The organism is Kocuria sediminis, assembly GCF_009735315.1.
Lineage (GTDB): Bacteria > Actinomycetota > Actinomycetes > Actinomycetales > Micrococcaceae > Kocuria > Kocuria turfanensis.
Window position 1 is genome coordinate 283,553 of the sequence record NZ_WOGU01000001.1, and the last position, 55,734, is coordinate 339,286.

Here is a 55,734-nt window from a genome sequence, read left to right on the forward strand (position 1 = left end):
CGTTGTCGACGTCTCCACCGAGTCGCTCGTCATCGAGGCCACCGGCGCCCCGGACAAGCTCCGGGCGCTGCTCGACATCCTGGAGCCGTTCGGCGTCCGGGAGATCGTCCGGGCCGGTACGCTGGCCCTCGGACGTGGTCCCAAGTCGATGAGCGACCGCGCCCTGCGCCACTGACGCCCCCGGGCGGCGGTGCCCCGGGCGCCGGCCCACAGACACCCCAACCACCTCGCGGCGGGCTCCGCCGCGCCCATCCATGCTTCAAGGAGACACCCCCATGGCAGAGATCTTCTACGACGACGACGCCGACCTGTCGATCATCCAGGACCGCTCCGTCGCCGTCATCGGCTACGGCTCCCAGGGCCACGCCCACGCGCTGAACCTGCGCGATTCCGGCGTGGACGTCCGGATCGGCCTCGCCGAGGGCTCGAAGTCCCGCGCGAAGGCCGAGGCCGAGGGGCTGCGCGTCCTCACCGTCGCGGACGCCGTCGAGGAAGCCGACGTCATCATGATCCTCACCCCGGACCAGGTCCAGCGCCACGTCTACGCCGAGTCGATCGCCCCGAACCTGAAGGACGGCGACGCCCTGTTCTTCGCCCACGGCTTCAACATCCGCTACGGCTACATCGAGGCCCCCGAGGGCGTCGACGTCGTGATGGTCGCCCCCAAGGGCCCCGGCCACACCGTGCGCCGCGAGTTCGAGGCCGGCCGCGCCGTCCCCGCCCTCGTGGCCGTCGAGAAGGACGCCTCCGGCACGGCCCTCGAGCTGGGCCTGTCCTACGCCAAGGCCATCGGCGGCACCCGCGCCGGCGTCATCAAGACCACCTTCACCGAGGAGACCGAGTCCGACCTCTTCGGCGAGCAGGCCGTGCTGTGCGGCGGCATGTCCCACCTCGTCCAGTACGGGTTCGAGACCCTCACCGAGGCCGGCTACCAGCCGGAGATCGCCTACTTCGAGGTCCTCCACGAGCTCAAGCTCATCGTGGACCTCATGGTGGAGGGCGGCATCGCCAAGCAGCGCTGGTCGATCTCCGACACCGCCGAGTACGGCGACTACGTCTCCGGCCCCCGCGTGATCAACCCCGCGGTCAAGGAGAACATGAAGGCCGTGCTCGCCGACATCCAGGACGGGACCTTCGCCAAGCGCTTCATCGAGGACCAGGACCAGGGCGGCCCCGAGTTCAAGAAGCTGCGCGAGAAGGAGGAGTCCCACCCGATCGAGGTCACCGGCCGCGAGCTGCGCAAGCTCTTCGCCTGGACCTCCCCGGACGCCGACTACGTGGAGGGCACCGCGGCCCGCTGATCCGCGCCAGCCCGTGAGGGGCCGCGGCCGTCCGGAGCGCTCGACGCATTCCGGGCGGACGCGGCCCCTCCCGTCTGCCCGGCGCCCGGGGCGGCTAGCCTGGACGCACTGGCGGGGCCTGTCGATCCCGGGGGTGGTGCGCATGGCGGTGGCCGGCGGGCACGCACCTGCGCCCCGCGGCGGGACGCGCGCCTGGACGGCCCGCCACCCGCTGCTCGCCTTCTTCCTCCTGGCCTACGCCTGGTCCTGGGCCTGCTGGGCGCCGCTGCTGGCCGGCGCCGGCGGCACGCTCGTGCTCGGCGGCTTCGGCCCGTTCCTGGCGGCGGCGGCGGTCACCTGGCTGGCGGGGGAGCCGCTGCGGCCCTGGGCCCGGGCGATCGTGCGGTGGCGGGTCCCCGCCCGCTGGTGGGCCTGGGCGCTGGGGCTGCCCGCGCTGCTGTACGCCGTCGTCAACCTGGTGCTCGGGGCGCTGGGCCGGGAGATCGACTGGTCCCTGGCCCTCGGCCGGGCGCCCGCCTACCTGGCGACCTTCGCCTTCGTGGCGGTGCTCGGGGGCGGCCTCGAGGAGCCGGGCTGGCGCGGGTTCGCGCTGCCTCGCCTGCAGCAGCGGCTGGGACCGCTGCGCGCCACGGCGCTGCTGGGCCTGCTGTGGGGAGTCTGGCACGTGCCGCTCTACGGCCCCCTGGGCTTCGTGGTGCCCCTCGTCCTGGCCGTCTTCTACACGCCGCTGCGCAACCGCACCGGCAGCGTCCTGCTGTGCGTGCTGCTGCACGCGAGCTTCACCCCCGCCCAGGACCACCTCGTCCTGCTGGCCGCGGAGCCGGTGCACACCGGGCTGCTGGACGTGGTGGACCTCGTGGTGCTCGGCACCTACGCGGGGGCCGCGCTGCTGGTCGTCGTCCTCACCCGGGGGCGCCTGGGCGCTCCGCGCCCCCGGTGACGGCCGCTCGGCCCTGCCGCTCAGCCCTGCCGCACCGGCGGGACGCCCTCCGAGGGCTGGACGATGACGAAGCCGGGGCCGGAGAAGGCCAGCTGGAAGGACTCGCCGGAGCCGCCGCGCAGCAGGGAGCCCATGGACAGGTCGTTCTGGATCCCCGGGACCAGGCCGGCGGACCAGGCCACGGCCGCCTGCGGGTCCACGTAGGTGGGCTGGCTCGCGCAGTCCAGGATCATGGGCGCCCCGTCGGAGCACAGGGCGAGCACCCCGTGGCCGGAGAGCTCCAGGTTGAACAGCCCGCCCGCCATCAGCCCGGCCCCGCCCACGCGCCGGATGTCCCAGGAGAGGGTGTCGTCGAAGGCCAGCAGCGAGGAGCTGCTGACGGTCATGCCCTCGCCCTCCAGCAGCACGGTGAACACGTTGCGCGCCTGCCGGGCGAAGAACACCTCGCCCTCGCCCGAGACGCGCATCATGGGCGCGTCCTCGCTGGTCAGCACCTTCTTCATGAGCTTGCCGAACGAGCCGGAGCCCTCGTGCCGGAAGCCCATCCGCCCCTGGTAGGCGATCATGGCCCCCTTCGTGGCGACGACGTCCGGGCCCAGGCCCACCCGCAGCATCCGCGGGGACTGCAGGGTCCAGCGCTCCTGGCTCTGGCGTTCGAAGTGGTCCTGGGCGAAGAGCTCGCTGCGCACGGTGGCCTCCTGTGGGATCGGTGCTCGCTGTCCCGCCCATCGTGGCACCCGCGGGCGGGCGCCGCAGCCTCCGCGCGGTCGGTAGAGTGGAAACCGTGACTTCCTCCGACCGCACCCCGTACTACATCACCACGGCCATCGCGTACCCCAACGGCACCCCGCACATCGGACACGCCTACGAGGTGATCGCGACCGACGTCATGGCCCGGTTCAAGCGGCTGGACGGCTTCGACGTCCGCTTCCTGACCGGCACCGACGAGCACGGGCAGAAGATGCAGCAGACCGCGGAGAAGGAGGGGCTGACGGCCCGGGAGCTCGCGGACCGCAACGCGGCCCGCTTCCGGGAGATGGACGACGCGCTGAACATCTCCTACGACCGCTTCATCCGCACCACGGACCCCGACCACTACGCGGCCTCCGCGGCCATCTGGCGGCGCATGGAGGAGGCCGGGGACATCTACCTCGGCAAGTACGCCGGCTGGTACTCGGTGCGCGACGAGGCGTTCTACGCCGAGGACGAGACCGAGCTGCGCGAGGACGGGCTGCGCTACTCGCTCGGCACCGGCACGGAGGTCACCTGGACCGAGGAGGAGTCCTACTTCTTCCGGCTCTCCGCCTACCAGGACCGGCTCCTGGCCCTCTACGAGCAGCAGGGCTTCGTGTTCCCCGAGACCCGCCGCAACGAGGTCGCCTCCTTCGTGCGCTCGGGCCTGGAGGACCTCTCGATCTCCCGCACCACCTTCGACTGGGGCGTGCCCGTGCCCGGCGACCCGGACCACGTGATGTACGTGTGGGTGGACGCGCTGACCAACTACCTCACCGGGGTCGGCTTCCCGGACACCGACTCGGAGCTGTTCCGGCGCTACTGGCCGGCCGACGCGCACGTGATCGGCAAGGACATCGCCCGCTTCCACGCGGTCTACTGGCCGGCGTTCCTCATGTCCGCCGGGCTGCCCCTGCCCGGCCGGGTCTTCGCCCACGGGTTCCTGTTCAACCAGGGCGAGAAGATGTCCAAGTCCGTGGGCAACGTCATCGACCCGCACGCCCTGGTCGCCGAGTACGGGCTGGACCAGCTGCGCTTCTTCCTGCTGCGCGAGGTGCCCTTCGGCCAGGACGGCAGCTACTCGCACGACGCGATCCGCAACCGCATCAACTCCGACCTCGCCAACGACCTCGGCAACCTCGCCCAGCGCTCGCTGTCGATGGTCGCGAAGAACTGCGAGGGCCGGGTCCCGGTCCCGGGGGAGCTCACCGCCGAGGACCGGGCGATGCTCGACGCCGCGGCCGGGCTCTACGATCCGGTGCGCGCGGAGTTCGACGAGCAGCAGTTCCACCGGGCCCTGGAGCTCGTCTGGCGGGTGGTCGCCGAGACCAACCGCTACTTCACGGCGCAGGAGCCGTGGAAGCTGCGCAAGACCGATCCCGAGCGGATGGCCACGGTGCTGTGGGTGACCCTCGAGGTCGTGCGGACGGTGGGGCTGCTCGTGCAGCCGGTGATGCCGGAGGCGGCCGGCCGGCTGCTCGACGTGCTCGGCCAGGCCGAGGGCGACGCCCGGCTCTTCACCGCCCTGGGGACGCCGCTGGTCCCCGGCACCCCGCTGCCCGCCCCGGCGCCGGTGTTCCCCCGCTACGAGGAGCCCGCGGCCCTGCAGGCCTGACCCGGCGGACCGTCCGGAATGTGAGACGTCCGTCCGGGACGTGGATGCCCGCGCCCCGGCGCTCCTATGGTGAGGGCATGAGCGAGCCGACTCCCGCAGCAGCCCCCGCCCACCTGAAGATCGCCGTCGTGCCCGGCGACGGCATCGGCCCGGAGGTGGTGGCCGAGGCGGAGCGGGTCCTCGACGCCGTGACCGCCGCCGCCGGCGTGCGCGTGGAGAAGCGGCGGTTCGGCCTCGGCGCCCAGCACTGGCTGGCGACGGGGGAGACCCTCACCGATCAGACGCTGGAGGAGCTGCGCGCCCACGACGCCATCCTCTTCGGCGCGGTGGGCGCCGCCCCGGGCGACCGCCGGGTGCCCTCCGGGACCCTCGAGCGGGACGTGCTGCTGCGGATGCGCTTCGCCCTGGACCACTACGTGAACCTGCGCCCCTCCCGGCTCTACCCGGGCACCACCAGTCCGCTCGCCCGGCCCGGGGACATCGACTTCGTGGTGGTGCGCGAGGGCACCGAGGGCCCCTACACCGGCAACGGCGGGGTGCTGCGCCCCGGCACGGACGCCGAGATCGCCACGGAGGTCTCGCTCAACACCGCCCACGGCGTGCGCCGGCTGGTGCGCTACGCCTTCGAGCTGGCCGCCCGGCGCGAGCGCCGGAAGCTCACCCTGGTGCACAAGCACAACGTCCTGGTCCATGCGGGGCGGCTCTACTCCCGGCTGGTCGAGGAGATCGGCGCCGAGTTCCCGGAGGTCGCGGTCGACTACCTGCACGTGGACGCCGCGACCATCTTCCTCACCACCGACCCGGCGCGCTTCGACGTGATCGTCACCGACAACCTCTTCGGCGACATCCTCACCGACCTCGCGGGCGCGGTCACCGGTGGCATCGGCCTCGCCCCGGCGGGCAACATCAACGCGGACCGCACCGCGCCGTCGATGTTCGAGCCCGTGCACGGCTCCGCGCCGGACATCGCCGGCCGGCAGCTGGCGAACCCGGTCGCGGCGATCCTGGCGACCGCCATGATGCTCGAGCACCTCGGCCTCCCGGAGCAGGCCGCCCGGATCGAGGCCGCCGTGCAGCAGGACCTCGCCGAGCACGGCACCGAGGCCCGCAGCACCGCCCAGGTGGGCGACGGCGTGCTCGCCGCGCTGGCCTGAGCCGCTCCCGCCCGCGTGCTCCGGGGATAGGCTGGGGGCACGAACCATTCGCCCGCCCCGCGTGCCGGTCGCCACGGGGTCGACCCCGCAGGGAGACGCAGTGACCACTCAGCCCACCACCTTCGCCCACCACCTGACCCAGGACCCGGTCCCGGAGGAGGTGCGCACGGCCATCCTCGCCGACCCGGGCTTCGGCACGAACTTCTCGGACCACATGGTGAAGATCGACTGGTTCGGCGACGTCGTCGCGGGCACGGGGCGCTGGAGCGACCCGCGGATCGAGCCGTACGGGCCGCTGGTGCTCGACCCCGCCGCCGCGGTGCTCCACTACGGCCAGGAGATCTTCGAGGGGCTGAAGGCCTACCGGCACGCGGACGGCTCCGTGTGGACGTTCCGGCCCGAGGCCAACGCGGCCCGGCTCAACCGCTCGGCCCGCCGGCTCGCGCTGCCGGAGCTGCCCGAGGAGATGTTCCTGGACTCCCTGCGGGAGCTCGTCTCCGTGGACGAGCAGTGGGTGCCGGACGGGGAGGGCGAGTCCCTGTACCTGCGCCCGTTCATGATCGCCACCGAGGCGTTCCTGGGCGTGCGCCCGTCCCGGCAGGTGCTGTACTCGGTGATCGCCTCCCCGGCCGGCAACTACTTCGGCGGACCCGTGAAGCCGGTGGACATCTGGCTCTCCCGCGACTACGCCCGCGCCGGGCGCGGCGGCACCGGGGCGGCCAAGTGCGGCGGCAACTACGCGGCCTCGCTGGTCGCCCAGATCGAGGGCGAGGCCCACGGCTGCCAGCAGGTGATGTTCCTGGACCGCGACCGCGGGGACGCCGTCGAGGAGCTGGGCGGGATGAACGTGTTCTTCGTCCTCGGGGAGGACACCCTGGTCACCCCCGAGCTCACCGGCACGATCCTGGAGGGCGTGACCCGCACGTCGATCATCCAGCTCGCGCGCGACCGCGGGATGACCGTCGAGGAGCGCCCCTTCACCCTCGAGGAGTGGCGCGAGGGCTGGCGGTCGGGCACGGTCACCGAGGCCTTCGCCTGCGGGACCGCGGCCGTGATCACGCCGATCGGCCGGCTCCTCTCCGCGGAGGGGGCCATCGGCGACGAGGGTGCCCGCCCCGGGGCCGTCACCATGGACATCCGCAAACAGCTGCTGGACATCCAGACCGGCCGGGCGGAGGATCCCCACGGCTGGCTCACCCGCCTGGTCTGAGACCCGCCGCGGCCCCCTCGGCGACCGGCCGAGGGGGCCGCGCGCTGCCCTGCGGGCCGTGGGATAGCCTGGGGCCATGCGAATTGCCAGGTTCACCGTCGACAACGAGATCCACTTCGGCGCGGTGCAGGGCGCGCCCGGCGCGGAGACGGTCACCGTCCTCGCGGGGGACCCGTTCTACACCGGGATCCACCCCACGGAGCAGCGCCACCAGCTCGCCGACGTCCGCCTCCTGGCCCCGGTGATCCCGCGCTCCAAGATCGTGTGCGTCGGGCGCAACTACGCCGACCACGCCGCGGAGCTGGGCAACGAGCTGCCCACCTCGCCGATGCTGTTCTTCAAGCCCAACACCTCCGTGGCCGGCCCCGGCGACCCGGTGACCCTGCCCCCGTGGACCGAGGAGGTCTCCTACGAGGCGGAGCTCGCCGTGGTGATCGGGCGGATGTGCAAGGACGTGCCCGTGGAGCGCGTGCCCGAGGTGGTCTTCGGCTACACCGCCGCCAACGACCTCACCGGCCGCGACGTGCAGCGCACGGACAACCAGTGGGCCCGCGCCAAGGGCTTCGACGGCGCCTGCCCGCTGGGACCCTGGATCGAGACCGACCTCGACACCTCCGCGCTGGCCGTGCGCAGCCGCGTCAACGGGCAGACCAAGCAGGACGGCAGCACTCGGGACATGGTCTTCGACGTCCCGTTCCTCGTCTCCTACGTCTCCCAGGCGTTCACCCTCCTGCCCGGCGACGTGATCCTCACGGGCACGCCCGCCGGCGTCGGCATCGTCGACGAGGGCGACCGCATCGAGGTCGACGTCGAGGGCATCGGGGTCCTGCCCACCGTCCTGCGCCGCTGACGCCCGCGGCCGCACACCCCACGCACCCACCCACGCACCGACCCGCCCACGCACCCACCGACGTCCCGAAAGAGCCATGACCGAAAAGCCCGCCGCCCCGGCCACCGCCTCCGCCTCCTCGCCCGTACGGGTGCGCTTCTGCCCGTCCCCGACCGGCACCCCGCACGTGGGGCTGATCCGCACCGCGCTGTTCAACTGGGCCCACGCCCGCCACACCGGCGGGACGATGGTGTTCCGCGTCGAGGACACCGACACCCAGCGGGACTCCGAGGAGAGCTACCAGCAGCTGCTCGAGGCCCTGGCCTGGCTCGGCATCGACTGGGACGAGGGCGTGGAGACCGGTGGCCCGCACGCCCCCTACCGGCAGTCCCAGCGCCTGGACATCTACCGTGACGTCGCCGCGAAGCTGCTGGCGCACGGGGCCGTCTACGAGGCCTACTCGACCCCGGAGGAGGTCGAGGCCCGCCACCGCGCCGCCGGCCGCGACCCCAAGCTCGGCTACGACAACTACGACCGCGACCTCACCGAGGAGCAGGTCGCGGCCTACCGGGCCGAGGGCCGCGAACCGGTGCTGCGGCTGCGGATGCCGGACGAGGACATCGTGGTCCACGACATGATCCGCGGCGAGATCGTGTTCCGGGCCGGGTCCATCCCGGACTACGTGGTGGTGCGCGCCAACGGGCAGCCGCTGTACACCCTCACCAACCCCGTGGACGACGCCCTGATGCAGATCACCCACGTGCTGCGCGGGGAGGACCTGCTCTCCTCGACGCCGCGCCAGATCGCCCTGTTCCGCGTGCTCGTGGAGATCGGTGTCGCCCCGTACGTGCCCGAGTACGGCCACCTGCCCTACGTCATGGGGGAGGGCAACAAGAAGCTCTCCAAGCGTGACCCCGAGTCCAGCCTGTTCCACCTCAGGGACAGCGGCTTCGTCCCCGAGGGCCTGCTCAACTACCTGGCCCTGCTCGGCTGGTCCCTGTCCGCGGACGAGGACGTGTTCACCGTGGAGCAGCTGGTGGCCCACTTCGACGTCCACGACGTCCTGGCGAACCCGGCCCGCTTCGACCTCAAGAAGGCCACCGCCATCAACGGCACGCACGTGCGCCTGCTCGAGCCCGCCGACTTCCGCGACCGTCTCGTCCCCTACCTGCAGGCCGCGGGCGTGCTGGGGGAGACCCTCACCGAGCGCGAGGCCGCCGTCCTCGACCAGGCCGCCCCGCTGGTGCAGGAGCGGATGAACCTGCTCGGGGAGGCCCCCGAGCTGCTGTCCTTCCTGTTCGCCGCCGACGACGAGATCGAGCTCGCCGACGACGCCCGCAAGCAGCTCAAGGACTCCGCCGGCGACGTCCTGCGGGCCGCCCTCGAGGCGCTGGAGCCCCTCGGGGACTGGCGCGCCCCGGCCCTGGAGACCGCCCTGCGCGAGGCGATCGTCGACGGGCTGGGCATCAAGCCCCGCCTCGCGTTCGGCCCCGTCCGCACCGCCGTGTCCGGGCGGCGGATCTCCCCGCCGCTGTTCGAGTCCCTGGAGATCCTCGGCAGGGACTCCTCCCTCGCCCGGATCCGCGCGCTCGCCGAGCAGCTGGGCTGAGCCCCGGACCACGACGACGCCGGCCCGGCCCACCGCACGCGGTGGGCCGGGCCGGCGTCGTCGTCCAGGCCGGGCCGCGCGCGGAAGGGCCCGGCGGCGTAGCCTGGACCCAGGGGGCGATGGCCATGGACCGGACCGACGAAGAGATCACCCGGATGCGCACGGGCCGTCCGCAGCACCGCAACCCGGTGCAGCGGGACACCGTCACCTGGTTGCGCACCGGTGCCGAGACGGGCGGCGAGCACGCCCTGCTCCACGTCGAGGTGGAGCCCGGCGGTGAGGTGCTCGCCCACTACCACCGCCGGATCGGGATGCGCCTGCGGGTCCTCGAGGGGACCCTGCGGGTCCAGGTGGGGCACGTGGTGCGGGACCTCGGGCCCGGCCGCGAGGTCGAGGTCCCGGAGGAGCACCTGTTCCGGTGGAAGAACCCGGCCTCCGCGCCCGCCCGGTTCGTCGTCGAGCTGCGCCCGGCCCCGGCCTGCTTCGAGAAGGGCCTGGTCGCCCTGTACGGGCTCGCCCGTGACGGGCGCACCCGCCGCGACGGCAGACCGAGGAGCCTGCTCCGCACGGCGCTGCTGATGCAGTGGACCGACATCAGCCTGCCGGGGGTCTACCGGTGGCTGGGGCCCGTGCTGCGGGGGCTCGCCGCGGTGGCCTGCCGGCGGGGGATCGACCGGGAGCTCGAGGAGCGCTACTGCCGGTGACCCGGATTTGCCGCCCCGGCCGAAGGCCGGTATAGTTCTTTTGCGTTGCGCCGGTCGGTGCGGGAAACCGCAGGGACCGGGGACGACAGTGGGATATGGTGTAATTGGCAACACTACGGTTTCTGGTACCGTCATTCTAGGTTCGAGTCCTGGTATCCCAGCGCTGATCGCTCGATCAGTAGGGCCCCATCGTATAGCGGCCTAGTACGCCGCCCTCTCACGGCGGTAACGCGGGTTCGAATCCCGCTGGGGTCACATCGAGAAGAACCCCCGGACTGCACGGTCCGGGGGTTCTTCCGTGTCCGGACCCGGACAGGGCGGCGCCGCGCGGTTCCGCGCCGACGTGTCCGGAGACCTCCCCGGAACCTGGTACAGTGTACGAGTCCGGCAGCGGGAATCCGCCGACCGGATGGCCGCGGCCCCATCGTATAGCGGCCTAGTACGCCGCCCTCTCACGGCGGTAACGCGGGTTCGAATCCCGCTGGGGTCACCAGCAGAAGCCCCCCGGACCGGACGGTCCGGGGGGCTTCTCCGTCTCCGGGGGACGTGCCCGGCCGGCCGTCCGGCACTTCGACCACTAAGCACGCTGACAGTCCGGGCTCCGACTGCTACCGTGGCAGGACATCGCAGGACCGGCGCCGGCTCTCCGGCGCCCACCGCCGAAGGAGCAGACGTGAACGACATCCCTCAGCACGACGACCTCCCGCTGCCCGACTACGACCACCTGCCCGTGGGGGTGCTCGGGTCGAAGATCACGGGTCTCGACGAGTCCGGCCTGCAGCAGCTGCTCGCCTACGAGCGCGCGCACGGGGACCGGCTGCCCGTCGTCCAGGTCCTCGAGCGCCGGCTCGAGGCGCTGCGCCAGGGCGCCGAGCCCAGCGGACCGGTGCCCACCGAGGCCCCCGAGGTCTCCTCGTCCAGCCAGGGGTCCCCGGTCTCGCCGGAGACCTCCGGCCCGCCGATCAACCCGCCGTCCCAGGGCACGCCGTTCAACCCCGCCCAGCCGCGCTGACCGTTCCCCCGCCGCACCGGTCGCGGGCCCGAGCCACGCCTGTCGTGGCCACGGACGTGCGCGGTGACGCCGCGGGTCCGCGCGCCCGGGCCCGTCGGTCCGTGCCGTCCGCGCTGATCCTCGGCACGAGGGCCCCGGCCGGGCTCTCGTGCGCCACCGGGGGGCGAGGACCCGCCGGGCCGGTGGCGGCCCGGCGGGTCCTCACGCTCAGGCCAGGGAGGCGTCCAGGGTGATGTCCACGGACAGGGCCTGGGAGACGGGGCAGTTGGCCTTGGCCTCGTCGGCCAGGCGCGCGAAGTCCTCGGCCGAGAGGTTCTCGACCTCCGCCCGCACGGTGAGCACGATGCCCGTGATGCCCTCACCCGCGACGAAGGTGACCTCCGCGCCGGTGTCCAGACGGGTGGGCGGGGTGTCGTTCTGCGCCAGTCCGTTGGACAGGGCCATGGCGAAGCAGGTGGCGTGGGCGGAGGCGATGAGCTCCTCGGGGCTCGTCCGCGGCCCCGCGCCCTCCTCCGCGCGGGCCTTCCAGTCCACGTCGAACGGGCCCAGGCCCGAGCCGGACAGGCGGGTGCTCCCCGAGCCGCTGAAGAGATCGCCGTTCCAGACGGTGCTGGCCTTGCTGACGACGGGTTTCGGCATGGTTCCTCCTGAGGTCCACGGCACGCGGGCGATCCGCCTGCCGGCGCCGGACGGCGCTGCTGTCACGGTAACGGATGGGGCGGGCGTGTGACCGCCCGGTGACACCGGTTCCGCGCCCGGCGTGACGCCCGGCGGCGCGCGGACCGGTGGCGGGAGCGTCCGCCGCTAGCCGAGAGGCGTGCGCGGCGGCCCGGGGTCGCGGGGCTTCGCCCGGTCCGCGACGGCGCGGGCGGTGGCGTGCGCGGCGCCGGCCACGACCCGTTCCAGGGGACCCCGGCCGAGGGCGTGCCGCCAGGCCAGGGCCACGAGGGCGGAGACCACGAGGCAGGCGAGGAACCACAGCAGGGGGCTGCTGTAGTGGACCTCGGTGGAGAGCAGGACCAGCTGCGCGGCGTACAGGGTGAGGGCCATGGCGCCCATGGCGGTCAGCGGCAGCAGCCACGTGGCGAACTGCCGCTCCAGGAGCAGGAAGGCGGCGAGCACCGCCAGGCTCACCCCCAGGCTCCACGCGACGGAGAGCGGCGTGTTGACGTGCGGGGCGGCGATCACCTGCCACCACAGGGTGTTCGTGGGCAGTTCGCCCTCGGCCCCGAAGACGATGATGTGCTCGAGGTCCTCCCGGGTCAGGGACTCGATGCTGTACAGGAGCACGTTGTAGCCGTCCGCGGCGTAGAGGAGCAGCCAGGAGAGCAGCTTCGAGAGCGCCGCGAGGCCGAGCCCGGCCGCCAAGAGCCGGAGCTGGACGTGCAGGTTCTTGAGGTTGAGCCGGCCGACGCCCAGACCCGCCAGCAGATAGGCCAGGTAGGTCACCGCCGGGTACGCGCCCGTGACGAGCAGCTGCCAGAAGACCGCCACGGGCTCCGTGAACAGGCTCGCGAACGTCGGGTTCGCGTCCGTGTGCTCCGGCACCCGGTCCACGAGCCAGTGGATGAGCAACGGCCCCAGCACCAGGAACGCGCCCGAGCACGCCAGCAACGTCCGTGTCCGCAGGCCCAGGAACGGCAGGGCGAGCAGGAAGAAGGCGCCGTAGTACACGAGGATGCCGACGGCCGGAGGGTCCGGGGGCATCAGGTACCCGATCGTCAGGCCGACCAGCATGATGAGCAGGGCCCGCACGGCCGTCCCGGCCCGCACGGCCGTGAGGTCCCTGCCCCGGCGAGGGCGGCGGCCGCCGGAGGCGAAGGCGAGTCCCACGCCCGCGAGCAGGGCGAACAACGCGGCGGAGTCCCCGGCGAAGAGCAGCCACGACAGCGTCGGCCTGTCGTTGTCCGGATAGGCGTCCGGCAGGAAGTGGACAGCGGTCATCCCCACGAGCGCCAGGCCGCGGGCCGCGTCGACGGCGGCCACCCGTCCGGCCGAACGGCGGGGGTCGAGCCCGCCGGTGGTCTCCGTGGCCCGGTCCCGCGTGGAGTGGTCGTTCATGCGTCCCGCCGTTCTGTCTCTCGTCCCCCGGTGCGGCAGCGCTCAGGATCGTGCGTGCACTGCCGCCAATCTTTGCACCCCCCGGTCGTGGACGCGGCAACGTTGCGCTCGGCGACCCGGCGCCGGTCCGGCTCCGGTGGCCGGGTCCGTCAGGAGGCCGCGCTCAGCGCGGGCCCGGGCAGCGGCACGGAGAGCTCGCCAGCGCGGCGCTGCAGGATCCCGTGCCGGAGCCGGCGGCGCGCGGCCAGGGCGGTGGCCGCGGCGCCGGAGGGCATCTGCTCCGGGGCGAGGATCTCCACGGCGTCGCCGAGGCCCGGATCCTGCTCCACCGCCTCGCGGAGCAGGTCCAGGGCGTGCGGCTCGAGATCGCGCACGCAGCTGAGGTCCAGGCGCACGGTCGCCGTGGGGAGCATCGTGCGGGCCCGCCGCAGCACGGGGTGCAGTCCCTGCTGGTTGACCGCGGTCACGGCTCCGGTCACGTCGACGCGGACGTGCCGGCCGTCGAGGTCCACCTCGACGAGGACGGAGATCTTGCGCTGCACGGGGTTCACTCCTTCACGGGACGACCGGGCGTGCACCCCGGGCAACTGGTCAGCCTGCTGTCCATCAGGGCGCCCCCGAATGCTAAGTCGACTGTCGGTCGCGGTGCAAGCCCGGACGCCTCCGGGGACCGGTCGCGGCGCCGCGGCAATGCTGAAGAAATGACGAAGATCCCCGCGGACGGGCCCGCTCCGGAGGCGCCGGCGACCCGCCCGGGAGGACACTGGTGGCATGGGAACTGCTGTCGAGGACGCCGCCCGCCCGGCCGGACGGGTGCTGGTGGTGGACGACGAGAAGGCGCTCGCGGGCATGGTCGCGTCCTACCTGGTCCGGGCCGGCTACGACGTCACCCAGGCGCACAGCGGTCCGGCCGCTCTGGAGGCGGCGAGCGCCGGCGCGCCCGACGTCGTGGTCCTGGACCTGGGGCTGCCCGGGCTGGACGGGGTCGAGGTGTGCCGGCGGATCCGCGCCTCCTCGGAGTGCTACGTGCTGATGCTGACCGCCCGCGGGAGCGAGGAGGACCGGCTCGCCGGCCTCGCCACGGGCGCCGACGACTACATCACCAAGCCGTTCAGCGTCCGGGAGCTCGTCGCCCGGGTGCAGGCGGTCATGCGGCGTCCGCGCACCGTCGCCCCGCCGGCCGGCGCCGTCGGGCCGCGCGTGTTCGGGGACCTGGAGGTCGACGTCCCGGGCCGGCAGGTGCGGGTGGCCGGGGAGCGGGTGTCCCTGACGCGCACCGAGTTCGACCTGCTGGCGGCCCTCGCCCAGCGGCCCCGGGAGGCGATGTCCCGCCGCCGGCTCATCGACGTGGTGTGGGACCCGGCCTGGGTGGGGGACGAGCACCTCGTGGACGTGCACATCGGCCACCTGCGGCGCAAGATCGGGGACGACCCGGCCGCGCCCCGCTACGTGGAGACCGTCCGCGGGATCGGCTACCGGATGGTGGCACGGTGACGGCCCGGCGGGAGCGGGGGCTGGCGGCGCGCTTCCTGCTCGCCCAGCTGCTGGTGGTGGCGGCGAGCGTGCTCGCCGCGGCGGTCGTGGCCTCCCTCGCGGGGCCGCCCCTGTTCCACGAGCACCTGGTGCGCGCCGGGGCCGACCCGGACCCGGTCCAGCTGATGCACGTCGAGCGCGCCTACCGGGACGCCGGCCTGTGGACGCTCGGCGTGGCCCTGGTCACGGCGCCGGCCTGTGCGCTGGCCGTGAGCGCCTCCCTGGCCCGCCGGCTGCGCGCCCCGCTCGCCGCCCTCACCCGGGCCGCGCAGGACCTGGCCCGGGGCCGCTGGGGCGCCCGGGTCCCGGCCATGGGCGCCGGCAGCGAGGTCGACGCCCTGGCGGCCGCCTTCAACGCGATGGCCGCCGAGCTGGAGGCCACCGAGGGCGTCCGGCGGCGGATGCTCTCCGACCTCGCGCACGAGATGCGCACCCCCCTGTCCGTGCTCGGCGTCTACCTCGAGGGGCTCGAGGACGGCGTCACCGAGTTCGACGCGAGCACCGGCGCCGTCCTGGCCGAGCAGCTCTCCCGGCTCACGCGGCTGGTGGAGGACATCGACGTCGTCTCCCGCGCCGAGGAGGGTCGCATGGTCCTGGCGCGCTCGCCGGTGGCCGTGGCGCAGCTGCTGGGCGCGGCCGCCGACGCGGCCCGGGAGGCCTTCGCCGCCAAGGGGGTGGCGCTGCGGGTCGAGGACGGCGCGGCCGGTGCGGTCCTGCCCGTGGATCCGCAGCGGATGGGGCAGGTGCTGGGCAACCTGCTCTCCAACGCCCTGCGCCACACCCCGCCCGGCGGGGAGGTGGTCCTGGGGGCGGCCCGGGTCGGCGGCACGGCCGTGGTGCTGCGGGTCGCCGACACGGGGGAGGGCATCGCGGCGGAGCATCTGCCGCACGTCTTCGAGCGCTTCTACCGCGGGGACACCGCCCGGGACCGGGAGCACGGCGGGTCCGGCATCGGGCTCACCATCTCCAGGGCCCTCGTGGAGGCCCACGGCGGTGCGCTGGACGCGGCCTCGGCCGGCCCCGGGCGGGGTGCGGAGTTCCGGGTGGTGCTGCCCGTCCGGTGCCCGGCGCCCTCCCGGCACCCGCTGCCGGCGGACGGGCCCGACCCCTTGCATCATACCCCTGGGGGGTATAATCTCGGGGGCACGGACGGACTCCGGCCGGCACGCACGGCAGTCGCACCGGAGCCGCCGCCCACGTCCCGCAGCCGCGGAAGGAGCTCATCATGAACGCCCCCGACCCCCACCCGGACCCGCACCCGGGCGGCCGCGGACACCACCCCGGCGGCACCGCCACGCACGGGCAGGCCATGCCGCACGGTCCCGCCCACTCGGCCGTGGACGAGGAGCACACGGTCCACACCCACGGGCAGCACGCAGGGCACTCCACGGCGATGTTCAAGAACAGGTTCTGGGTGTCGCTGGTGCTGGCGATCCCGGTGGTGGTCTTCGCCCCGATGTTCGCCCACCTGCTGGGCTACCACCTTCCCGAGTTCCCCGGCTCGGCCTGGATTCCCCCGGTACTGGGCACCGTCGTCTACCTCTGGGGCGGGGCGCCGTTCCTGCGCGGCGGACTCACCGAGCTGCGCTCGAGGCAGCCGGGGATGATGCTGCTGATCGCCATGGCCATCTCGGTCGCGTTCGTCGCCTCGTGGGTCACCACGCTGGGCATCGGCGGATTCGAGCTGGACTTCTGGTGGGAGCTGGTCCTGCTGGTGGTGATCATGCTGCTGGGCCACTGGATGGAGATGCGCGCCCTGGGCGCGGCCTCCTCCGCGCTGGACGCCCTGGCGGCGCTGCTGCCCGACGAGGCCGAGAAGGTCCTCGACGGGGACACCGTCACCGTGGCCGTGGCGGAGCTGACCGTGGGTGACGTCGTGCTGGTCCGCCCCGGGGCCCGGGTGCCGGCCGACGGGGTGGTCACCGCCGGCACGGCGGAGTTCGACGAGTCGATGATCACCGGGGAGTCCAAGGCCGTCTCCCGGGGCGTGGGCGAGACGGTGGTGGCCGGGACCGTGGCCACCGACAACACCGTGCGGGTGCAGGTGGAGGCCGTCGGGGCCGACACCGCCCTGGCCGGGATCCAGCGGATGGTCGCCGCCGCCCAGGAGTCCTCCTCCCGCGCCCAGGCCCTGGCCGACCGGGCGGCCGCGCTGCTGTTCTGGTTCGCCCTGGTCGCCGGCATCATCACCGCGATCGTCTGGACGTTCCTGGGATCCCCCGACGACGCGGTGATCCGCACCGTCACCGTGCTGGTCATCGCCTGCCCCCACGCCCTGGGCCTGGCGATCCCGCTGGTCATCGCCATCTCCACGGAGCGTGCGGCGAAGGCCGGGGTGCTGATCAAGGACCGGATGGCCCTGGAGCGGATGCGCACCATCGACGTGGTGCTGTTCGACAAGACCGGCACCCTCACCGAGGGCGCCCACGCCGTCACCGGTGCCGCCCCCGCCCCCGGCACCTCCGAGGGCGAGCTCCTGGCCCTGGCCGCCGCGGCCGAGGCCGACAGTGAGCACCCGGTGGGCCGGGCCATCGTCACCGCCGCCGCGCAGGACGCCGAGGCACGGCGGCTCGGCCTGCGCGGCACCGAGTTCCGGGCGGCCACCGGCCGCGGGGTGAGCGCCACCGTCGAGGGCTCCGAGGTCATGGTGGGCGGGCCCAACCTGCTGCGCGAGCTCCGCCTCGAGACCCCCGCCGCCCTGGGGCCGGCCGTCCGCGAGTGGACCTCCCGCGGGGCCGGGGTGCTCCACGTCCTGCGCGACGGGCAGGTCATCGGCGCCCTGGCCCTGGAGGACCGGATCCGCCCCGAGTCCCGCGCGGCGGTGGCCGCCCTGCAGGACCGCGGGGTGAAGGTCGCCATGATCACCGGCGACGCCCGCCAGGTCGCCGACGCCGTGGGCGCCGACCTGGGCATCGACGAGGTCTTCGCCGAGGTCCTCCCGCAGGACAAGGACAGCAAGGTCGTCGAGCTGCAGGAGCGCGGCATGACCGTGGCGATGGTCGGCGACGGCGTCAACGACGCCCCGGCCCTGGCCCGCGCCGAGGTCGGCATCGCCATCGGGGCCGGCACCGACGTGGCCATGGAGTCCGCCGGGGTGGTCCTGGCCGGCAACGACCCCCGCTCGGTGCTGTCCATGATCGACCTCTCCCGCGCCAGCTACACCAAGATGATCCAGAACCTGGTGTGGGCGGCCGGCTACAACGTCGTCGCCGTTCCCCTGGCCGCCGGCGTGCTCGCCCCCGTCGGGATCGTGCTGTCCCCGGCCGTCGGCGCCGTGCTGATGTCGGTGTCCACCATCGTCGTGGCCCTCAACGCGCAGCTGCTGCGCCGGCTCGACCTGTCCCCGCAGCACCTGGCCGCCACCGGCGCCGAGGCCGGCCGCGCCGACGCGCGGACCCTCGCCGTCCCCACCCGCTGACCGACCACCCCACCGACACCGAACGAAGGACAGACACCATGACCCGCACCCCCATCCTTTCCGCCCTCGCGCTCGCCGCCGTGCTCGCGCTCGCCGGCTGCGGGAACGGCCAGGAGACGGAGGCGCCGGCCACCGGCGGCGCGAGTCCCGCCGCGGACGCCACGCCGACCGGGACCACCTCCACCGGGACCACCCCGCCCGGGAGCACGTCGACAGGGACCGCGCCGGCCTCCGGCGCCGCCGCGGAGATCACGGGCGAGCACAACGACGCGGACGTCATGTTCGCGCAGATGATGATCCCCCACCACGAGCAGGCGGTGCAGATGAGCGAGATCCTCCTGAGCAAGGACGGTGTCCCGCAGGACGTCCGGGACCTCGCCGAGCGGGTCAGGCAGACGCAGGGGCCCGAGATCGAGCAGATGCAGGCGATGCTGACGGCCTGGGACGCTCCCGCGGCCCCGGACGAGTCGGCCACCGCCCACGGCGGCCACGGCTCCGGCATGGTCGACGAGCAGGGCATGAACCGGCTGCGCGAGGCCGAGGGGCCCGAGGCCGCCGAGCTGTACCTGGAGCAGATGGTCCGGCACCACGAGGGCGCCACCGAGATGGCCCGGGACGAGGTGGAGCAGGGGTCCAATCCGGAGGCCGTCGCGCTCGCCGGGGAGATCGTCGAGGCCCAGGAAGCGGAGATCGAGGAGATGAGGACGATGCAGGAGGAGCTGAGTCAGCCATGATGTGGGGCGACGGCATGGGGTGGGGCATGGGCTGGATGTGGATCTTCTGGCTCCTGCTGATCGTGGGCACGGTGGTCCTGGTGTTCGTGCTCGTGAAGCTGCTGACCGGTGGTGCGGGCGGCGGGACCCGGCAGGACGGTCCCGCCCCGCCGGCCGGCCCGCGGCCACGCCGGTCCCTGGAGATCCTCGAGGAGCGCTACGCGCGCGGGGAGATCAGCACCGAGGAGTACCGCGAACGGCTGCGCGCCCTGGAGGAGGGCGACCGGTGAGCCCGCTGACCCGCCGGCAGCTGCTGGCCCTGGGGGCCGTCGGCGCGGGCGCCGCCGCCGTCGGCGGGGCCGGCCTGTGGTGGAGCGGCGGCGGCGATGTCCTCGGCAGCGGCCGCGGACTGGTCCAGCCCGAGGTGCTGACCGCCGCGGACGGCCTGCTCGAGCTGGACCTCGCCGCCGCCCCGGCCACGGTCCGCGTTGGGGCGCGCACCGCGCACGTCCAGGCCTTCAACGGGTCCCTGCCCGGGCCCACCCTGCGGGTCCGCCCCGGGGACACGATCCGGGTGGCGATGGCCAACCGGCTGGAGGCCCCGACCAACCTGCACGTGCACGGGCTGCACGTCTCCCCGGAGGGCCACGGCGACAACCCCTTCGTGAGCATCGCCCCCGGGGAGTCCTTCGACTACGAGTTCGCCCTGCCCGAGGACCATCCGCCGGGGACCTACTGGTACCACCCGCACCACCACGGCCACGTGGCCGACCAGCTGGCGGCCGGCCTCTACGGGGTGATCGTCGTGGAGGACCCCGACCCCGTCCCGGTGACGCGCGAGCGCGTCCTGGTCGTCTCCGACATCACCCTGGACGCCTCCGGGAACCTCGCCGAGGTCTCCCCGCCGGAGCGGATGATGGGCCGGGAGGGCGAGACCGTCCTCGTCAACGGCCAGGTCCGTCCCGAGGCCGCCGCCGCTCCCGGGGAGCGGGAGCTGTGGCGGGTCGTCAACGCCTGCCCGGCCCGATACCTGCGGCTGCAGCTGGACGGCCAGACCCTGCGGCTGCTCGGCCGCCTGCCCGCACCGCGGGAGGTCACCGAGGTGACGCTGGCCCCGGGCAACCGGGCGGAGCTGCTGGTGGACACCCGCGCAGGCACCTCCCGGCTGCTCGCCGCCCCGGTGGACCGCGGCGGCATGGACGGCATGATGGGCGGGCGGGTGCCCGGGGACGGCCCGGGCAACGACGAGCCGATCGAGCTGCTCACCCTCGAGGTCGCCGGGGACCCGGCCCGGGACCCGGGCCCCGTGCCCGCCGGACCCGTCCCGCGGGACCTGCGCGGGGAGCCCGTGGCGGCCCGGCGGACCCTGGACTTCGCCATGGGCGCGGCCATGGGCATGGGCGGCGGGATGATGGACGAGGGAATGATGGGCGAGGGAATGATGGGCGACGGGGTGACGGGCGGCACGCGCGGGCCCGGCTCGATGATGTCCTTCACGATCAACGGGGAGCGCTTCGACGAGGAGCGCACCGATCAGCGGGTCGCGGCAGGGACCGTGGAGGAGTGGACGCTGACCAACTCCAGCCCCATGGATCACCCGCTGCACCTGCACGTGTGGCCCATGCAGGTCGTGCAGGATCAGGACCGCGACGTCGGCACCCCGCTCTGGCTGGACGTGGTCAACATCCCGGCCTCCGGGGTGGTGGTGGTCCGGGTGGCGTTCGACGACTTCACCGGCCGCACCGTCTACCACTGCCACATCCTCGACCACGAGGACCTCGGCATGATGGGCACCCTCGAGGTCCGCTGAGACCCGTGCGCGTCGCCCCGGCCCGCGTGCCCCGGCGACGCGCACGGACACCGGCCGGCACCGCCCGACGAGGCGGCCGGCGCGGAGCGGGGTGGAACGGTACGCGGCCGGAGGCGGCCGACGGCGCCCGCGCCCGCCGGGACCCGGGTGCTACGCTCCGATGAGCTCGACGACACCCCGCGACGGGCCCCGGCGCACCCGCGCCCGGCCTGCCCACCCGGATGGAGGCGATCACCGTGCTCCCGCACCCCGACACGGCCGGTCCCGGCGACCGGGGCCGCACCTTCGGCGTCGAGGAGGAGCTGCTCCTCGTGGACGCCGAGACCCTCGAGCCCGTGGCGGTGAGCCGCGACGTGGTCCGCGACCACGACCGGCACCCGGCGGTCTCCGGCCACCGGATCACCACGGAGCTGCAGCAGGAGCAGATCGAGGTCGCCGGGCCCCCGGTGCAGGGGCTCGCGGACCAGCTCGCCGCGATCCGGCACGGCCGGGCCCTCGTGGACGCCGCCGCGCGCCGCAGGGGAGCCCGGGCCGTGGCGCTGGCCGCGCCGGTGTTCCCGGCCCGGCCCCACCTCGTGCCCCAGCCCCGCTACGCATGGCTGCACGAGCGCTACGGCATGGTCGTCGAGGAGCAGCTGACCTGCGGGCTGCGCGTCCACGTGGGGACCTCCGGTCCGGACGAGGGCGTCGCCGTGCTGGACCGGATCCGCGGCTGGCTGCCGGTCCTCCTGGCGCTCAGCGCCAACTCGCCCTTCTGGTACGGCCGGGAGACCGGTTTCGGCAGCTTCCGGTACCAGACGTGGACCCGCTGGCCCACCGCCGGCCCCGACGAGCTCCTGGGCACGGCGCAGGAGTACGACCGCCGGTGCGCGGCCCTGCTGCGCTCCGGGGTGGCCCTGGACCGCGGCATGCTGTACTTCGACGCCAGGCTCTCCGCCCGGTACCCCACCGTGGAGATCCGGATCGCGGACGTGTGCCTCGAGGCCGAGCACGCCGCGGTGCTCGCGGCCCTCGCCCGCGCCCTGGTCGAGACGGCGGCCCGGCAGTGGCGGGCCGGCGCCCCGGCGCCGCCGATCGGCGTGGGCCAGCTGCGCGCCTGGTCGTGGCAGGCCAGTGCCGCCGGGGTCGACGGGCACCTGGTCAGCCCGGTCTCCGGCGCGCCCGCACCCGCGGAGGAGGTCGTGGCCCAGCTGCTGGCGCACGTGCGCCCCGCCCTCGAGGCGCAGGGCGAGCAGGAGCCCGTGGCCGGGACGGTGGCGGCCCTCCTGCGGGGCGGCTCCGGGGCGCGGCGCCAGCGCGAGGCCTGGGCCGGGGGGCAGGACCCGCACGACGTGGTCCGCGCGGCCCTCGAGGAGACCCACCGGTGAGCCGGGTCACCGACGGCCGGGAGGAGTCCCTGCGCCCGGGCCCCGGCCGGACCGGGGAGCGGGCGGGGGAGCGGGCCGCGCCGCCGGCGACGAGCACCGGCCGGGTGCGCCGGCATCCGCTGCTCCGGCGGCGCCGCGTCGTCGTCGGGTCCCACGCGGTGGACGTGCGCGGGACCTTCGACCCCGCGCTGCCGCCGGTGGTCCTCGTGCACGGGGTCGGGATGTCGGGGGCGTACTTCCTGCGCCTGGCGGACGAGCTCGCCGCGACCCGCGACGTGTACGCCCTCGACCTGCCGGGCTACGGCACGGCACCGAAGCCGCCGCGGCCCCTCTCCGTGGCCGAGCTGGGGGAGGCCGCCGCGGGGGCGGTCGCGGCGCTGGGACTGTCGGGGCCCGTCCTGGTGGGGCACTCCATGGGCTGCCAGATCGTGGTGGACGCCGTCAGCGACCACCCCGGGCTGTGCTCGGGCTACGTCCTGGTCGGGCCGACGGTGGACCCGGACGCGCCCAGCCGGCCCGGCCAGGCGTGGCGGCTGCTGCGGGACACGCTGCGCGAGCCTCCGCGGACCAACGCCCTCGTCCTGCGGGACTACCTGCGGATGGGCCCGCTCCGCTACCTGCGCACCGCCCGGTCCATGGTCCGGGACCGGATCGAGGAGGACATCCGGGGCTGCACGGTTCCCGGTCTGCTCGTGCGCGGCGGACGGGACCCCATCGCCCCGCGGCACTGGGTGCGGCGACTGGCCCGGGCCGCCCCCGAGGCCCGGGTGGTCGAGATCCCCGGTGCCCCGCACAACGTCCAGCACACCCACCCGAAGGAGCTCGCCGCAGCATGCGCCCCCTTTCTCGACGCCTGCCGACCCGCCCGCCGTCCGGACGCCCCGGCGTGATCCCGCGCCGGCTGACGGAGGCGGGGGCCAACCTCGCGGCCTGGGCGCAGGACTACGCCTACGCCCTGCGGTGGCAGGCCGCCGGCGTCCTCGGCCGGTGGGACCCGGCGCACTACCGGGCGCCGGCGGATCCGGACCGGACGCCGGTCGTGCTCATCCCCGGCATCTACGAGTCCTGGACCTTCCTGCTGCCCGTGGCCGGGCTGCTGCGGGAGCACGGACACGACGTGCACGTGGTCGAGGACCTGAAGTTCAACACCGGCACCATCGAGGAGATGGCCGAGCTCGTGGCCGCGCACCTGCGCACGGCCGGCGTGGAGCGGTGCGTGCTCGTGGCGCACAGCAAGGGCGGGCTGATCGGCAAGCACCTCCTGGCCCACCACAACCGGGACGGCGGGATCCACGGGCTCGTGGCGGTCAACACCCCGTTCTCCGGGTCCGAGCTGGCCCGGCTGCTGCCGCTCTCCACCATCCGGGTGTTCCTGCCGCACTCCCCGGAGCTCACCGCGCTGACCACACAGCAGGCGGTGAACCGGGACATCGTCTCGATCTACGGCCGTTTCGACCCGCACATCCCCGGCGGCAGCCGCCTGGAGGGGGCGCACAACGTCCAGCTCGAGACCCGCGGGCACTTCCTGCCCCTGAACGATCCCCGGGTGCACCGGGCGATCCTCGAGGGGATCCGCACGCTGACCCGCTGACCGGTCCCCCTGGTCCGGCGGCGTCGGGGGCGGCTGGTAGTGTGCGGCCATCGTCCGCCCTCCGGCGGTTCGCGCCGGCGAGTGGGGACGACGTCGGAGGGAACGGTGGGCACCGTGGTCGTGATGGGACTGACGCCCTTCCAGGGCTGGGAAGCCGTGTCCTGGGTGCTCCTGCTCCTCACGGTCGGGTGGGGGCTGATCCGCCTGGTGCGCCGGCTCGTGCTGCGCTACGGGAGCAACACCCGGTGGGGCCGCCGGACCCGCACCCGCCTGGGGCTGCGCCGGGCCCGCGACGACCTGCTGGAGCGCCACGCCCGCGGGGAGATCACCGAGGAGGAGTACCTGGAGCGGCTGCGGATCCTCGAGCAGGAGGGCCGGTCCGGTCCGTGACGCTCCGGCCCGGATCGGCTGCGCGCCGGAGGGGACGAACGGGCCGGTCCGTGACCGCGTCGGGTTCCCGGGGCGACGCGCGGCCGGCGGTCCGGGGCTGAAGAACGACAAGCAGGCTGACAGACTGGGGGTGTTCGTGTTCCGCCGAGCCGGCGGGACAAGACCTCGCGACGACAAGGAGATCCCCATGTCCGACAAGCCCAACCCCATCGAGCTGCAGAAGCACCTCAGCGGCCTGGACTACCCGGTCAGCAAGGACGAGGTCGTGCAGAAGGCGCAGGACTCCGGCGCGGACGACTCGATCCTCGAGGCGCTGCGGAACCTCCCGGAGCAGCAGTACGAGAAGCCCACGCACGTGACCGAGGCCGTCTTCGGGAAGTAGCACCCCGGTCCCGGTTTTCGCAGGCCCCGCGGCGCGCGCCGCGGGGCCTGCCGCACGCCGGCGGGCTTCACCGAATCTTCACGGTCCCGGGGTTCACCGGCCGGAACGAACAGTCTACTGTCGAACGTGCGGGGCGCGGCCGCGCCGGGCCCCGCCCAGCACCGCAGGACGTGCGGCCGGCGCCCGGCCGCCGATCGGACGAAGGAGCGAGACCATGACCCACGTGACATCGATGCTCGAGACCTACCCGAAGGACCTCGGCGGGGTGGACCGGCAGAAGCTGGCGGAGTGCATCGCGGCGTGCTTCGAGTGCGCCCAGACCTGCACCGCCTGTGCCGACGCGTGCCTGTCCGAGGACATGGTCGCCGAGCTGACCAAGTGCATCCGGACCAACCTGGACTGCGCCGACATCTGCGCCACCACCGGCAAGGTGCTCTCCCGGCACACCGGCTACGACGCCAACCTCACCCGCGCGGTGCTCCAGGCCTGCCAGGCGGCCTGCAAGGCCTGCGGGGACGAGTGCGCCCAGCACGCGGACATGCACGAGCACTGCAGGGTCTGCGCGGAGGCCTGCCGCCGCTGCGAGCAGGCCTGCGCCGAGCTGATCGGCTCCCTGGGCTGAGCCCGGCACCGGGAATAGGCCCCCGCGGCCCCCGGTTGCCCCGAGCATGAAGGCATTGACGTACGCCCGCTACGGCGGCCCCGAAGTCCTCGAGCTCACCGACCTCCCGGAGCCCAAGGTGCCCCCGGGCTGGGTGCTCGTGCGGGTGCGCAGCGCCGCGATCAACCCGGTCGACTGGAAGATCATGGCCGGCGGGCTGGACCCCCTCATGGAGGTCCAGTTCCCGGTGGTGCCCGGCTGGGACGTGTCCGGGGTCGTGGAGTCGGTCGGCATCGACGTGCCCGAGTGGGCCCCCGGGGACGAGGTGATCTCCTACGCGCGCACGGACTGGGTGCACGGCGGCACGATGGCCGAGTACGTCGCCCTGCCCTCCCGGCTGCTCGCGCCGAAGCCCGCCTCGGTGGACTGGGACCGGGCGGCGTCGCTGCCGCTGGCCGGGCTCACGGCCTACCAGGTGCTCGGCCGCCTGGAGGTGGCCGCGGACCAGACCGTGCTCGTGCACAACGCCTCCGGCGGCGTGGGCGGCTACGCCGTTCAGCTCGCCGTGGCGCGGGGCGCCCGGGTCATCGGCACCGCCTCGGAGGCCAACCACGACTATCTGCGCGCCCTGGGCGCCGAGCCGGTGGTCTACGGGGAAGGGCTGCCCGAGCGGGTCCGGGAGCTGGCACCGGAGGGCGTGGACGTCGTGGTCGACCTCGTGGGCGGGGTCGTCGAGCAGACCCTCGCGGTCCTGAAGGACGGCGGACGGCACGCCTCCGTGGCCGACGACGCCGTGGAGGCCCACGGCGGGACGTGGATGTGGGTGCGGCCCTCCGCCGAGGACCTCACGGAGCTGGGCCGGCTCGTGGACCGGGGCGCGCTGCGGATCGAGCTCGCCCGCAGCGTGCCGCTCGCCGAGGCCGCCGAGGCCTACCGGCTCAGCCAGGAGGGCCACGTCCGCGGCAAGATCGCCGTGCGCATGGGCTGAGCCGGAGGGGTCCCGTAGGTGCACAGCAGGCTGACTGGCACAATGGGCGGGTGACCGATCAGACAGAGACCCTCAGGGCCCTCGAGGACGCGCGGGACCTGCTCGCGGCGTCGAGCCTGCCGCTGTCCACCACGAACGTGCTGCACGAGCGGGAGGACATCGACCGCGCGGTCGCCCAGCTGGACGACTACGTCCTGCCGCGCGTGCGCTCCCTCGACGCCCCGCTGCTCGCGGTGGTCGGCGGGTCCACGGGCGCGGGGAAGTCCACCCTCGTCAACGCGGTGGTGGGCCACCCCGTCACCCGTTCGGGGGCGATCCGTCCGACCACCCGCCAGCCGATCCTGGTCCACCACCCCCGCGACGCCGAGGCGTTCGCCACCCAGCGGGTCCTCCCGCACCTGAGCCGGATCCACGCCCGGAAGGTCACCCCGCCGGGCACCACCGCCGCGGACACCGCGTCCCCGTCCGCGCTGCCCGGCACCGCGGACGGCCAGGCCCTCGTGCTCCTGGCCGAGCCGCGCATCCCCGAGGGCGTCGCCCTGCTCGACGCCCCCGACGTCGACTCGATCTCCGACGAGAACCGCCGGCTCGCCGGCCAGCTGCTGGCCGCCGCCGACCTCTGGCTGTTCGTCACCACCGCCAACCGCTACGCGGACGCCGTCCCGTGGCGGCTGCTGGTGGAGGCCGCCGGGCGGGACATCACCGTGGCGGTGGTCCTCGACCGCGTCCCGCTCGGGCTCGAGGCCGAGATCGAGGAGGACCTCCGGCGGATGCTCGCCGACCAAGGACTCGGCGACGCCCCGGTGTTCACGGTCCCGGAGTCGCCGCTCAACGAGACCGGCATGCTGCCGCCCCACGTCGTCGCCCCCGTCGTGGACTTCCTCGCCGAGCTCGGCCGGGACGCGGCCTCGCGCTCGGAGATCGCCCGGCGCACCCTCGGCGGCGCGGTGCGCTCCATCGCCGAGCGCACCGACGCCGCCGGGGACGCCGTGCTCTCGCAGCAGCGGGCCGGGGCGCAGCTGCGCCACGACGTGGACCGCGCCTTCGACGAGGCGCTGGCCTCCGTGATCGACTCCACCCGGGACGGCACCCTGCTGCGCGGCGAGGTCCTCGCCCGCTGGCAGGACTTCGTGGGCACCGGGGAGTTCTTCCGCAACCTGGAGGCCGGCATCGGGCGGGTCCGCGACCGGATCACCGCCTTCTTCAGCGGCAAGCCGGCCCCGGAGGTCCAGGTCGAGGAGGCCATCGAGACCGGTCTGCAGACCGTCATCGTCGAGGAGGCCGCGCGCGCCTCCGAGACCGCCGAGCGCCGCTGGCAGGACGAGCCCGCCGGCCGCGTGCTGCTGGGCGGCTCAGACCTGGGCTCCCTGCCCCCCGACTTCCGGGAGCGCACGGCCGAGCAGGTCCGGGCCTGGCAGGGCGACCTCATGGAGCTGATCCAGCGGGAGGGCGCCGACAAGCGCACGAAGGCGCGGGCCATGTCGCTCGGCGTCAACGCGCTGACCGTGATCCTGATGATCGGGGTGTTCTCGATGACGGGCGGGCTGACCGGCCTGGAGGTCGGCATCGCCGGCGGCTCCGGGGTGGTCGGCACCAAGCTGCTCGAGGCCGTGTTCGGCGAGGACGCCGTGCGGCGGATGGCCGAGGACGCCCGCCGGAACCTCGAGACGCGCATCTCCGCGCTGCTGGACGAGCAGGCGTCCGTGTTCCTGCGGCGCCTCGACGTCCTGGACGGACACCCGGAGGCGGACGAGCTGAAGGCCGCCGCCGAGCGCATCCGCGCCGCCGCCCGGACGCTGGGGGAGACCGCGTGAGCCCCGCCCGCCGGCCGGCCCCGACCCTCTCCGAGCGGCTGCCCGCGCTCGCCCGCGCCACGGACCTCGCCGACGGGCGGCTCGACGAGGAGGCCGTCGCGGCGGCGCGCACCGTCCTGGCGCGCGCCGCCGAGCGCCGCTCGCTGTCCGCCGACCACACGGTGGTGGGCTTCTTCGGGGCCACCGGCTCCGGGAAGTCGACCCTCTTCAACGCCGTGGTGGGCCGGGAGATCGCCCGTGCCGCCGCCCGCCGCCCCACCACCTCGGAGCCGCTGGCCGCGGTGTGGGGGGAACCGGGCAGCCAGGCCCTGCTGGACTGGCTGGACGTCTCCCAGCGCCACCACGTGGACACCCCGCTGCCCGCGGGGCAGGAGGACGCCGGGCGGTGGACGCGGGTGAAGGAACGGCTTGCGGGCGGTTCCGCCCCGGAGGGCCCCGGCGGGCTCATCCTGCTGGACCTCCCGGACTTCGACTCGGTGAGCCTGCACCACCGCACGATCGTGCAGCGGCTGGTCGGGATGGTCGACGTGGTGGTGTGGGTCGTGGACCCCCAGAAGTACGCGGACGCGATCATCCACCAGGAGTTCATCGCCCCGCTGGCCCACCACGGGGCCGTGACCATGGTCGTCATGAACCAGGTGGACCGCCTGCCCGCCGCCGAGGTCCCCGCCGTGATGGCCTCCCTCGCGGAGCTCGTGGCCCAGGACGGGCTGCCCACCACCGGGCTCTCGAAGCCCGTGGCCGTCTCCGCGGTGACGGGGGAGGGCGTCGAGGCCCTGCGCTCCCGGATCCGCCAGGTGGCGGACACGAAGGCCGCGGCCGGGGCCCGGCTCGACGCCGACGTCACCGACGCCGCCGAGCGGCTCGCGCAGGCCTCCGGCGAGGGCGAGCCGGCCGGGATCACGCAGGAGTCGGAGGACCGGCTCACCGACGGCCTCGCCCAGGCCGCCAACGTCCCGGGCATCGCGCGGGCGGCCGGGAAGTCCTACGCCCTGCACGCGGCCGGGCACACCGGGTGGATCGCCACCCGGTGGCTGCTGAAGTTCCGCAAGGACCCGATGCGGCGGCTCAACCTGGACCGGGGGGACTCCGTGAACCCGGAGGTCAACCGGACCTCGCTGCCGCCGATGGGCGCCGCCCAGCGGGCGGCCGCCGACTCCGCAGTGCGCGGCTTCGCCCACGACGCCGCGGCCGGGGCCGCCGAGCCGTGGACCCGGTCGGTGCGCCAGGCCGCGCGCACCCACGAGGACCGGCTGCCCGACACCATCGACCAGGCCATCGCCGGCACCGACTTCCGGGCCCGGAAGAACATCTGGTGGTGGCTCCTCTTCGACGTCCTGCAGTGGATCGCGATGCTCGCCGTGGTGGCCGGCCTCGTGTGGCTGCTGGGGCTGTTCCTGCTGGAGTACTTCCAGATCCCCGTGCCCCCGCCCCCCACCGTCGAGGGCTTCCCGCTGCCCGTGCCCACCCTGCTCGTGCTCGCCGGGGTCGTGACCGGGCTGTTCCTGGCGCTGACCGGGCGGATCCTCGCCGGCTTCGGCGCCCGGCTGCGCGAGCGCACGGTCCGGCGGAAGCTGCGGGCCTCGGTGGCCGGGGCGGGCCGGCGCACCGTCGTCGAGCCGGTGCGGGCGGAGCTGGAGGCCCACGCGGCCTTCCGGGAGGCGCTCGCCGCGCTGCGCGCCTGACCCCGGGGGCGCCCCGGACCGCCCGCCCGCAGGCCCCGGGGCGGCTCTCAGCGGCGACGGGTCGCAGGGCTCAGCGCGAGGATCCGTCCGCCGGCGGCGCCGATGGCGAGCAGGACGGTGACGAAGCCGATCGCGGGCGCACCCGCCCACGTCAGGGCGTCGCCGTACCGGAGCAGGGCGATCGCCTGCAGGAGGGCGAAGGCCAGGGCGCCGACCCCGAGGGGGCGGACGGTCAGGGCGTCGCCGCGGCGCAGGGCGTAGGCCGCGGCCCAGCCGAGCCCGACCAGCCACGCCCCGACCGCCCTCGCCGTGAGCGGGGTCAGCGGCCACGGCCACAGCGCCGCCGACGCCGCGGGCAGCACCAGGAGCGCGACGCCGACCCCCAGCAGCGCGGCGGCGATGACCGCCAGGAGCACCCGCAGTCCACGCGGCAGCGGTGCGCCGGCCGCCGCGGGTCGCGCGGCAGACCCGTGGGAGCGGAGCTGGAGCCGGCCGATGACGAGCATGGCCACGGGCACGGCGGCGTAGATCGCCAGCCACGCCCCGGCGGCGAAGCGGGCCAGGGGCGGGTGCTCCGCCGACAGGTGGAAGCGGTCCAGGTGGAGCAGGGTCACACCGAGGGTGAGCGTCGTGAAGACGAACACGGGCCAGACGGCCAGCCTGGCCCGGTCCCAGCCGGCGGAGCGGGCCCCCGCCACCTCGAGGAGCGCGCTGGACCAGTACGCCGCGCCGAGGAACACGGCGGTCATCGGCGGCTCGATCGTCCAGGCGAACCAGTCGGCCGTGCGCAGCGGGAAGACGAACAGCACCAGCCCGGCGAGGAACACGAGGACGGCGGCGACGTAGAGCAACCGCCGCATCGCCGGGATCAGCGGCGCGGCCTCAGTCGCGGAGCGCATCGCCGAGCGGCTTCTCGGGGCCGGCCGTCCGGGCCGCCGGAGGCGCCGGGGCGGCGGGAGAGGCCGGGGGCGGCGCCGGGGCGGCCGGCGGGTGCGCGGCCAGGTAGCCGTGCAGGAGCGAGACCACGGTGGCGCCGTCCCCGACGGCGGTCGCCACGCGCTTGATCGAGCCGGCCCGGACGTCGCCGATCGCGAAGACGCCCGGGAGACTGGTCTCCAGGGGCAGCGGCGACCCGGCCGCGGCGTCGTCCCCCGGAGCGCCGGGAGCTCCCGTGGCGCCCGTGCGCAGGAACCCGGCGCGGTCGCGCTGCACCGAGCCGGGCAGCCACGACGTCCGCGGCACCGAGCCGATGAGCACGAACAGCGCCGACGCCGGGATCTCCTCCACGGCCGCGGCGGGGCTGCCCGTGGCGGTGACCTCGACGGCGGTGAGGCACCCGTCCTGCTCGCGGGCGCCCACCACCGAGGTGCCGTAGCGGAGGGTCACGTTGCGGGTCGCCTCGAGCTGGGTGATGAGGTAGCTGGACATGCTGGCGGCGAGCGAGCCCCCCCGGACCAGCAGCGTGACGTGCTCCGCGTACTTCGCGACGTGCAGGGCGGCCTGTCCCGCCGAGTTGCCGCCCCCCACCACGCAGGCGCGCTGCCCGGCCAGCGACGGCGCCTCGGAGACGGCGGCGCCGTAGAAGACGCCCCGGCCCACCAGGGCCTCGAGCTGCGGTACGCCGAGGCGGCGGTAGTCCACGCCGGTGGCCACCACCACCGTGCGGCCCCGCACCACGCCGCCGTCCGACGTGGTCACCGTGTGCACGGGCCCGTCGGTCCCGAGGCTCTCCACCCGCCGCATGAACAGGAAGTCCGTGCCGAAGACCCAGGCCTGCTGGAAGGAGCGGAAGGCCAGGTGGGCGCCGCTCACCCCGCGGGAGAAGCCCGGGTAGTTGCGGATCAGCGAACTGGTGCCGGCCTGGCCGCCCACGGCCTGCTGCTCCACGACCATGGTGGAGAGGCCCTCGGAGGAGGCGTAGACCGCCGCGGCGAGGCCGGCGGGACCGGCGCCGACGACGACCACGTCGAAGACCTTGTCCGTCGGCGGCGGCCGGTTCAGCCCGAACGCCTCGACGATCTCCGGGTCGCCGGGATTCTCCAGGACCGTCGGCGGCGAGGTGAACTGCAGCACCAGCACCGGCAGCGCCGGGTCGTGCAGGCCCAAGCTCTCCAGCATCCGCTGCGCGGCCGGGGACCCGGCCGGGTGGAAGCCCACCGGGATGTGGTTGCGCACCAGGGTGTCGCGCAGCGAGTGGGCCCGTTCGTCGCGCTGGTCCCCGATCATCCGGACCGCCTCGAACCCGCCGCCCTGGGCGAGGTGCCAGTCGTCGAGGGCGTCGGTGATCGCGCCGTGGAACTCCTCGTCGCGCGGGCGCTCGGGACGCAGCACGAGCAGGTCGGCGTGGCCCTGGGCGATGGCCCGGAACACGGTCGGGCCGCTGGCGAAATCCCCCCAGGTCACCGCGACGGCCCGCTTGGCGGCGGGGTGGTCGGCGTAGGCGCGCCGCAGGAGGTCCAGCCCGTCGCGGTCCGCCGGGCCGTAGCACCCCACGATGAGGGCCACCGCGCGGCCCCAGCGCCGGAGTCCCCCGAGGACCGCCCGGGCATGGGCGTGGTCGGCGCAGACCACCACCTCGTAGTCGGCGCCGTAGCGCCGGCGCAGCTCGTCTCCCAGGATGCCCCGAGAGACCGGGTCGCTGGTCGCGAGCAGCAGGACCGGGACCGGGTCGTCCATGGCCGCCACCTCCTGGTGGGTCCCCTGGCCGGATGGCGCTCAGGCTACTCGCGCGGGGATCCCCGGGCAAGGGATCCCTGGCTTCGCCCCGGGCGGCGGCGGGGCGCTCCGGAGGGCCCCACCGCCGCCCGAGGACGGACGCCGCCGGGCCGCGCCGGAGTCGTTCCCCGCGCGGCCGGGTGCGCCGTTGCCGCCGGGGCCGCTGCGGCGCCCGGCGCGTCTAGTGCGCGGCGGCCCGCACCGCCTCGGTGAGCTGGCGGGCGGCCTGCACCACGACCTCCGCGTGCAGGCGTCCGGGCTGGCGGGTGAGCCGCTCGATCGGCCCGGAGATGGACACCGCCGCGATCACGCGGCCGGAGGGCCCCCGCACGGGCGCGGACACGGAGGCGATGCCCGGCTCGCGCTCGCCCAGCGACTGGGCCCAGCCCCGGCGGCGCACCCCGGCGAGCACCGTGGCGGAGAACCGTGCGTGGCGCAGGCCCTCGAGCAGCCGGTCGTGGTCCTCCCACGCGACCAGCACCTGCGCGGCCGACCCGGCCTTCATCGACAGCTGCGTGCCCACCGGGATCGTGTCCCGCAGCCCTATCGGCCGCTCGGCCGAGGCCACGCACACGCGCCAGTCGCCCTGCCGGCGGAAGATCTGCGCGGACTCCCCGGTCGCGTCCCGCAGGTTGACGAGCACGGGGCCGGCGGCGGCGATCAGCCGGTCCTCGCCGGCGGCGGAGGCCAGTTCCACGAGCCGGGACCCGAGCACGAAGCGGCCCTGGATGTCCCGGCCCACGAACCGGTGGTGGGCCAGGGCCACGGCGAGCCGGTGCACGGTGGGCCGCGCCAGGCCGGTGGCGCTCACCAGCTGGGCCAGGGTCGCCGGCCCGGCCTCGAGGGCGTCGAGGATCATGGACGCCTTGTCCACGACGCCCACCCCGCTGGGGGCGGCGGCCGAGCTCAGCAGCAGGGCCTCGCCCGTGCCCTGACCGCCCAGCGGGCTGCCCAGGGGGGCGCCGGACGGGTCCATGTGTCCAGATGTGTCCATGCTCTGATACTGCCGTCTCATAATGTGAGAAGCAAGCCGGAAAGCTGGCCACTCCGCGAGCCCGCCCGCGACCATGGAGGCACGACTCCGCACAGGCAGCACGGAAGGATCCGCCATGCCGGACTACCAGTCCTCGACCCCCTCTCCGACTCCCGCCCCGGCCTCCGGGCGCGCGGGCGGGCGCACCCTGGCCGAGAAGGTCTGGGCGGACCACCTCGTGCGCCAGGGCGAGGACGGCCGGCCGGACCTGCTCTACATCGACCTGCACCTGCTGCACGAGGTGACCTCCCCGCAGGCCTTCGAGGGGCTGCGCCTGGCCGGCCGGCCGCTGCGCCGCCCGGACCTGACGATCGCCACCGAGGACCACAACACGCCCACGCAGGACATCTTCTCCCGCATCGCCGACGACACCTCCCGCAAGCAGATCGAGACGCTGCGCGCCAACTGCGCGGAGTTCGGCGTGCGCCTGCACCCGCTCGGCGACGCCGAGCAGGGGATCGTGCACGTGGTGGGCCCCCAGCTGGGGCTCACCCAGCCCGGGATGACCGTGGTCTGCGGCGACTCCCACACCTCCACCCACGGCGCGTTCGGCGCGCTGGCCTTCGGCATCGGCACCTCCGAGGTCGAGCACGTCATGGCGACCCAGACCCTGCCGCTGGCGCCGTTCCGGACGATGGCGATCACGGTCGAGGGCACGCTGCGCCCCGGGGTCTCCGCCAAGGACATCATCCTGGCCGTGATCGCCAAGATCGGCACCGGCGGCGGGCAGGGCTACGTGCTGGAGTACCGCGGCTCCGCGATCCGCTCCCTGTCCATGGAGGCGCGGATGACCATCTGCAACATGTCCATCGAGGCCGGGGCCCGCGCCGGGATGATCGCCCCGGACGAGACCACCTTCGACTACGTGAAGGGCCGCCCGCACGCCCCCGCCGGCGCCGACTGGGACGCCGCGGTCGAGTACTGGCGGACCCTGCGCACCGACGAGGACGCCGTCTTCGACGCCGAGGTGTTCCTCGACGCGGACGAGCTCGAGCCCTTCGTCACCTGGGGCACAAACCCGGGCCAGGGCGTCCCGCTCTCCGCGGCCGTGCCCGACCCCGAGGACATCGGGGACGAGAACGACAAGGCCAACGCGCGCCGGGCCCTGGAGTACATGGGCCTGAGCGCCGGCACGCCCATGAAGCAGATCCCGGTGGACACCGTGTTCCTGGGCTCCTGCACCAACTCCCGGATCGAGGACCTGCGGGCCGCCGCGGAGATCGTCAAGGGCCGGACCAAGGCCGGGACCGTGCGGATGATGGTGGTGCCCGGCTCCGCGAAGGTGCGGCTGCAGGCCGAGGCCGAGGGCCTGGACCAGGTGTTCAAGGAGTTCGGGGCGGACTGGCGCTTCGCCGGCTGCTCGATGTGCCTGGGCATGAACCCGGACCAGCTGGCCCCGGGCGAGCGGTGCGCCTCGACGTCGAACCGCAACTTCGAGGGCCGCCAGGGCAAGGGCGGGCGCACCCACCTCGTCTCGCCCGTCGTGGCCGCGGCCACCGCGGTGCGCGGCACCCTGTCCTCCCCGTCCGACCTCGAGCCCGCCGCCGCCCCGACCGACCTCGCGTCGGCCGGCGCGTGAGCCCCGACCCGCACCCCAGGAAGGCCTTCCCATGGAGAAGTTCAGCACCCACCGGGGCGTCGGCGTCCCGCTGAAGCAGTCCAACGTGGACACCGACCAGATCATCCCCGCCGTCTACCTCAAGCGAATCACCAAGACCGGCTTCGAGGACGCCCTGTTCGCCGCCTGGCGGAAGAACGAGGACTTCGTGCTCAACCGGGAGCCCTACCGGCACGGCTCCGTGCTGGTGGCCGGCCCGGACTTCGGCACCGGCTCCTCGCGCGAGCACGCCGTGTGGGCGCTGCGCGACTACGGCTTCCGGGTGGTGATCTCCTCGCGCTTCGCCGACATCTTCCGCGGCAACTCCGGCAAGCAGGGACTGCTCGCCGCCCAGGTCGACCAGTCCGACGTCGAGCTGCTGTGGAAGCTGATCGAGGAGCACCCCGGCACCGAGATCGAGGTCGACCTCGAGGCGCGCACCGTGACGTGCGACACCGTGACCGTGCCCTTCGTCATCGACGACTACACCCGCTGGCGGCTCATGGAGGGCCTGGACGACATCGGGCTGACCCTCCAGGACGAGGAGGCGATCACCGCCTACGAGGCCCGCCGGCCCGCGTTCAAGCCCACCACGCTGCCCGCCCGCACCTGAAGCACCGCGCCTTGTTCCCGGCCCGGCGGAGCCCTCCACGGCCCGCCGGGCCGCGCGCTGTCCCGGACACGCACGACCCCCCTGCGCGAGGCGCCTCTCCGGGGAACCTACACTGTACGGGTGCCGCTCCCGCTCGGGGGGTGGCCCGCCAACAGCAGATCGGAAGTTCATGAGCAGCGCACTGCACATCACGGGCGGCGTTCCCCTGTCCGGCCAGGTCACCGTGCGAGGTGCCAAGAATCTCGTCCCCAAGGCCATGGTGGCCGCCCTCCTGGGGTCCACGCCGTCCGTCCTGGCGAACGTTCCGGAGATCAAGGACGTCCAGGTCGTCACCAACCTGCTGTCCCTGCACGGGGTCGAGGTGGGGCGCGAGGACGGCCGGCTCTCCCTGGACCCGTCCAACGTCACCACGGCCCGGCACGCTGACATCGACGCCCACGCGGGGGACTCCCGCATCCCGATCCTGCTGTGCGGACCCCTCCTGCACGCGATCGGCGAGGCGTTCATCCCCGACCTCGGCGGCTGCAAGATCGGCGACCGGCCCATCAACTACCACCTCGACGTGCTGCGCCACTTCGGGGCCCGGGTCGAGAAGCTCGAGTCGGGGATCCGGATGAGCGCTCCCCACGGGCTGCACGGCGCCAAGGTGGAGCTGCCCTACCCCTCGGTCGGCGCCACCGAGCAGGTGCTGCTCACCGCCACCCGCGCCGACGGCCACACCGAGCTGCGCGGCGCGGCGACCGAGCCCGAGATCATGGACCTGATCGCGATCCTGCAGAAGATGGGCGCCATCATCACGGTGCAGACCGACCGGGTGATCCGGATCGAGGGCGTCCCCGAGCTCACCGGCTACCGCCACCGGGCCATGCCCGACCGGATCGAGGCCGCCTCCTGGGGCTCGGCCGCGCTGGCCACCGGCGGCGACATCTTCGTGTCCGGGGCGCGGCAGGCCGACATGATGACCTTCCTCAACACCTTCCGGAAGATCGGCGGCGGCCTCGACATCACCGAGGACGGGATCCGCTTCTACCACCCCGGCGGGGACCTCAACCCGCTCATCGTGGAGACCGACGTCCACCCCGGCTTCATGACCGACTGGCAGCAGCCGCTCGTGGTCGCCCTCACCCAGGCCAAGGGCGTGTCCATCGTCCACGAGACCGTCTACGAGAACCGCTTCGGCTTCACCGGCGCGCTCAACCGGATGGGGGCCACGATCCAGCTGCACCGCGAGTGCCTGGGCTCCGTCCCGTGCCGGTTCGGGCAGCGCAACTTCGTCCACTCGGCCGTGATCTCCGGGCCCACCCCGCTGCGGGCGGCCCAGATCAACATCCCGGACCTGCGCGGGGGCTTCTCCCACCTGATCGCGGCGATGGCCGCCGACGGCGTCTCCCACGTGACGGGCGTCGAGCTCATCAAGCGCGGCTACGAGCACTTCACCGACAAGCTCTCGGGGCTCGGCGCGTCCTTCGAGCTCGACGGCGAGTGAGCCGGGCCCGTCGATGAGCCGCACCTCGAACCGCCGCCTGTTCCGGGTGCTGGCGGGGATCGTCAAGCCGGCCTACGGGCTGGCGGCGCGGCTGCGCTGGACCGGGGCGGAGCACCTGCCCGCCGAGGGCGGGTTCATCGTGGTGCCCAACCACCTCACCGAGCTCGACCCGCTGACGGTGGCGATCACGCTCTACGACAACGGCATCATGCCGCGCTTCCTCGCCAAGGAGTCGTTGTTCCGCGCCCCCGTGGTCGGCCCGGTGCTGCGGGCCACCGGGCAGGTCCCCGTCCTGCGCGGCACCCCCGACGCCGCGGCCGCGCTCACCGCCGCCCGCACGGAGCTGGCCTCCGGCGGGGCGGTCGTGATCTATCCCGAGGGCACCCTGACCCGCGACCCCGACCAGTGGCCGATGACCGGGCACACGGGCGCCGCCCGGCTCGCCCTGGCCACCGGCGTCCCGGTGGTCCCGCTGGCGCACTGGGGTGACCAGGAGGTCCTCGGCCGGGCGCCGTCCACCGGCCGGCCGACCGTCAGCCTGGTCCCGCGCAAGCACGTGCGCGTGCGGATCGGCCCGCCCGTCGACCTCACCCCGTGGCGCGACGACGCCCCGGACCTGACGCACCCCGTGGGGCGCCACGCCGCCCGGCTGGAGGACGCCACCGACGCGATCATGCGGGCCGTGACCCGCGAGCTCGCGGTGCTGCGCGAGGCCGAGGCCCCGCCCGCCCTCTGGGACCGCCGCCGGGGAGGCCGCCTGTGACGCCGTCCACCGGCCCGGCCCGGCCCCTGCCCGGCTCGCCCCTGCCCGTTCCGTCCCCGCCCGTTCCGCCCCCGCCCGGCACCGCCGCCGGAGGCCCCCGGAAGATCGCCGTGCTCGGCGCCGGGTCCTGGGGCACCACCTTCGCCAAGGTCCTGGCCGACAGCGCCCGGGCCGCCGCGCACGCCCGGCACGAGCCCCCGGCCCGCACCGTCGTGCTCTGGGGGCGCGACGCGGACGCCATGGGCCACGTGGCGCGCACCCACGTGAACGACCGCTACGTGCCCGGCATCCGGCTGCCCGGGCTCCTGCAGGCCACCGGCGACCTCGCCGCTGCCGTGCACGGTGCCGACCTGGTGGTCCTCGCGGTGCCCGCCCAGGCGCTGCGCGCGCAGCTGGCCGCCGCGGCCCCGCACCTGGACCCGGAGGCGGTGCTGCTCTCCCTGGCCAAGGGGCTCGAGCGGGACACCGGGCTGCGGATGAGCGAGGTGGTCGCCGAGGAGCTCGGCCGGGCCACGGACCGGGACGCCGAGCACTGGCGGGGGCGGACCTGCGTGCTCTCCGGGCCGAACCTGGCCATGGAGATCGCCGAGGAGCAGCCCACCGCCTCCGTCGTCGCGGCCCCCACCACGGAGCTCGCCACCTGGGTGGCGCACGCCTGCCGGACCCGCTACTTCCGCCCGTACACCAACACCGACGTGGTGGGCACCGAGATCGGCGGGGTGGTCAAGAACGTCATCGCCCTGTCCGTGGGCATCGCCGACGGGAGGCACTTCGGGGAGAACTCGAAGGCCTCCATCATCACCCGCGGACTGGCCGAGACCACCCGTCTCGCCCTCGCCCTCGGCGGCCGGCTCGAGACGCTCTCGGGACTGGCCGGGATGGGCGACCTCGTGGCGACCTGCTCGTCGCCCCTGTCCCGCAACCGCACGGCGGGCCGGCTCCTGGGGCTCGGCGCGACCCTCGCCGAGGTGCAGGAGGAGATGACCCAGACGGCCGAGGGGATCAAGTCCGCCCCGGCCGTGCTGGCCCTGGCCCGCCGGCACGGCGTCGACATGCCCATCACCGAGGCCGTCGTGGCCATCCTGCGCGAGGACATCACCGTCGACGACCTGGCCCCGCTGCTGCTGGGCCGCGAGATCAAATCCGAAGGGACCACCCCATGACCCCCCGCCCCTGTGTCGCCGTGCTCTTCGGCGGACGCTCCAGCGAGCACGCCATCTCCCTCATCACGGCCCGCGGCGTGCTGCGCGCCATCGACCGGGAGAAGTGGGACGTGGTGACGGTCGGGATCGCCACCTCCGGCGAGTGGTTCCTCTGCCCGCAGGAGGAGCTGGAGCGGCTGCTGGACGAGAACCCCATCGCCGAGCTCCCGGTGGGGGAGGACCTCGTGAGCCTGCCGCTGAAGGTCGGGGAGAACGAGCTGATCGTCCGGCAGGCCGGGTCCTGCGGCGAGACCGTGACCCGCGACCGCCACATCGACGTGGTCCTGCCGCTGCTGCACGGACCCTTCGGCGAGGACGGCACCCTCCAGGGACTCCTCGAGCTCGCGGACCTGCGCTACGTCGGCTGCGGGGTGACCGCCTCCGCGGTGGGCATGGACAAGCACTTCATGAAGCTGGCCTTCGAGGCGGCGGGCATGGAGGTGGGCCCCTACACCGTGGTCACCGACCGCCAGTGGGCCCTCGACCCGGTCGGCGTGCGCGAGCGGATCGCCGCGCTGGGCTTCCCGGTGTTCGTGAAGCCGGCCCGGGCGGGCTCCTCCTTCGGGATCACCAAGGTGGACCGGCCCGAGGAGCTGGACGCGGCGATCGAGACCGCCCGCGAGCACGACCGCAAGCTCGTGGTCGAGGCCGGCATCGTGGGCCGCGAGATCGAGTGCGCCGTGCTCCAGGGCCGGGGCACGGACCCGGCTCGCACCTCGATGCCCGGGGAGATCGAGATCGTCGACGAGCACGCCTTCTACGACTTCGAGGCCAAGTACGTCTCCCAGGCGTCCGCGCGGCTCAGCTGCCCCGCGGACCTGCCGCAGGAGGCGACCGACGCCATCCGCGCCGGAGCCGTCACCGCCTTCGAGGCGCTCGACGGCGAGGGCCTGTGCCGCGCCGACTTCTTCTACACCCCGGACGGCCGGGTCGTCATCAACGAGGTCAACACCATGCCCGGCTTCACCCCGATCTCCATGTACCCGCGGATGTGGGCGGCGTCCGGGCTCGACTACGCCCGGCTGATCGACGAGCTGCTCGGCCTGGCCATGGAGCGCCCGGTCGGCCTGCGCTGACCTCCCCGGGCCCGCCCGTCTCCCCGGGAGGCGGGCCCGGTCCTCCGGGAGCGGGCCTAGTCCTCGGGGGCCGGGGAAGCGGTGACCACGACGTTCTTGCCGACCGCGTCGCGCGTGTAGCAGCTGATCAGCACGATGCGGTGGGGCACGACCCGCCAGATGTCGCTGTCCTTGAGCGTGTCCTTCTCGTAGGTCGTGACGGAGTCCACCACGTAGTCGAGCCTCCCGTCGACCGTCTCCACCTCGAGCCGTTCCCCGACCAGGGCCGGGTCGCTGAGCTTGTTGAACGGCAGCGCGATCCTGTCGTAGCTGTGCCCGGCGATGTAGGTGGTGTTCCCCGAACCCGCACCGGGCATCCCGTAGGGGGTGAGCCAGTAGCCGCTGTAGGTCTGCGGGGGCACCAGGGAGGCCTCCGAGAGCTGGTCCTCCGTGGGGCTGTAGGGCAGGACGTCCGCCTCGAAGCCCACGGCGTCGATGCTCAGGCGCAGCGGCGACGCCGCGCGCGGGGTGTGGCCGAAGAGCTCCTGGGCGAGGAACCACTGGTTCATCAGCGCCACCCAGAGCACGGCGGCGCAGATCGTCACCACGGCCGCCCGCCGCGCCCGCGGGTCCGTGCGGGACGTCGTGACCGGCCGCGGCGGCGCCGGCAGGGTGTTCATGCCCATGCTGTCCTGTTCTCCGTGGTCCGGGCCGCGGCGGCCCGCACCGGTCGTGCGTGTGCGGGGCGCGGTCGGGCGGCCGCCGCACCGGCCCCGCCGGCGAGCGGCGCCGGTGCGGCGGCCGGCTCAGCCGCGGGTGCGCCCGAGCCGGCGGGCCCGGAGCGCCAGCGCGCCGGGCAGGGCCACGGCCGCCGCGAGCAGCGCGGTCAGCACCCCGGCCCCGGCCGGCTGCTCCAGGGGCGCCGCGGTGAGGAAGGTGTCCACGTTCAGGCCGGTGTTCTCGCCCCCGCCGGGAGCGGCCACCTCGGCCGCGGGCGCGGCCGGTGCCTCCGGGACGGCGGCCGGGGCGTCGGCGGGCGCGGGCTCCACGGCCGGCGGCGCGACCGGGGCGGCCTCCTGCACCGCGGGTGCGGCCGGCGCGGCCGGTGCCTCCTGGACGGCCGCGGGGGCCTCCACGGGTGCGGGGTCGAGGGGCGCGGGAGCCACGGCCGGGAGCTCGGCCGGAGCGGCCTGCTGCGCCGCGGGTTCGGCCACGCCCGGCGGGGCGTCGGCGGCCGGTGCGTCCACCGGTGCGGCGACGGCCGACGGGGCGCCCAGCAACAGGCCCCCCACCAGCACGGTCGTCGACGAGCCGGCGACCACCAGCTTTCTCGTAGCAGTCATGTCGATGCGTCTCCTGATAGTCCGTAGTCGGCCCGGGCCCACCCCAGGGCCGCCAGCGCGCGGCACGAGCTCCTGACGGTGTCGTGCCCGCACCCCCGTGCGGGCACGACGGGACGCGTCGTGCTGCTCCTCGTTCGGCCCGGACGGGACGATTGCCCGTTCGACGGAGCCGGAACCCCCGACCGAAGAACTGCTGTGCTTTAACTATGTACACCTGCACATCGTTAGCAAGGGCGAACAGGTACGTGACGGCATGAGGCGGCGGACCGAGCCGGGCGGCACGGGCCGCCGCGCCGGCGCCCGAGGGCCGCGGATCCCGCCCGCCCCTCCGGCGCAACCCTGCACTAGTGGGGACGCGTGTCCGGTCCGCATCGCCGTTCACGAACGCACATGATGGACTCCACGGGGTGCCGCTCGGGCACTCCGCCGGCCGCACTCGGGAGGGCGGCCAGGTTTGCCCGAGGGGGAGAGGCAGTCGATGAGCGCAGGAGTGCCCGGGGCGGGGGGCCCGGTGCAGGGGCACGGCCGCGCGGAGCACGGCAGCACCCCGGTGCCCACCGACGGCCCGCCGCGGGCGAGCCGGTGCGGCCGTCGGTCCCGCCTGCCCGGGGGTCCCGGGCTCGAGCCGCCCGCCCCCGCACGGCCGGGCGGTGCGGTCGCCGGTGCCGGGGGTCTCCCGTGAGGTGGCCCGATCTGCTCGGCTCCGCGGCCGCCAACACACGGCGCGCCAGGATCCGCACCGGCCTGACCGTGGTCGCGGTGTTCATCGGGGCCTGCGCCCTGACGCTGACCTCCGGGATGGGCACCGGCGTGAACCGCTACATCGACGACACCGTGGCCGCCTTCGGCGACGCCGACGCGCTCTACGTCCAGAAGTCCCAGCCCCTCGTCGAGCTCTCGGCCGGAGCCGGACCGCGCGAGTACGACCCGGACACCACGCGGATCCGCACGGGCTTCGGCGTGTCCTTCGAGGGGCTCTCCCCGGAGGACGTCGACTTCCTCGAGGAGCTCGACGGCGTGGCGTCGGTCAAGCCGATGTACGCGGTCTCGCCCACCTACCTGGAGGCGGCGGACGGCAGCCGCTTCCAGCTCTCGCCGGGCATCCCGGTCGACGCCGTGGGCCTGCAGATGGTGGCCGGCGGCCCCCCGGCCGCGGACCGCGACGAGATCGCGGTCCCGGACAGCTGGGTGGCCGATCTCGGCTACGCCTCCGCCGCGGAGGCCGTCGGGGGAGAGGTGGTCGTGGTCATGACCGACCTCGCGGAGCGGGACCGGGAGTTCCCGGCCCGCATCTCCGGGGTGACCCAGGCGAGCCTGGCGGGGACCTCGCTGAACCCGATCCCGTCCGACTCCTTCAACGAGCGGCTCTACGCGTACCAGGTGGGCGGCGGGCCGCAGCGGGTGCCCGAGAGCTTCGCGATGGCCACGGTCACGGTCGAGGACATGGGGCGGGCCGCCGAGATCCAGGCCCGGCTGGAGGAGCGGGAGATGCTGGGCCTGACGGTCGAGGACCAGCTGGGGATGTTCCGCACGGTCATCAACGCCATCGTGTGGATCCTCAACGCCTGTGCCGTGATCGCCCTGCTGGCCGCGGGTCTCGGGATCGTCAACACGCTGCTGATGTCGGTGCAGGAGCGCACCCGGGAGATCGGGCTGATGAAGGCCATGGGAATGAGCGGGCGCGCGGTCTTCGGCCTCTTCTCCCTCGAGGCCGTCCTGATCGGCCTCCTCGGCGCCCTCCTCGGCGCGGCCGCGGGCGTGGCCGGCGGCTCCGCCGTGAGCGGCGCGCTGGCCGGGGGATATCTCTCCGGGCTGCCCGGTCTGTCCCTGTTCGCCTTCGAGGCGGGGAGGGTCGCGCTGATCGTGCTGTCCGTCATGGGGATCGCGTTCCTCGCCGGCACGATCCCGGCCGTGCGGGCCGCGCGGAAGGACCCCATCGCCTCCCTGCGCCACGAGTGAGCCGCAGCGGGCTCCCCCGGAGGGTCAGCCCTCGCACTCCAGGCAGTACTTCGCGCCGTCCTTCTCGCGGGCGAGCTGGCTGCGGTGGCGGACCAGGAAGCAGGACATGCAGGTGAACTCGTCCTCCTGCTCGGGAACCACCTGGATCAGCAGCTCCTCCTGGGAGAGGTCCGCGCCGGGCAGGTCGATGCCCTCGGCCGTGTCCGCGTCGTCGACGTCGATCGCCGGGCTCTGGCTCGTGGCGCTGCGCTGGGCCTGGATCACCTCGAGCGACTCGTTGGCGGGTTCGTCCTCGGGCTTGACGCGGGGCTCGTCGTAATCGGTGGCCACGGGTGATCTCCTCCTGTGGATGGTGCGGTCGTTGAGGTGTCCACGCCACAACCCGGCGGGGAACGGACCTATTCCCGTCCCGCCGCGGCCGGTGCCGGGGAAGGCACCGATGGTAGCCCGCCCGGGGCCCGCGGGCACAAACCGCCCGGCGCGGTCCGTGCCGGGCGGTCCGTGCCGGGCCGTTCCTGCAGGAGGCTCAGTCGAAGGAGATCAGCTCGACGAGCTCACCCACGCGGTCCTCGGGCATGGACCGGGCGATGTCGGCCTGGCTGATCATGCCCACGAGGGAGTGTCCGTCGATCACCGGCAGGCGGCGCACCTGGTGCTCCTGCATCGTGTCGATGGCCTCCTCCACGCTGTCGTCGGCGCCGATCGTCACCGGCTTCCCCTGGGCCAGCTGCCCGGCCTTCACCTGGCGGGGGTCGGTGCCGACGGCCAGGCACCGCACCACGATGTCGCGGTCGGTGAGCACCCCCTTGAGCCGGTCGTCCTCCCCGCAGATGGGCAGCGCGCCGACGTCGAGGTCCTTCATCTTCCGGGCGGCCTCCTCGAGGCTCTGGTTCTCCCCGATGCACTCCGCGCCGGGGGTCATGATCTCTCGTGCGGTCGTCATGTGTCGTCCTCCTGTGCTCCCGAGGTGCCGGAAGGGCACCGCTGCGGTCCGTGCGGACGGTTCCCGGCCGTGCCGGGGGACCCACAATAGTGATCCCGGCCACGCGGGGGAACCGTCGCCCCGCCCCGCCCGTCACACTCCGCCGCGGGCCGCACCGGCAGCACCCGTCGCCGGCGCCACCGTTCGCCGGTGCCACCGCACCGGAGGCCGGCGGGGGTCACAGCCCCTCGGCGGCGTCCTGGAGGTCGAGGCACCGGCGGTCGGCGGGGATCTGCTCGACCGCGGAGCCCAGCTCCACGAGCAGCGTGGAGGAGGCCACGGCGGTGCTGTCGAACACCACCTCCACCGCGGGGTCGCGGCCGTACGTGGTGGCGGTCCACGTGTCCCCGTCCTCGCCGTCCGCGCCGCCCTGCCGGATCAGCCAGTCGACGTCGTTGACGGACGAGCACGGGTCCGTGGTGGGGCCGGGGGGCGTCACCCCGCAGCGGACGACCACCGCCGTGGGCTCGCCGTAGGCCGTGGTGGCCTGGCTCGTGGTCTCCCGCTGCTCGTGCTCGCCGATGGTCTCGGGCATGGCGAGCATCGCCGGGGCGCACCCGGGGTCGGCGGCGTTCTCGGCGGGGTCCACGGTGACGGCCGGGGTGCAGCCCGTGAGGACCGCGGCCAGGGCGCCCGCCGCCAGCAGGGCGCGGGCGGGATGGTGCGGGGGGAGCAAGGGCATGCCACCAGCGTAATCCGTGGCCGGCGCCGGTCCCGCGTCCGGGCCCCTCGTTAGGATGAGCGCCATGAGCCGACCCCCAGCGGACCCCCCTGCACCTCTCGCGCCGCCCGCGGCGGAGCCGACGGTCGGGGAGCTCTCGGAGGCGGAGCTGCTGGCGCGCGTGCTGCCGCTGCTCACCCGGCCCGCCGCCCAGGTGCTGCTCGGCCCCGGGGACGACTGCGCCGTGGTCGCGGCCCCGGACGGCCGGTACGTGATCACCACGGACACCCAGGTCGAGGACCAGGACTTCCGCCTCGCCTGGCCCAGCGGCGTGCGCACCACCGGCTACGACACCGGCGTCAAGTGCGCCGCGCAGAACCTCGCCGACGTGGCCGCGATGGGCGCCGTCCCCTCGGCCCTCGTCGTCTCGCTCACCCTGCCCCCGCGGACCCCCGTGTCCTGGCCCGAGGACTTCGCCCGCGGCCTCGCCGCCGGGTGCGAGGCCATGGGGGCGCAGCGCTGCGCCGTGGTGGGCGGGGATCTCGGGTCCGGACGGGAGCTGTCGGTCACGGCGACGGTGACCGGCGACCTGGAGGGCCGGGACCCGGTGCGCCGCGCCGGGGCCGGGGAGGGCGGGGTGCTCGCCCTGGCCGGCACGACCGGACGCGCTGCCGCCGGGATGGCCCTGCTGGAGGACCCCCGGTACCGGGCCGGGCAGGACGAGGCCCTGGACGAGCTGGCGGCGGCGCAGCTGCGCCCGTGCGCCCCCGTGCCGGCGGGCCCGGCCGCCGCCCGCGCCGGCGCCACGGCCATGATCGACCTCTCCGACGGCCTGCTCCGTGACGCCGGGCGGGTCGCGGCCGCCAGCGGCGTCGTGGTCGACCTCGACGGCGCGGCCGTGGCCGCCCTCGCCGGACCCCTGGACCCGGCCGCCCGACTGCTCGGGGCGGACCCCCGCGACTGGGTGCTCACCGGCGGGGAGGACCACGGCCTGCTGGCCGTCTTTCCACAGGGGGCCCCCCTGCCGGGGGCATTCCGTGCGATAGGCTCGTGTGCGCCCGCGCCCCCGGGGCACGACGGCACCCGCCCCCGGGTGCTGCTCGACGGACGAGCGCCGCACCTCGCCCTCGGGCACCCGGTCGGTGAAGGATGGGATCACTTTGAACCATAGGATCGGATCGAACACGGCCGTGATGCGGCGGTGGCTCGACCTGGCCCACCGCGATCTCGTGCGGCACAGCCCCGTGCTCAACGCCCTCAACGTCTTCCCGGTCGCCGACTCGGACACCGGGACGAACCTGGCGGTCACCGTGCGCGCCGCGGCCGAGGCCGCCGGCGTGCTGGAGACCGGCGACGTGGGGGAGCTGCTCGCCCTGGCCGGCCAGGCCGCCCTGGAGGAGGCCCGCGGCAACTCCGGCACCCTCTTCTCCGTGTTCCTCACGGCGGTGGGCCAGTCCCTCGAGGGACAGACCCGGATGAGCGCCGAGTCCGTGCGCGTGGCCCTGCACGCGGGCCACGTGCGGGCCTGGAGCGTGCTCTCGGACCCGGTCGCCGGCACCATGCTCTCGGTGCTGGAGGCGGCCGCGGCCGTCCCCGTTCCCCAGGACGTGGGGGACGGGTCGAACCAGCAGCTGAAGGACTTCCTGGGCCAGGTGAGCGAGGCCGCCCGCGCCGCCGTCCTGGCCACCCCCGAGCAGCTCGAGATCCTGCGCGAGACCGGCACGGTCGACGCCGGGGCGCTGGGCATGCTCGTCGTCCTCGACGCGCTCGCCCGCACGGTGGGCGGGGACGACGCCGGGGACGAGGCCGCCCTCGACCGGCTGATCGACGACGCCGCCGCACGGGCCGCGGGCGTCCTCGCCGCCCCGCACGCCGTGCACGGCGGCGTGGAGGTCATGTGCACCGTGGAGCTGTCCCCGCTGGACGCCGCGGAGCTGCGGCACGAGCTCAGCGAGGTGGGCAGCAGCGTGATCATGAGCGCGGTCTCGGAGGCCGGGGACGGCTACCGGTGGCGCGTGCACGTGCACGTGGAGCGCACCGAGGAGGCGCTCGCGGTGATCGGCGCCCGGGGCGAGGCCGTCAACCTCACGGTCACCTCCCTCTCGGAAGCGGACGGATGAGGCGCGCCTGAGATGGCCCGGTCCTCCACCGGCGGGGCGTTCCCCGCCCCGGTCCCCGAGCTCGACCAGCCGCTCGCGCGCCTGCTGGGCCGCGCCACGGCCGACCAACTGGCGCGGCAGCTCTCCGTGAGCACGATCGGGCAGCTGCTCGACCACTTCCCCCGCCGGTACATGCCCCGGGGCGAGCTCACCCCCTTCTCGGAGCTGCGCATCGACCAGCAGGTCACCATCGTGGCCGAGGTCGTCTCCGCCTCCACCCGCCAGATGCGCTCGCGCCGCGGGTCGATCACGGACGTGGTGATCACCGACCGCGTCTCCTCCGACCCCCGGCTCCTGTTCGAGGACGGTGACCCCGCCCCGGGCCGGACGATGCGGCTGAGCTTCTTCAACGCCTGGACCGCGGCCAGGGACCTCCCCCCGGGCACGCACGCCCTGTTCTCCGGGAAGGTCGGGCTGTACAACGGCGCCGTGACCATGACCAACCCGCACTACGCGATCCTCGACCCGGACGCCCCGGAGGCCGGGGAGAGCGCGGAGGAGCGGGCCGGGCGCCCCATCCCCATCTACCCGGCCACCGCCAAGCTGACCACGGACAAGATCGCCCGCGCCGTGCACTCCCTGCTGCCGGTCGTCGACTTCGCCGCGGTCCCGGACCCGCTGCCGGAGAGCATCCGCGCGCGGGAGGGGCTCATGGGCCTGGAGGAGGCGTACTGGCAGGTGCACCGGCCCCGGGACACGCGGGCCCACGGTGAGGCTCGCCGCCGCTTCCGCTACCAGGAGGCCTTCCTGCTCCAGTGCGCGCTCGCCCGCCGCCGGGCCGAGCTCGCGGCCCACCCGACCACCGCCCGCCCCGGCACCCCGGACGGGCTGCTGGCGAAGTTCGACGCCGCCCTGCCCTTCGAGCTCACCGCCGGCCAGCGCGCCGTGGGGGAGGAGCTCGCGGCGGAGCTCGCCGGGACCCACCCCATGAACCGGCTGCTGCAGGGCGACGTGGGCGCCGGCAAGACGCTCGTGGCGCTGCGCGCCATGCTCCAGGTCGTCGACTCGGGCGCCCAGGCCGCGCTGCTCGCGCCCACCGAGGTCCTCGCGGCGCAGCACCACGGCTCCGTGCTGCGCTCCCTCGGCCCCCTCGCCCAGGGCGGGCAGCTGGGCGGGGACCCCGACGGCACGCAGGTCGTGCTGCTCACCGGGTCGATGGGTGCCGCGGCGCGCAAGCGGGCGCTGCTGCAGATCGCCTCCGGGGAGGCCGGGATCGTCATCGGCACCCACGCCCTGCTCTCCGAGGTCGTCCAGTTCGCCGACCTCGGGCTCGTCGTCGTGGACGAGCAGCACCGCTTCGGCGTGGAGCAGCGCGACCGGCTCCGGGACAAGGCCGGCCGCCCCCCGCACCTGCTCGTGATGACCGCGACCCCCATTCCGCGGACCGTGGCCATGACCGTCTTCGGCGACCTCGACGTCTCCGTGCTGGACCAGCTGCCGGCCGGGCGGCAGCCCATCGCGACCCACACGGTGGGCCTCGTGGAGCACCCCGCGTGGGAGCAGCGCCTGTGGCGCCGCGCCCGCGAGGAGATCGACGCGGGCCGGCAGGTGTACGTGGTCGCGCCCAAGATCGGGGACGACGACGAGGCCCCGCCCGCCGGTTCCCTGGCCGAGTCCGCCCGCACGGCCGCCGCCGAGGACGAGGAGGCCGAGGTGCCGATGGCCTCCGTGGCCTGGCTGGCCGAGCTGGTCGCCCGGCAGCCCGTCCTGGACGGCGTGCGCGCCGAGGTGCTGCACGGCCGGCTCGACCCCGTGCAGAAGGCCCGCCTCATGGAGGACTTCGCGTCCGGGGCGGTGCAGCTGCTGGTGTGCACCACCGTGGTCGAGGTGGGGGTGGACGTCCCCAACGCCACGCTGATGATCATCGTGGACGCCGACCGGTTCGGCATCTCCCAGCTGCACCAGCTGCGCGGCCGGATCGGGCGCGGCGGGCACGCCGGGACCTGCCTGCTGGTCACCCGGCGCCCCGCCGAGCACCCCTCGCGGGAGCGCATCGAGGTCGTGGCCGGCTCCACCGACGGCTTCGCGCTCGCCCGGGCCGACCTGGAGCTGCGCCGCGAGGGGGACATCCTCGGCGCGGCGCAGTCGGGAGGACGGTCGACCCTGCGGCTGCTGCGCGCTCTCGACGACGCCGAGCTGATCGAGCGCGCCCGCCGGGACGCCGTCACCGTCCTCGGCGAGGACCCCGGGCTCGCCGAGCACCCCGAGCTCGCCGAGGCCATCGAACGCTACCTCGACCCGGACGCCGAGGCGTTCCTGGACCGGGGCTGAGCCCGGTGCGGCCGAGGACGGGAGGAGCACGACCATGAGCAGGATCATCGCCGGCGCCGCCGGGGGGCTGCGCCTGCAGTCCGTGCCGGGCCAGGGCACCCGCCCCACGACCGACCGTGTCAAGGAGTCGCTCTTCGCCCGCCTCGAGGCCTGGGGCATGCTCCACGAGGCCCGGGTCCTGGACCTGTTCGCCGGGTCCGGGGCGCTGGGCTGCGAGGCCGCCAGCCGCGGCGCGGCGGCGGTGACCCTGGTGGAGCGCCACCCGCCCGCCGTCCGCGTCTGCCGGGCCAACGCGGCCGTGGTGCACCGGGCGCTGGGCCGCGACGACGTCGTCGCGGTCCACCAGGGCGCCGTCGCCGCCTACCTGGCCGATCCCGCGAAGGGTCCCTGGGACCTGGTGCTGGCCGACCCGCCCTACCCGCTGGGCGAGCGCGAGCTCACCACCGTGCTCGCGGCGCTGGTGGGCCGGCTGGGCGAGGGCGGGGTGGTCGTGGTCGAGCGCTCCTCGCGCTCCCCCGAGCCGGAGTGGCCGTCCGGGCTGCGCCGCTTCGAGCAGGGACGGCACGGGGAGACCGCCATGTGGTTCGCGGAGACGGCGCTCACATCCGCGCCGCCGCCCGGCGCGCCGCGCTGAGCAGGTGCGCCGCTGGGCGCCCCCGCCCTGACAAGATGCGACAGGCAACAACGAGCACGGGCCCGGCGGCCCGGGAGAGACGGAGGACGTCCATGAAGATCACGGTTCTGGGCACGGGCTACCTGGGGGCCACGCACGCCGCGTCGATGGCGGAGATGGGCTTCGAGGTCCTGGGCGTGGACGTGGACCCGGCGAAGGTCGACGCCCTCTCGCGCGGGGAGCTGCCCTTCCACGAACCAGGACTGGGCGAGCTGCTGCGCAAGCACGTGGACACCGGGTGCCTGCGCTTCACCACCAGCTACGAGGAGGCCGGGGCGTTCGGCGACGTGCACTTCGTGGGGGTCGGCACGCCCCAGCGCGCCGGGTCCTTCGCGGCGGACATGCGCTACGTGGACGCCGCCGTCGGCTCGATCGCCGCGGCCGCCACGAAGGACTGCGTGATCGCCGGCAAGTCCACCGTCCCCGTCGGCTCGGCCCGGCGGCTGGCCGACCTCGCCCGCGCCTCGGCCCGGGACGGGGTGGACGTGTCCCTGGTCTGGAACCCGGAGTTCCTGCGCGAGGGCTACGCCGTGGAGGACACCCTGACCCCGGACCGGATGGTGCTGGGCGCGGAGGACGCGGCCGCGGAGGCCGTGATGCGCCGGGTCTACGCCCGCCAGCTGGAGGCGGGCGTGCCGCTGATCGTCACCGACTTCGAGACGGCCGAGCTGGTGAAGGTCGCCGCCAACGCGTTCCTGGCCACCAAGATCTCCTTCATCAACGCCCTCTCCGAGCTGACCGAGGCGGTCGGCGGGGACATCCGCACCCTGGCCGACGCGATCGGGCTCGACGAGCGGATCGGGCGGAAGTTCCTCAACGCCGGGGTGGGCTTCGGCGGCGGCTGCCTGCCCAAGGACATCCGGGCCCTGCGGGCGCGGGCCGCGGAGCTGGGCGTGGAGCAGTCGGTGCGCTTCCTCGCGGAGGTCGACGACATCAACGTCCGCCGCCGCGGGCACACCGTGGACACCGTCACCCAGATGCTCGGCGGCTCCGTGGTGGGCAAGCAGGTGGCCGTGCTCGGGGCGGCGTTCAAGCCCGACTCCGACGACGTGCGCGACTCCCCGGCCCTGGACATCGCCGCCCGGCTGCACTCGATCGGCGCCGAGGTCGCCGTCTACGACCCCAAGGCCAACGCCAACGCCGCCAAGCGCTACCCCCGCCTGGACTACGTGGACTCCCTCGAGGCCGCCGTCACCGGTGCGGAGGTCGTGGTGCTGCTGACCGAGTGGGCCGAGTTCAAGACGATGACCCCCGAGCAGCTGCACCCGCTCGTGGCCGTGCCGCAGATCCTGGACGGGCGCAACGTGCTCGACCCCGAGCGCTGGTCCGCCGCCGGCTTCAGCTACCGCGCCCTGGGCCGCCGGGCCACGGTCTGAGCGGCCCGGGCCCGCGCACCGCGGCGACGGCCGCCGCTGCCTCGGCAGCGGCGGCCGTCGCCGCGGGCGGGACTCAGCCCCCGTACTTCTCGAAGATCAGGTCGTCCGTGTTCTTGTCCAGCTGCATGGAGCTGCTGTGCTGGATGAGCCGCGCCACGGTGCTGGCCTCGCTCTCCGGGACGACGAGCAGGTACTCCTCCACGCCGTCGTCGAGGGTCAGCTCGAACGTGTAGGAGCCGGCGTCGCCGTCCCCCTGCCTGCTGCGGATCACGTCGACGCTGGTGACGCGCCGGATGTTCTTGCCCTGGCCTGCTGGCATGGTTCCCCCTTCGGACACACCTCACGGGCGGGGCCGGTCGCCGCGGCCGCGCGGGCCGGCCCCCCTGACGACGGCGGCCGTCGGCGGGCCGCCGTCCCGCGCCCGGAACGCTCCACCGGGCTCGCGGGTGCGCACCACGGTAGCCACCCGGCACGGCCGCGCCAAGGGTGCTGACCGTGTGTGACGGGCTCCCCGCGGCTCAGCCGGCCAGCCGCTGGGCCGCCTGCTCCAGGAGGTCCCGGCGCTTGCCGAAGGAGAAGCGCATCCAGGTGCCGTACAGGTCCCGGTGCGCCGCCGAGGCGAGGGCCGGCACCGGCACGCCGACCACGCCGGAGCGCTCGGCCAGCACAGGGGCGAGCGCGGTGGCGTCCCCGACGCCGTGCCGTTCGCACAGCGCCCGCACGTCGGCCACGACGAAGAACGTGCCCTGGGGCTCGAACGGCTCGGCGCCCGCGGCGGCCAGGCCCTGCACGAGCACGTCGCGGCGCTGCCGGAAGTCCTCGGCCAGATCCTCGTAGAAGGCGTCCGGCAGCCGCAGGGCCGCCGCCGCCCCGAGCTGCAGGGGGGTGGCCGCGCTGTGCGTGAGGTACGCCTTGGTGGCCCGCACCGCGCCGACGAGGTGCTCCGGCCCGCTCACCCAGCCCACGCGCCAGCCCGTGGCCGAGAACGTCTTGCCCACCGAGGAGACGGTGAGGGTCCGCTCGAAGGCCCCGGGCAGGGTTGCCAGGGGACGGTGGGCGCCGCCGTAGCGCAGGTGCTCGTAGACCTCGTCGGTCACCACCACGCAGTCGTGCTCCGCGGCCAGCCCGACCACCCGGGACAGGACGGCGTCGTCGAACACGGTGCCCGTGGGGTTGTGCGGGTCGTTGAGGATCACCACGCGGGTGCGGGGCCCGAAGGCCGCGGCGAGGCGGTCGAGGTCGGGGGAGAAGCGCGGGGGCTCGAGCGGGACCGTGACCAGCCGCGCGCCCGCGAACTCCACCACGGCGCCGTAGAGGTCGTAGTGCGGCTCGAAGGTGACGACCTCGTCCCCGGGGCGCAGGAACGCGAGCAGGCTCGCGGCCAGCCCCTCGGAGGCGCCCACGGTCACGACGACGCCGGAGGCCGGGTCCGGCTCGAGCCCGTAGAAGCGGCGCTGGTGCTCGGCCACGGCCTCCTGCAGCTGCGGGACCCCCGCCACCGGGGAGTACTGGTTGCCGCCGCCCCGCAGGGCCGCGGCGGCGGCGTCGAGCATCTCCGGCGGCCCGTCCACGTCCGGGAAGCCCTGGCCCAGGTTGATCGCCCCCGTCCGCGCGGCCAGCCGGGACATCTCCTCGAACACCGTCCCGGAGAGCTCCCCGGCGCCGGTCAGCAGGCCTCCTCCGTGGGCCATGCGCTCCCAAGGGGCGCGGGAGGTGTGGGGCGCGGCGGCAGTGGCATCCATGGCCGCCAGTCTAGGGTCCCGCGGCGGCGTGCCTAGGATGGGGCCCATGCACCGAGCGATCTGTCCCGGCTCCTTCGACCCGATCCACAACGGCCACGTGGAGGTCGTCGCGCGCGCCGCGGCGCTGTTCGACGAGGTGGTGGTCGCGGTGTCCACGAACCCGCACAAGCGCTACCGCTTCGACCACGAGCAGCGGCTGGCCCTGGCGGAGGAGAGCCTCGCGGGGATCACCGGCGTCGTCGTCGAGCCCATGGGCGGAGGCCTGCTCGCGGACTACGCGGCGCAGCGGGGCGCGGTGGCGCTGGTCAAGGGGCTGCGCTCGGGGGAGGACTACGCGTACGAGGTGCCCATGGCCACGATGAACCGTGACCTCACCCGCGTCGAGACGGTGTTCCTGCCGGGAGACCCGCGGTTCCTGCACCTGTCCTCGACCCTCGTCAAGGAGGTCCAGGGGCTCGGCGGGGACGTCTCCGGCTTCGTGCCCGAGCCCGTGCTGCGCGCCCTGCGGGGCTGAGCCCGCCGGGCCCGTCCGGGGCCGCCGGGGCGCGTCCCGTTTGAGAACGGGCGGCGGGGCGCGCTACCATGGCCTGTCGGCCAGAATTTCACCAGGAGATCGTCATCAGTCGCGAGAACAGTTCGCCCCTCATCATCGATGTCAGGGACCTCGAGCACCGCCCGGGGACGATGCGACGACTGGAGAAGGTGGTGCCCGCGCCGAAGGACTTCGGCAACGCACTCATCGGCGCCCCGGAGGGTTCGGACATCGAGCTGGACCTCCGGCTGGAGTCCGTCCACGACGGGATCCTGGTGTCCGGCACGGCCGCCGTGGACATCCACGGCGAGTGCAGCCGATGCCTCGACCCGATCGACTACGATCTGGACGTCGACGTGCAGGAGCTGTACCTCTTCGACGCCGCCACCGCAGGTGGGGAGGACGTCGAGGACGACCAGATGTATGAAGTTCAGGACGAGACCCTCGACCTCGAACCCATGCTTCGGGACGCAGTGATCACTCAGCTGCCGTTCCAACCGGTGTGCCGGGAGGACTGCCAGGGGTTGTGCGCCCAGTGCGGCGCGCGCCTGGAGGACGACCCGGGACACCACCACGAGGTGCTCGATCCTCGCTGGAGCGCCCTGTCGGGCCTGCTCGAGCAGGACACCTCGGAGAAGACGACCGATACGAGAGAAGAGAGATAGCCGTGGCTGTTCCCAAGCGGAAGATGTCCCGTGCCAACACCCGCGCACGCCGTGCCCAGTGGAAGGCGACCGCGCCGAAGCTGGTCAAGACCGTCGAGAACGGCAAGGTCACCTACAGCCTGCCGCACCAGGCCAAGGTCGTGACCGACTCCGCGGGGACCGCGCTGTTCCTGGAGTACAAGGGCCGCAAGGTGGCCGACGCCTGACCACGGTGACCACCACCGCGAACCCTCAGGACCTGCTGGAGCGTCTCGGCGTCGACATCGACGCCGAGACGCTCCGTCTTGCGCTGACCCACCGCTCCTACGCGTACGAGCACGAGGGACAGGGCCACAACGAACGGCTCGAGTTCCTCGGCGACTCCGTGCTGGGCCTGGCGGTCACCGACGAGATCTTCCACCGCTACCCGGACGACTCCGAGGGCAGCCTCGCCAAGATCCGCGCGGCCGTGGTGAGCACCCGCACCCTCGCCGACCTCGCGCGCTCCCTCGACGTGGGCGCGCACATCCGGCTGGGCAAGGGCGAGGTGCGGACCAGGGGGCACGAGAAGGCCTCGATCCTCGCCGACACCATGGAGGCGCTGATCGGCGCCGTGTACGTGTGCTCGGGGCTGGAGACCGCGCGCGACTTCGTGCTGCGCCTGGTCGTGCCGCTGCTCGAGGACGGCTTCGTGATGACCGAGGGCCGCGACTGGAAGACCGAGATCCAGGAGCTCGCCGCGGCCCGCGGGCTGGGCCCCGTCCGCTACGCCGTGGAGGGCACCGGCCCGGACCACGACCGCCGCTACGAGGCGCACCTGCTCATCGGCGGGAAGGACCACGGCACGGGCGCCGGCACCACCAAGAAGGAGGCCGAGCGCTCCGCCGCCGCGCAGGCCTACGCGGCCCTGGTGGCCCGCAGCGGTGCCTGAGCCGGGAGCGCGGGACGCCCGTGCCTGAACTGCCCGAGGTCGAGGTCGTCCGCCGCGGCGTGGAGCGCTGGGTCGTGGGCCGCCGGATCGAGTCCGTGCAGGTCCTCGACCCGCGCTCGGTGCGCCGGCACGAGGCCGGCCCGGTCGCCTTCGCCCACGAGCTCGAGGGCGCGGTGGTCGCCGACGCCGTGCGCCGCGGCAAGTTCCTCTGGCTGCCGCTGACCGGACCGGACGGGGACGCGCCGCAGGAGGCCCTGCTCGTGCACCTGGGGATGAGCGGGCAGCTGCTCGTCAAGGACGCCGGCCTGCCCGCGGAGAAGCACCTCAAGGTGCGGCTGGGCCTGTCCGAGCGCCCCGGCACCCCGGCCGAGCTGCGCTTCGTGGACCAGCGGATCTTCGGCGGCATGGTCCTGGACCGCCTCGTGCCCACCGACGACGGCGCCCCGGGCGGACGCTCGGTCACGGGACTGCCGGCCGTGCCCGCCCGCGCGGCCCACATCGCCCGCGACCCCCTGGACCCGGCCTTCGACGCCGGCCT

At 74.5% G+C, this 55,734-nt stretch carries 56 protein-coding genes and 3 tRNA genes (2 of these 59 only partly in view); 45 read left to right on the forward strand and 14 right to left on the reverse strand.

The annotated features are described in order from the left end of the window. From ilvN to GMA12_RS01315, 3 genes are all read left to right on the forward strand, one after another. Positions 1 to 175, forward strand: partial view of an acetolactate synthase small subunit gene (gene ilvN, locus GMA12_RS01305; RefSeq protein WP_062734729.1) — the final stretch only. Its footprint begins 335 nt before the window's first position; only the last 175 of its 510 coding nucleotides appear in the window; its start codon lies off the left edge, out of view; its stop codon occupies positions 173 to 175. A 100-nt stretch (positions 176 to 275) separates the two neighbouring features. Beyond that, a complete protein-coding gene (ilvC, locus tag GMA12_RS01310) occupies positions 276 to 1,301 on the forward strand; it encodes a ketol-acid reductoisomerase (RefSeq protein ID WP_156266410.1) in 1,026 nt (341 codons plus the stop codon). Between the two features lie 142 nt (positions 1,302 to 1,443). Continuing rightward, on the forward strand, positions 1,444 to 2,241 hold the full coding sequence (locus GMA12_RS01315; RefSeq protein WP_156266412.1) for a CPBP family intramembrane glutamic endopeptidase: 798 nt from the start codon (positions 1,444 to 1,446) through the stop codon (positions 2,239 to 2,241). A 20-nt stretch (positions 2,242 to 2,261) separates the two neighbouring features. Here the strand turns inward: GMA12_RS01315 and GMA12_RS01320 are convergent, their stop codons facing one another. Further along, complete coding sequence (locus GMA12_RS01320) at positions 2,262 to 2,930, reverse strand: AIM24 family protein (RefSeq protein ID WP_162459321.1); 669 nt, start codon at positions 2,928 to 2,930, stop codon at positions 2,262 to 2,264. A gap of 95 nt (positions 2,931 to 3,025) precedes the next feature. Between GMA12_RS01320 and metG the strand changes: the two genes are divergently transcribed. The 10 genes from metG (at position 3,026) to GMA12_RS01370 (ending at position 11,106) form a co-directional block, all read left to right on the forward strand. Beyond that, positions 3,026 to 4,588, forward strand: a complete 1,563-nt coding sequence (metG, locus tag GMA12_RS01325) for a methionine--tRNA ligase (protein WP_162459322.1) — start codon at positions 3,026 to 3,028, stop codon at positions 4,586 to 4,588. 77 nt (positions 4,589 to 4,665) lie between these two features. Then, positions 4,666 to 5,742, forward strand: coding sequence for a 3-isopropylmalate dehydrogenase (locus GMA12_RS01330; protein ID WP_156266414.1), 1,077 nt, complete (start codon positions 4,666 to 4,668; stop codon positions 5,740 to 5,742). A gap of 100 nt (positions 5,743 to 5,842) precedes the next feature. After that, positions 5,843 to 6,952, forward strand: a complete 1,110-nt coding sequence (locus tag GMA12_RS01335) for a branched-chain amino acid aminotransferase (RefSeq protein WP_162459323.1) — start codon at positions 5,843 to 5,845, stop codon at positions 6,950 to 6,952. A gap of 76 nt (positions 6,953 to 7,028) precedes the next feature. Next, a complete protein-coding gene (locus tag GMA12_RS01340; RefSeq protein WP_156266416.1) occupies positions 7,029 to 7,802 on the forward strand; it encodes a fumarylacetoacetate hydrolase family protein in 774 nt (257 codons plus the stop codon). 76 nt (positions 7,803 to 7,878) lie between these two features. Continuing rightward, positions 7,879 to 9,390, forward strand: coding sequence for a glutamate--tRNA ligase (gltX, locus tag GMA12_RS01345; protein WP_156266418.1), 1,512 nt, complete (start codon positions 7,879 to 7,881; stop codon positions 9,388 to 9,390). A 125-nt stretch (positions 9,391 to 9,515) separates the two neighbouring features. Then, the gene (locus tag GMA12_RS01350; protein WP_162459324.1) at positions 9,516 to 10,094 is read left to right on the forward strand and encodes a cupin domain-containing protein; all 579 of its coding nucleotides are present in this window, start codon (positions 9,516 to 9,518) and stop codon (positions 10,092 to 10,094) included. Between the two features lie 89 nt (positions 10,095 to 10,183). After that, positions 10,184 to 10,255: transfer RNA gene (locus tag GMA12_RS01355), tRNA-Gln, on the forward strand. A gap of 21 nt (positions 10,256 to 10,276) precedes the next feature. Further along, positions 10,277 to 10,349: transfer RNA gene (locus GMA12_RS01360), tRNA-Glu, on the forward strand. Positions 10,350 to 10,511: 162 nt separating this feature from the next. After that, positions 10,512 to 10,587 (forward strand) — tRNA-Glu (locus GMA12_RS01365). 180 nt (positions 10,588 to 10,767) lie between these two features. Continuing rightward, positions 10,768 to 11,106 carry a DUF8129 domain-containing protein gene (locus GMA12_RS01370; RefSeq protein WP_162459325.1) on the forward strand — a complete coding sequence of 113 codons (339 nt, stop codon included), beginning with the start codon at positions 10,768 to 10,770 and terminating at the stop codon, positions 11,104 to 11,106. 207 nt (positions 11,107 to 11,313) lie between these two features. Here GMA12_RS01370 and GMA12_RS01375 read toward each other — a convergent pair whose 3' ends face one another. The 3 genes from GMA12_RS01375 to GMA12_RS01385 form a co-directional block, all read right to left on the reverse strand. Next, positions 11,314 to 11,745: an OsmC family peroxiredoxin gene (locus tag GMA12_RS01375; protein ID WP_156266422.1), complete on the reverse strand. Its 432-nt coding sequence runs from the start codon at positions 11,743 to 11,745 to the stop codon at positions 11,314 to 11,316. A gap of 165 nt (positions 11,746 to 11,910) precedes the next feature. Beyond that, positions 11,911 to 13,167: a heparan-alpha-glucosaminide N-acetyltransferase domain-containing protein gene (locus tag GMA12_RS01380; protein ID WP_156266424.1), complete on the reverse strand. Its 1,257-nt coding sequence runs from the start codon at positions 13,165 to 13,167 to the stop codon at positions 11,911 to 11,913. A gap of 149 nt (positions 13,168 to 13,316) precedes the next feature. Then, positions 13,317 to 13,709, reverse strand: coding sequence for a hypothetical protein (locus GMA12_RS01385; RefSeq protein WP_156266426.1), 393 nt, complete (start codon positions 13,707 to 13,709; stop codon positions 13,317 to 13,319). Positions 13,710 to 13,938: 229 nt separating this feature from the next. Here GMA12_RS01385 and GMA12_RS01390 point away from each other — a divergent pair, with 229 nt between their 5' ends. From GMA12_RS01390 to GMA12_RS01460, 15 genes are all read left to right on the forward strand, one after another. Beyond that, positions 13,939 to 14,661 carry a response regulator gene (locus GMA12_RS01390; RefSeq protein ID WP_156266428.1) on the forward strand — a complete coding sequence of 241 codons (723 nt, stop codon included), beginning with the start codon at positions 13,939 to 13,941 and terminating at the stop codon, positions 14,659 to 14,661. Further along, complete coding sequence (locus GMA12_RS01395) at positions 14,658 to 15,929, forward strand: sensor histidine kinase (RefSeq protein WP_162459326.1); 1,272 nt, start codon at positions 14,658 to 14,660, stop codon at positions 15,927 to 15,929. The genes GMA12_RS01390 and GMA12_RS01395 overlap by 4 nt, the downstream gene beginning before the upstream one ends. Next, on the forward strand, positions 15,926 to 18,118 hold the full coding sequence (locus GMA12_RS01400; RefSeq protein WP_156266430.1) for a heavy metal translocating P-type ATPase: 2,193 nt from the start codon (positions 15,926 to 15,928) through the stop codon (positions 18,116 to 18,118). The genes GMA12_RS01395 and GMA12_RS01400 overlap by 4 nt, the downstream gene beginning before the upstream one ends. 38 nt (positions 18,119 to 18,156) lie before the next feature. Then, entirely contained in the window at positions 18,157 to 18,852 is a 696-nt protein-coding gene (locus GMA12_RS01405; protein WP_156266432.1) for a DUF305 domain-containing protein, read from the forward strand. After that, the gene (locus GMA12_RS01410) at positions 18,849 to 19,121 is read left to right on the forward strand and encodes an SHOCT domain-containing protein (RefSeq protein WP_156266434.1); all 273 of its coding nucleotides are present in this window, start codon (positions 18,849 to 18,851) and stop codon (positions 19,119 to 19,121) included. The genes GMA12_RS01405 and GMA12_RS01410 overlap by 4 nt, the downstream gene beginning before the upstream one ends. Next, on the forward strand, positions 19,118 to 20,641 hold the full coding sequence (locus tag GMA12_RS01415) for a multicopper oxidase family protein (RefSeq protein ID WP_162459327.1): 1,524 nt from the start codon (positions 19,118 to 19,120) through the stop codon (positions 20,639 to 20,641). Before GMA12_RS01410 ends, GMA12_RS01415 begins: the two co-directional genes overlap by 4 nt. 236 nt (positions 20,642 to 20,877) lie before the next feature. Beyond that, entirely contained in the window at positions 20,878 to 22,008 is a 1,131-nt protein-coding gene (locus tag GMA12_RS01420) for a glutamate--cysteine ligase (protein WP_370829854.1), read from the forward strand. Further along, entirely contained in the window at positions 22,005 to 22,898 is an 894-nt protein-coding gene (locus tag GMA12_RS01425) for an alpha/beta fold hydrolase (RefSeq protein WP_156266438.1), read from the forward strand. Before GMA12_RS01420 ends, GMA12_RS01425 begins: the two co-directional genes overlap by 4 nt. After that, the gene (locus tag GMA12_RS01430) at positions 22,895 to 23,599 is read left to right on the forward strand and encodes an esterase/lipase family protein (RefSeq protein WP_156266440.1); all 705 of its coding nucleotides are present in this window, start codon (positions 22,895 to 22,897) and stop codon (positions 23,597 to 23,599) included. Before GMA12_RS01425 ends, GMA12_RS01430 begins: the two co-directional genes overlap by 4 nt. Before the next feature lie 123 nt (positions 23,600 to 23,722). Then, positions 23,723 to 23,989, forward strand: a complete 267-nt coding sequence (locus tag GMA12_RS01435) for an SHOCT domain-containing protein (RefSeq protein WP_156266442.1) — start codon at positions 23,723 to 23,725, stop codon at positions 23,987 to 23,989. A 187-nt stretch (positions 23,990 to 24,176) separates the two neighbouring features. Further along, on the forward strand, positions 24,177 to 24,371 hold the full coding sequence (locus tag GMA12_RS01440; RefSeq protein ID WP_156266444.1) for a DUF2795 domain-containing protein: 195 nt from the start codon (positions 24,177 to 24,179) through the stop codon (positions 24,369 to 24,371). A 214-nt stretch (positions 24,372 to 24,585) separates the two neighbouring features. Next, a complete protein-coding gene (locus GMA12_RS01445; protein WP_156266446.1) occupies positions 24,586 to 24,993 on the forward strand; it encodes a four-helix bundle copper-binding protein in 408 nt (135 codons plus the stop codon). Positions 24,994 to 25,039: 46 nt separating this feature from the next. Then, the gene (locus GMA12_RS01450; protein ID WP_156266448.1) at positions 25,040 to 25,960 is read left to right on the forward strand and encodes an NADP-dependent oxidoreductase; all 921 of its coding nucleotides are present in this window, start codon (positions 25,040 to 25,042) and stop codon (positions 25,958 to 25,960) included. Between the two features lie 50 nt (positions 25,961 to 26,010). Further along, a complete protein-coding gene (locus tag GMA12_RS01455) occupies positions 26,011 to 27,774 on the forward strand; it encodes a dynamin family protein (RefSeq protein ID WP_162459328.1) in 1,764 nt (587 codons plus the stop codon). After that, a complete protein-coding gene (locus GMA12_RS01460) occupies positions 27,771 to 29,459 on the forward strand; it encodes a GTPase (protein ID WP_162459329.1) in 1,689 nt (562 codons plus the stop codon). Before GMA12_RS01455 ends, GMA12_RS01460 begins: the two co-directional genes overlap by 4 nt. Positions 29,460 to 29,506: 47 nt before the next feature. Here GMA12_RS01460 and GMA12_RS01465 read toward each other — a convergent pair whose 3' ends face one another. The 3 genes from GMA12_RS01465 to GMA12_RS01475 form a co-directional block, all read right to left on the reverse strand. Then, on the reverse strand, positions 29,507 to 30,358 hold the full coding sequence (locus GMA12_RS01465) for a hypothetical protein (RefSeq protein ID WP_240898512.1): 852 nt from the start codon (positions 30,356 to 30,358) through the stop codon (positions 29,507 to 29,509). Next, entirely contained in the window at positions 30,342 to 32,135 is a 1,794-nt protein-coding gene (locus tag GMA12_RS01470) for an NAD(P)/FAD-dependent oxidoreductase (RefSeq protein WP_156266450.1), read from the reverse strand. Before GMA12_RS01470 ends, GMA12_RS01465 begins: the two co-directional genes overlap by 17 nt. Positions 32,136 to 32,355: 220 nt before the next feature. Then, positions 32,356 to 33,168 (reverse strand): IclR family transcriptional regulator, encoded by an 813-nt coding sequence (locus tag GMA12_RS01475; protein ID WP_276607329.1) that lies wholly within the window; start codon positions 33,166 to 33,168, stop codon positions 32,356 to 32,358. Positions 33,169 to 33,283: 115 nt separating this feature from the next. On the opposite strand from GMA12_RS01475, the gene leuC reads away from it, so the two are divergent. The 6 genes from leuC to GMA12_RS01505 all read left to right on the forward strand — a co-directional run bounded on the left by leuC (position 33,284) and on the right by GMA12_RS01505 (position 39,944). Then, positions 33,284 to 34,786, forward strand: coding sequence for a 3-isopropylmalate dehydratase large subunit (leuC, locus tag GMA12_RS01480; protein WP_240898513.1), 1,503 nt, complete (start codon positions 33,284 to 33,286; stop codon positions 34,784 to 34,786). A gap of 31 nt (positions 34,787 to 34,817) precedes the next feature. Continuing rightward, positions 34,818 to 35,417 (forward strand): 3-isopropylmalate dehydratase small subunit, encoded by a 600-nt coding sequence (gene leuD, locus GMA12_RS01485; protein ID WP_156266452.1) that lies wholly within the window; start codon positions 34,818 to 34,820, stop codon positions 35,415 to 35,417. 169 nt (positions 35,418 to 35,586) lie between these two features. Beyond that, positions 35,587 to 36,903, forward strand: coding sequence for a UDP-N-acetylglucosamine 1-carboxyvinyltransferase (murA, locus tag GMA12_RS01490; protein WP_156266454.1), 1,317 nt, complete (start codon positions 35,587 to 35,589; stop codon positions 36,901 to 36,903). 13 nt (positions 36,904 to 36,916) lie between these two features. Next, positions 36,917 to 37,666 carry a lysophospholipid acyltransferase family protein gene (locus GMA12_RS01495; protein ID WP_156266456.1) on the forward strand — a complete coding sequence of 250 codons (750 nt, stop codon included), beginning with the start codon at positions 36,917 to 36,919 and terminating at the stop codon, positions 37,664 to 37,666. A 41-nt stretch (positions 37,667 to 37,707) separates the two neighbouring features. Beyond that, complete coding sequence (locus tag GMA12_RS01500) at positions 37,708 to 38,829, forward strand: NAD(P)H-dependent glycerol-3-phosphate dehydrogenase (protein ID WP_156266755.1); 1,122 nt, start codon at positions 37,708 to 37,710, stop codon at positions 38,827 to 38,829. After that, positions 38,826 to 39,944, forward strand: coding sequence for a D-alanine--D-alanine ligase family protein (locus tag GMA12_RS01505; RefSeq protein WP_156266458.1), 1,119 nt, complete (start codon positions 38,826 to 38,828; stop codon positions 39,942 to 39,944). The genes GMA12_RS01500 and GMA12_RS01505 overlap by 4 nt, the downstream gene beginning before the upstream one ends. A gap of 56 nt (positions 39,945 to 40,000) precedes the next feature. Here GMA12_RS01505 and GMA12_RS01510 read toward each other — a convergent pair whose 3' ends face one another. Both GMA12_RS01510 and GMA12_RS01515 read right to left on the reverse strand, forming a co-directional pair. Continuing rightward, on the reverse strand, positions 40,001 to 40,603 hold the full coding sequence (locus GMA12_RS01510; protein ID WP_156266460.1) for a class F sortase: 603 nt from the start codon (positions 40,601 to 40,603) through the stop codon (positions 40,001 to 40,003). Between the two features lie 126 nt (positions 40,604 to 40,729). Next, a complete protein-coding gene (locus tag GMA12_RS01515) occupies positions 40,730 to 41,266 on the reverse strand; it encodes a hypothetical protein (protein ID WP_156266462.1) in 537 nt (178 codons plus the stop codon). A gap of 678 nt (positions 41,267 to 41,944) precedes the next feature. Here GMA12_RS01515 and GMA12_RS01520 point away from each other — a divergent pair. Beyond that, positions 41,945 to 43,225: an ABC transporter permease gene (locus tag GMA12_RS01520; protein ID WP_162459330.1), complete on the forward strand. Its 1,281-nt coding sequence runs from the start codon at positions 41,945 to 41,947 to the stop codon at positions 43,223 to 43,225. A gap of 24 nt (positions 43,226 to 43,249) precedes the next feature. Here GMA12_RS01520 and GMA12_RS01525 read toward each other — a convergent pair whose 3' ends face one another. The 3 genes from GMA12_RS01525 to GMA12_RS01535 form a co-directional block, all read right to left on the reverse strand. Continuing rightward, on the reverse strand, positions 43,250 to 43,555 hold the full coding sequence (locus tag GMA12_RS01525; RefSeq protein WP_062734691.1) for a DUF4193 domain-containing protein: 306 nt from the start codon (positions 43,553 to 43,555) through the stop codon (positions 43,250 to 43,252). Positions 43,556 to 43,751: 196 nt separating this feature from the next. Further along, positions 43,752 to 44,168 carry a CBS domain-containing protein gene (locus GMA12_RS01530; RefSeq protein WP_156266466.1) on the reverse strand — a complete coding sequence of 139 codons (417 nt, stop codon included), beginning with the start codon at positions 44,166 to 44,168 and terminating at the stop codon, positions 43,752 to 43,754. A gap of 217 nt (positions 44,169 to 44,385) precedes the next feature. After that, positions 44,386 to 44,889, reverse strand: a complete 504-nt coding sequence (locus GMA12_RS01535) for a DUF3515 domain-containing protein (protein WP_156266468.1) — start codon at positions 44,887 to 44,889, stop codon at positions 44,386 to 44,388. Between the two features lie 64 nt (positions 44,890 to 44,953). On the opposite strand from GMA12_RS01535, the gene thiL reads away from it, so the two are divergent. The 5 genes from thiL to GMA12_RS01560 all read left to right on the forward strand — a co-directional run bounded on the left by thiL (position 44,954) and on the right by GMA12_RS01560 (position 51,347). After that, positions 44,954 to 46,039, forward strand: coding sequence for a thiamine-phosphate kinase (gene thiL, locus GMA12_RS01540; protein ID WP_156266470.1), 1,086 nt, complete (start codon positions 44,954 to 44,956; stop codon positions 46,037 to 46,039). After that, complete coding sequence (locus GMA12_RS01545; RefSeq protein ID WP_306438929.1) at positions 46,029 to 46,988, forward strand: DAK2 domain-containing protein; 960 nt, start codon at positions 46,029 to 46,031, stop codon at positions 46,986 to 46,988. The genes thiL and GMA12_RS01545 overlap by 11 nt, the downstream gene beginning before the upstream one ends. A gap of 12 nt (positions 46,989 to 47,000) precedes the next feature. Continuing rightward, positions 47,001 to 49,298: an ATP-dependent DNA helicase RecG gene (locus GMA12_RS01550; RefSeq protein ID WP_156266472.1), complete on the forward strand. Its 2,298-nt coding sequence runs from the start codon at positions 47,001 to 47,003 to the stop codon at positions 49,296 to 49,298. 34 nt (positions 49,299 to 49,332) lie between these two features. Beyond that, positions 49,333 to 49,932: a 16S rRNA (guanine(966)-N(2))-methyltransferase RsmD gene (rsmD, locus tag GMA12_RS01555; protein WP_156266474.1), complete on the forward strand. Its 600-nt coding sequence runs from the start codon at positions 49,333 to 49,335 to the stop codon at positions 49,930 to 49,932. Positions 49,933 to 50,024: 92 nt separating this feature from the next. Next, positions 50,025 to 51,347, forward strand: a complete 1,323-nt coding sequence (locus tag GMA12_RS01560) for a UDP-glucose dehydrogenase family protein (protein ID WP_156266476.1) — start codon at positions 50,025 to 50,027, stop codon at positions 51,345 to 51,347. Positions 51,348 to 51,420: 73 nt separating this feature from the next. On the opposite strand, the gene GMA12_RS01565 is transcribed toward GMA12_RS01560, so the two are convergent. Together GMA12_RS01565 and GMA12_RS01570 are read right to left on the reverse strand one after the other, a co-directional pair. After that, positions 51,421 to 51,666 (reverse strand): hypothetical protein, encoded by a 246-nt coding sequence (locus GMA12_RS01565; RefSeq protein WP_156266478.1) that lies wholly within the window; start codon positions 51,664 to 51,666, stop codon positions 51,421 to 51,423. 199 nt (positions 51,667 to 51,865) lie between these two features. Then, entirely contained in the window at positions 51,866 to 53,089 is a 1,224-nt protein-coding gene (locus tag GMA12_RS01570) for an aminotransferase class I/II-fold pyridoxal phosphate-dependent enzyme (RefSeq protein ID WP_156266480.1), read from the reverse strand. Between the two features lie 46 nt (positions 53,090 to 53,135). On the opposite strand from GMA12_RS01570, the gene coaD reads away from it, so the two are divergent. The 5 genes from coaD to mutM form a co-directional block, all read left to right on the forward strand. After that, complete coding sequence (coaD, locus tag GMA12_RS01575) at positions 53,136 to 53,603, forward strand: pantetheine-phosphate adenylyltransferase (protein WP_156266482.1); 468 nt, start codon at positions 53,136 to 53,138, stop codon at positions 53,601 to 53,603. A gap of 170 nt (positions 53,604 to 53,773) precedes the next feature. Next, positions 53,774 to 54,286: a YceD family protein gene (locus GMA12_RS01580; protein ID WP_370829870.1), complete on the forward strand. Its 513-nt coding sequence runs from the start codon at positions 53,774 to 53,776 to the stop codon at positions 54,284 to 54,286. Positions 54,287 to 54,288: 2 nt separating this feature from the next. Further along, positions 54,289 to 54,492 (forward strand): 50S ribosomal protein L32, encoded by a 204-nt coding sequence (rpmF, locus tag GMA12_RS01585; protein WP_162459331.1) that lies wholly within the window; start codon positions 54,289 to 54,291, stop codon positions 54,490 to 54,492. A 5-nt stretch (positions 54,493 to 54,497) separates the two neighbouring features. Next, positions 54,498 to 55,196, forward strand: a complete 699-nt coding sequence (gene rnc / locus GMA12_RS01590; protein ID WP_162459332.1) for a ribonuclease III — start codon at positions 54,498 to 54,500, stop codon at positions 55,194 to 55,196. Positions 55,197 to 55,216: 20 nt separating this feature from the next. Further along, positions 55,217 to 55,734 carry the 5' portion of a bifunctional DNA-formamidopyrimidine glycosylase/DNA-(apurinic or apyrimidinic site) lyase gene (gene mutM, locus GMA12_RS01595; RefSeq protein WP_162459333.1) on the forward strand. 424 nt of this gene lie beyond the right edge of the window, so 518 of the gene's 942 nt are visible here — the first part of the coding sequence; it begins with the start codon at positions 55,217 to 55,219; its stop codon lies off the right edge, out of view.

Coding starts and splice junctions, on each gene's coding strand:
- GMA12_RS01560 (WP_156266476.1), top strand. CDS start 50,025: ATGAAGATCACGGTTCTGGGCACGGGCTACCTGGGGGCCACGCACGCC.
- leuD (WP_156266452.1), top strand. CDS start 34,818: ATGGAGAAGTTCAGCACCCACCGGGGCGTCGGCGTCCCGCTGAAGCAG.
- rsmD (WP_156266474.1), top strand. CDS start 49,333: ATGAGCAGGATCATCGCCGGCGCCGCCGGGGGGCTGCGCCTGCAGTCC.
- GMA12_RS01510 (WP_156266460.1), bottom strand. CDS start 40,603: ATGAACACCCTGCCGGCGCCGCCGCGGCCGGTCACGACGTCCCGCACG.
- GMA12_RS01505 (WP_156266458.1), top strand. CDS start 38,826: ATGACCCCCCGCCCCTGTGTCGCCGTGCTCTTCGGCGGACGCTCCAGC.
- GMA12_RS01565 (WP_156266478.1), bottom strand. CDS start 51,666: ATGCCAGCAGGCCAGGGCAAGAACATCCGGCGCGTCACCAGCGTCGAC.
- coaD (WP_156266482.1), top strand. CDS start 53,136: ATGCACCGAGCGATCTGTCCCGGCTCCTTCGACCCGATCCACAACGGC.
- GMA12_RS01340 (WP_156266416.1), top strand. CDS start 7,029: ATGCGAATTGCCAGGTTCACCGTCGACAACGAGATCCACTTCGGCGCG.
- GMA12_RS01450 (WP_156266448.1), top strand. CDS start 25,040: ATGAAGGCATTGACGTACGCCCGCTACGGCGGCCCCGAAGTCCTCGAG.
- GMA12_RS01350 (WP_162459324.1), top strand. CDS start 9,516: ATGGACCGGACCGACGAAGAGATCACCCGGATGCGCACGGGCCGTCCG.
- GMA12_RS01465 (WP_240898512.1), bottom strand. CDS start 30,358: ATGCGCTCCGCGACTGAGGCCGCGCCGCTGATCCCGGCGATGCGGCGG.
- GMA12_RS01410 (WP_156266434.1), top strand. CDS start 18,849: ATGATGTGGGGCGACGGCATGGGGTGGGGCATGGGCTGGATGTGGATC.
- GMA12_RS01495 (WP_156266456.1), top strand. CDS start 36,917: ATGAGCCGCACCTCGAACCGCCGCCTGTTCCGGGTGCTGGCGGGGATC.
- GMA12_RS01515 (WP_156266462.1), bottom strand. CDS start 41,266: ATGACTGCTACGAGAAAGCTGGTGGTCGCCGGCTCGTCGACGACCGTG.
- murA (WP_156266454.1), top strand. CDS start 35,587: ATGAGCAGCGCACTGCACATCACGGGCGGCGTTCCCCTGTCCGGCCAG.
- GMA12_RS01315 (WP_156266412.1), top strand. CDS start 1,444: ATGGCGGTGGCCGGCGGGCACGCACCTGCGCCCCGCGGCGGGACGCGC.
- GMA12_RS01440 (WP_156266444.1), top strand. CDS start 24,177: ATGTCCGACAAGCCCAACCCCATCGAGCTGCAGAAGCACCTCAGCGGC.
- leuC (WP_240898513.1), top strand. CDS start 33,284: ATGCCGGACTACCAGTCCTCGACCCCCTCTCCGACTCCCGCCCCGGCC.
- GMA12_RS01375 (WP_156266422.1), bottom strand. CDS start 11,745: ATGCCGAAACCCGTCGTCAGCAAGGCCAGCACCGTCTGGAACGGCGAT.
- GMA12_RS01405 (WP_156266432.1), top strand. CDS start 18,157: ATGACCCGCACCCCCATCCTTTCCGCCCTCGCGCTCGCCGCCGTGCTC.
- GMA12_RS01400 (WP_156266430.1), top strand. CDS start 15,926: ATGAACGCCCCCGACCCCCACCCGGACCCGCACCCGGGCGGCCGCGGA.
- GMA12_RS01580 (WP_370829870.1), top strand. CDS start 53,774: ATGCGACGACTGGAGAAGGTGGTGCCCGCGCCGAAGGACTTCGGCAAC.
- GMA12_RS01475 (WP_276607329.1), bottom strand. CDS start 33,168: ATGGACACATCTGGACACATGGACCCGTCCGGCGCCCCCCTGGGCAGC.
- GMA12_RS01570 (WP_156266480.1), bottom strand. CDS start 53,089: ATGGATGCCACTGCCGCCGCGCCCCACACCTCCCGCGCCCCTTGGGAG.
- GMA12_RS01435 (WP_156266442.1), top strand. CDS start 23,723: ATGGGACTGACGCCCTTCCAGGGCTGGGAAGCCGTGTCCTGGGTGCTC.
- GMA12_RS01535 (WP_156266468.1), bottom strand. CDS start 44,889: ATGCCCTTGCTCCCCCCGCACCATCCCGCCCGCGCCCTGCTGGCGGCG.
- GMA12_RS01445 (WP_156266446.1), top strand. CDS start 24,586: ATGACCCACGTGACATCGATGCTCGAGACCTACCCGAAGGACCTCGGC.
- gltX (WP_156266418.1), top strand. CDS start 7,879: ATGACCGAAAAGCCCGCCGCCCCGGCCACCGCCTCCGCCTCCTCGCCC.
- GMA12_RS01330 (WP_156266414.1), top strand. CDS start 4,666: ATGAGCGAGCCGACTCCCGCAGCAGCCCCCGCCCACCTGAAGATCGCC.
- ilvC (WP_156266410.1), top strand. CDS start 276: ATGGCAGAGATCTTCTACGACGACGACGCCGACCTGTCGATCATCCAG.
- GMA12_RS01470 (WP_156266450.1), bottom strand. CDS start 32,135: ATGGACGACCCGGTCCCGGTCCTGCTGCTCGCGACCAGCGACCCGGTC.
- GMA12_RS01550 (WP_156266472.1), top strand. CDS start 47,001: ATGGCCCGGTCCTCCACCGGCGGGGCGTTCCCCGCCCCGGTCCCCGAG.
- GMA12_RS01390 (WP_156266428.1), top strand. CDS start 13,939: ATGGGAACTGCTGTCGAGGACGCCGCCCGCCCGGCCGGACGGGTGCTG.
- GMA12_RS01530 (WP_156266466.1), bottom strand. CDS start 44,168: ATGACGACCGCACGAGAGATCATGACCCCCGGCGCGGAGTGCATCGGG.
- thiL (WP_156266470.1), top strand. CDS start 44,954: ATGAGCCGACCCCCAGCGGACCCCCCTGCACCTCTCGCGCCGCCCGCG.
- GMA12_RS01380 (WP_156266424.1), bottom strand. CDS start 13,167: ATGAACGACCACTCCACGCGGGACCGGGCCACGGAGACCACCGGCGGG.